The sequence below is a fragment of the Allobosea caraganae genome (genome assembly GCF_003351345.1).
GTDB lineage: Bacteria > Pseudomonadota > Alphaproteobacteria > Rhizobiales > Beijerinckiaceae > Allobosea > Allobosea caraganae.
On sequence record NZ_QQTO01000021.1, the window covers coordinates 334,949 to 390,719 of the forward strand.

Annotated in this window: 52 protein-coding genes (1 of these 52 only partly in view); 29 read left to right on the top strand and 23 right to left on the bottom strand. The window is 68.6% G+C overall.

Annotated features, from left to right (window positions below; translation table 11 throughout):
- Positions 1-18: 18 nt before the first annotated feature.
- Positions 19-1,239, top strand: a complete 1,221-nt coding sequence (locus tag DWF00_RS15785) for an MFS transporter (RefSeq protein ID WP_181832643.1) — start codon at positions 19-21, stop codon at positions 1,237-1,239.
- Here the strand turns inward: DWF00_RS15785 and fliI are convergent.
- Complete coding sequence (gene fliI / locus DWF00_RS15790) at positions 1,226-2,566, bottom strand: flagellar protein export ATPase FliI (protein WP_114829415.1); 1,341 nt, start codon at positions 2,564-2,566, stop codon at positions 1,226-1,228. The two genes, DWF00_RS15785 and fliI, sit on opposite strands and share 14 nt — an antisense overlap.
- 348 nt (positions 2,567-2,914) lie before the next feature.
- On the opposite strand from fliI, the gene ctrA reads away from it, so the two are divergent.
- Entirely contained in the window at positions 2,915-3,616 is a 702-nt protein-coding gene (gene ctrA, locus DWF00_RS15795; RefSeq protein WP_114829414.1) for a response regulator transcription factor CtrA, read from the top strand.
- A gap of 334 nt (positions 3,617-3,950) precedes the next feature.
- On the opposite strand, the gene DWF00_RS15800 is transcribed toward ctrA, so the two are convergent.
- The 6 genes from DWF00_RS15800 to chpT all read right to left on the bottom strand — a co-directional run bounded on the left by DWF00_RS15800 (position 3,951) and on the right by chpT (position 10,431).
- A complete protein-coding gene (locus DWF00_RS15800; RefSeq protein WP_114829413.1) occupies positions 3,951-4,841 on the bottom strand; it encodes a CheR family methyltransferase in 891 nt (296 codons plus the stop codon).
- On the bottom strand, positions 4,838-5,944 hold the full coding sequence (cheB, locus tag DWF00_RS15805) for a chemotaxis-specific protein-glutamate methyltransferase CheB (RefSeq protein WP_114829412.1): 1,107 nt from the start codon (positions 5,942-5,944) through the stop codon (positions 4,838-4,840). The genes DWF00_RS15800 and cheB overlap by 4 nt, the downstream gene beginning before the upstream one ends.
- A 97-nt stretch (positions 5,945-6,041) precedes the next feature.
- Positions 6,042-6,407, bottom strand: a complete 366-nt coding sequence (locus tag DWF00_RS15810; protein ID WP_114829411.1) for a response regulator — start codon at positions 6,405-6,407, stop codon at positions 6,042-6,044.
- Between the two features lie 30 nt (positions 6,408-6,437).
- Positions 6,438-6,941, bottom strand: a complete 504-nt coding sequence (locus DWF00_RS15815) for a chemotaxis protein CheW (protein WP_114829410.1) — start codon at positions 6,939-6,941, stop codon at positions 6,438-6,440.
- Positions 6,938-9,559 (bottom strand): hybrid sensor histidine kinase/response regulator, encoded by a 2,622-nt coding sequence (locus DWF00_RS15820; RefSeq protein ID WP_114829409.1) that lies wholly within the window; start codon positions 9,557-9,559, stop codon positions 6,938-6,940. Before DWF00_RS15820 ends, DWF00_RS15815 begins: the two co-directional genes overlap by 4 nt.
- Positions 9,560-9,789: 230 nt before the next feature.
- The gene (gene chpT, locus DWF00_RS15825) at positions 9,790-10,431 is read right to left on the bottom strand and encodes a histidine phosphotransferase ChpT (RefSeq protein WP_114829408.1); all 642 of its coding nucleotides are present in this window, start codon (positions 10,429-10,431) and stop codon (positions 9,790-9,792) included.
- A gap of 129 nt (positions 10,432-10,560) precedes the next feature.
- On the opposite strand from chpT, the gene DWF00_RS15830 reads away from it, so the two are divergent.
- The gene (locus DWF00_RS15830; RefSeq protein WP_181832642.1) at positions 10,561-11,418 is read left to right on the top strand and encodes a 3'(2'),5'-bisphosphate nucleotidase CysQ family protein; all 858 of its coding nucleotides are present in this window, start codon (positions 10,561-10,563) and stop codon (positions 11,416-11,418) included.
- Here DWF00_RS15830 and DWF00_RS15835 read toward each other — a convergent pair whose 3' ends face one another.
- Positions 11,419-11,937: a YHS domain-containing (seleno)protein gene (locus DWF00_RS15835; protein WP_114829407.1), complete on the bottom strand. Its 519-nt coding sequence runs from the start codon at positions 11,935-11,937 to the stop codon at positions 11,419-11,421.
- Between the two features lie 365 nt (positions 11,938-12,302).
- Between DWF00_RS15835 and DWF00_RS15840 the strand changes: the two genes are divergently transcribed.
- The 4 genes from DWF00_RS15840 (at position 12,303) to DWF00_RS15855 (ending at position 16,277) form a co-directional block, all read left to right on the top strand.
- Positions 12,303-12,827: a DUF1134 domain-containing protein gene (locus DWF00_RS15840; RefSeq protein WP_245974002.1), complete on the top strand. Its 525-nt coding sequence runs from the start codon at positions 12,303-12,305 to the stop codon at positions 12,825-12,827.
- A gap of 126 nt (positions 12,828-12,953) precedes the next feature.
- Positions 12,954-14,216 (top strand): coiled-coil domain-containing protein, encoded by a 1,263-nt coding sequence (locus DWF00_RS15845; protein WP_114829405.1) that lies wholly within the window; start codon positions 12,954-12,956, stop codon positions 14,214-14,216.
- 256 nt (positions 14,217-14,472) lie between these two features.
- Positions 14,473-15,420 (top strand): sugar kinase, encoded by a 948-nt coding sequence (locus DWF00_RS15850; protein ID WP_211200544.1) that lies wholly within the window; start codon positions 14,473-14,475, stop codon positions 15,418-15,420.
- Positions 15,417-16,277: a TIGR01459 family HAD-type hydrolase gene (locus DWF00_RS15855; RefSeq protein WP_114829404.1), complete on the top strand. Its 861-nt coding sequence runs from the start codon at positions 15,417-15,419 to the stop codon at positions 16,275-16,277. The genes DWF00_RS15850 and DWF00_RS15855 overlap by 4 nt, the downstream gene beginning before the upstream one ends.
- 119 nt (positions 16,278-16,396) lie before the next feature.
- Here DWF00_RS15855 and DWF00_RS15860 read toward each other — a convergent pair whose 3' ends face one another.
- Positions 16,397-18,760 carry a glycosyltransferase family protein gene (locus DWF00_RS15860; RefSeq protein WP_114829403.1) on the bottom strand — a complete coding sequence of 788 codons (2,364 nt, stop codon included), beginning with the start codon at positions 18,758-18,760 and terminating at the stop codon, positions 16,397-16,399.
- Between the two features lie 31 nt (positions 18,761-18,791).
- Positions 18,792-19,934 carry a GTP cyclohydrolase II RibA gene (gene ribA, locus DWF00_RS15865; RefSeq protein ID WP_114829402.1) on the bottom strand — a complete coding sequence of 381 codons (1,143 nt, stop codon included), beginning with the start codon at positions 19,932-19,934 and terminating at the stop codon, positions 18,792-18,794.
- 263 nt (positions 19,935-20,197) lie between these two features.
- On the opposite strand from ribA, the gene DWF00_RS15870 reads away from it, so the two are divergent.
- Positions 20,198-20,767 carry a cytochrome b gene (locus tag DWF00_RS15870; protein WP_114829401.1) on the top strand — a complete coding sequence of 190 codons (570 nt, stop codon included), beginning with the start codon at positions 20,198-20,200 and terminating at the stop codon, positions 20,765-20,767.
- A gap of 24 nt (positions 20,768-20,791) precedes the next feature.
- Here DWF00_RS15870 and DWF00_RS29465 read toward each other — a convergent pair whose 3' ends face one another.
- Entirely contained in the window at positions 20,792-20,941 is a 150-nt protein-coding gene (locus tag DWF00_RS29465; RefSeq protein WP_181832641.1) for a hypothetical protein, read from the bottom strand.
- A 109-nt stretch (positions 20,942-21,050) separates the two neighbouring features.
- On the opposite strand from DWF00_RS29465, the gene DWF00_RS15875 reads away from it, so the two are divergent.
- Positions 21,051-21,476, top strand: a complete 426-nt coding sequence (locus DWF00_RS15875; RefSeq protein WP_114829400.1) for an LIC_13387 family protein — start codon at positions 21,051-21,053, stop codon at positions 21,474-21,476.
- Positions 21,477-21,706: 230 nt separating this feature from the next.
- A complete protein-coding gene (locus tag DWF00_RS15880) occupies positions 21,707-22,396 on the top strand; it encodes a DUF2161 domain-containing phosphodiesterase (protein WP_114829399.1) in 690 nt (229 codons plus the stop codon).
- A 12-nt stretch (positions 22,397-22,408) separates the two neighbouring features.
- Here the strand turns inward: DWF00_RS15880 and DWF00_RS15885 are convergent, their stop codons facing one another.
- The 4 genes from DWF00_RS15885 to DWF00_RS15900 all read right to left on the bottom strand — a co-directional run bounded on the left by DWF00_RS15885 (position 22,409) and on the right by DWF00_RS15900 (position 25,735).
- Positions 22,409-23,248 carry a class I SAM-dependent methyltransferase gene (locus tag DWF00_RS15885; protein ID WP_114829398.1) on the bottom strand — a complete coding sequence of 280 codons (840 nt, stop codon included), beginning with the start codon at positions 23,246-23,248 and terminating at the stop codon, positions 22,409-22,411.
- Positions 23,249-24,298 carry a glycosyltransferase family 4 protein gene (locus tag DWF00_RS15890; RefSeq protein WP_114829397.1) on the bottom strand — a complete coding sequence of 350 codons (1,050 nt, stop codon included), beginning with the start codon at positions 24,296-24,298 and terminating at the stop codon, positions 23,249-23,251.
- Positions 24,295-24,696 carry a 6-pyruvoyl trahydropterin synthase family protein gene (locus tag DWF00_RS15895; RefSeq protein WP_114829396.1) on the bottom strand — a complete coding sequence of 134 codons (402 nt, stop codon included), beginning with the start codon at positions 24,694-24,696 and terminating at the stop codon, positions 24,295-24,297. Before DWF00_RS15895 ends, DWF00_RS15890 begins: the two co-directional genes overlap by 4 nt.
- Before the next feature lie 73 nt (positions 24,697-24,769).
- Positions 24,770-25,735 carry a zinc-dependent alcohol dehydrogenase gene (locus tag DWF00_RS15900; RefSeq protein ID WP_211200545.1) on the bottom strand — a complete coding sequence of 322 codons (966 nt, stop codon included), beginning with the start codon at positions 25,733-25,735 and terminating at the stop codon, positions 24,770-24,772.
- A gap of 88 nt (positions 25,736-25,823) precedes the next feature.
- Between DWF00_RS15900 and mdoH the strand changes: the two genes are divergently transcribed.
- From mdoH to DWF00_RS15930, 6 genes are all read left to right on the top strand, one after another.
- Complete coding sequence (mdoH, locus tag DWF00_RS15905) at positions 25,824-27,638, top strand: glucans biosynthesis glucosyltransferase MdoH (protein ID WP_114829395.1); 1,815 nt, start codon at positions 25,824-25,826, stop codon at positions 27,636-27,638.
- Positions 27,635-28,393 (top strand): FkbM family methyltransferase, encoded by a 759-nt coding sequence (locus DWF00_RS15910; protein WP_245973980.1) that lies wholly within the window; start codon positions 27,635-27,637, stop codon positions 28,391-28,393. Before mdoH ends, DWF00_RS15910 begins: the two co-directional genes overlap by 4 nt.
- Before the next feature lie 130 nt (positions 28,394-28,523).
- Positions 28,524-29,504 (top strand): hypothetical protein, encoded by a 981-nt coding sequence (locus tag DWF00_RS15915; protein WP_114829586.1) that lies wholly within the window; start codon positions 28,524-28,526, stop codon positions 29,502-29,504.
- A 231-nt stretch (positions 29,505-29,735) separates the two neighbouring features.
- Positions 29,736-30,515 (top strand): 2-oxo-tetronate isomerase, encoded by a 780-nt coding sequence (otnI, locus tag DWF00_RS15920; protein ID WP_114829394.1) that lies wholly within the window; start codon positions 29,736-29,738, stop codon positions 30,513-30,515.
- Between the two features lie 4 nt (positions 30,516-30,519).
- Complete coding sequence (locus tag DWF00_RS15925; protein WP_181832640.1) at positions 30,520-31,524, top strand: glucokinase; 1,005 nt, start codon at positions 30,520-30,522, stop codon at positions 31,522-31,524.
- A gap of 33 nt (positions 31,525-31,557) precedes the next feature.
- Positions 31,558-32,604: an acyltransferase family protein gene (locus DWF00_RS15930; protein ID WP_245973983.1), complete on the top strand. Its 1,047-nt coding sequence runs from the start codon at positions 31,558-31,560 to the stop codon at positions 32,602-32,604.
- Positions 32,605-32,723: 119 nt separating this feature from the next.
- Here the strand turns inward: DWF00_RS15930 and DWF00_RS15935 are convergent, their stop codons facing one another.
- A complete protein-coding gene (locus DWF00_RS15935) occupies positions 32,724-33,092 on the bottom strand; it encodes a hypothetical protein (protein ID WP_114829392.1) in 369 nt (122 codons plus the stop codon).
- Positions 33,093-33,233: 141 nt separating this feature from the next.
- On the opposite strand from DWF00_RS15935, the gene DWF00_RS15940 reads away from it, so the two are divergent.
- Both DWF00_RS15940 and DWF00_RS15945 read left to right on the top strand, forming a co-directional pair.
- Entirely contained in the window at positions 33,234-35,048 is a 1,815-nt protein-coding gene (locus DWF00_RS15940; protein WP_114829391.1) for an ABC-F family ATP-binding cassette domain-containing protein, read from the top strand.
- A 271-nt stretch (positions 35,049-35,319) separates the two neighbouring features.
- Complete coding sequence (locus tag DWF00_RS15945) at positions 35,320-36,066, top strand: glucose 1-dehydrogenase (protein ID WP_114829390.1); 747 nt, start codon at positions 35,320-35,322, stop codon at positions 36,064-36,066.
- Between the two features lie 153 nt (positions 36,067-36,219).
- Here DWF00_RS15945 and DWF00_RS15950 read toward each other — a convergent pair whose 3' ends face one another.
- Positions 36,220-37,113 carry a metallophosphoesterase family protein gene (locus DWF00_RS15950; protein ID WP_114829389.1) on the bottom strand — a complete coding sequence of 298 codons (894 nt, stop codon included), beginning with the start codon at positions 37,111-37,113 and terminating at the stop codon, positions 36,220-36,222.
- A 483-nt stretch (positions 37,114-37,596) separates the two neighbouring features.
- Between DWF00_RS15950 and DWF00_RS15955 the strand changes: the two genes are divergently transcribed.
- Positions 37,597-38,052, top strand: a complete 456-nt coding sequence (locus tag DWF00_RS15955) for an NUDIX domain-containing protein (RefSeq protein WP_114829388.1) — start codon at positions 37,597-37,599, stop codon at positions 38,050-38,052.
- 193 nt (positions 38,053-38,245) lie between these two features.
- A complete protein-coding gene (locus tag DWF00_RS15960; RefSeq protein WP_114829387.1) occupies positions 38,246-38,758 on the top strand; it encodes a GNAT family N-acetyltransferase in 513 nt (170 codons plus the stop codon).
- Here DWF00_RS15960 and DWF00_RS15965 read toward each other — a convergent pair.
- From DWF00_RS15965 to DWF00_RS15980, 4 genes are read right to left on the bottom strand one after another with little or no spacing between them, the layout of a single operon-like run.
- On the bottom strand, positions 38,730-40,829 hold the full coding sequence (locus DWF00_RS15965) for a hypothetical protein (RefSeq protein ID WP_114829386.1): 2,100 nt from the start codon (positions 40,827-40,829) through the stop codon (positions 38,730-38,732). The genes DWF00_RS15960 and DWF00_RS15965 overlap by 29 nt on opposite strands.
- A gap of 3 nt (positions 40,830-40,832) precedes the next feature.
- Positions 40,833-43,658, bottom strand: a complete 2,826-nt coding sequence (locus DWF00_RS15970) for a DUF4159 domain-containing protein (protein ID WP_114829584.1) — start codon at positions 43,656-43,658, stop codon at positions 40,833-40,835.
- A gap of 16 nt (positions 43,659-43,674) precedes the next feature.
- The gene (locus tag DWF00_RS15975; protein WP_114829385.1) at positions 43,675-44,586 is read right to left on the bottom strand and encodes a DUF58 domain-containing protein; all 912 of its coding nucleotides are present in this window, start codon (positions 44,584-44,586) and stop codon (positions 43,675-43,677) included.
- A gap of 10 nt (positions 44,587-44,596) precedes the next feature.
- The gene (locus DWF00_RS15980; RefSeq protein ID WP_114829583.1) at positions 44,597-45,619 is read right to left on the bottom strand and encodes an AAA family ATPase; all 1,023 of its coding nucleotides are present in this window, start codon (positions 45,617-45,619) and stop codon (positions 44,597-44,599) included.
- Between the two features lie 180 nt (positions 45,620-45,799).
- Here DWF00_RS15980 and DWF00_RS15985 point away from each other — a divergent pair, with 180 nt between their 5' ends.
- The 4 genes from DWF00_RS15985 to DWF00_RS16000 all read left to right on the top strand — a co-directional run bounded on the left by DWF00_RS15985 (position 45,800) and on the right by DWF00_RS16000 (position 48,618).
- A complete protein-coding gene (locus DWF00_RS15985; RefSeq protein WP_245973985.1) occupies positions 45,800-46,381 on the top strand; it encodes a DUF1285 domain-containing protein in 582 nt (193 codons plus the stop codon).
- A 6-nt stretch (positions 46,382-46,387) separates the two neighbouring features.
- The gene (locus DWF00_RS15990; RefSeq protein WP_114829383.1) at positions 46,388-47,032 is read left to right on the top strand and encodes a CoA pyrophosphatase; all 645 of its coding nucleotides are present in this window, start codon (positions 46,388-46,390) and stop codon (positions 47,030-47,032) included.
- Between the two features lie 81 nt (positions 47,033-47,113).
- On the top strand, positions 47,114-47,371 hold the full coding sequence (locus tag DWF00_RS15995; protein ID WP_114829382.1) for a DUF6111 family protein: 258 nt from the start codon (positions 47,114-47,116) through the stop codon (positions 47,369-47,371).
- Positions 47,368-48,618, top strand: a complete 1,251-nt coding sequence (locus DWF00_RS16000; RefSeq protein ID WP_114829381.1) for a CCA tRNA nucleotidyltransferase — start codon at positions 47,368-47,370, stop codon at positions 48,616-48,618. Before DWF00_RS15995 ends, DWF00_RS16000 begins: the two co-directional genes overlap by 4 nt.
- 6 nt (positions 48,619-48,624) lie before the next feature.
- Here the strand turns inward: DWF00_RS16000 and hemF are convergent, their stop codons facing one another.
- Both hemF and DWF00_RS16010 read right to left on the bottom strand, forming a co-directional pair.
- A complete protein-coding gene (gene hemF, locus DWF00_RS16005) occupies positions 48,625-49,494 on the bottom strand; it encodes an oxygen-dependent coproporphyrinogen oxidase (RefSeq protein WP_425453123.1) in 870 nt (289 codons plus the stop codon).
- A gap of 107 nt (positions 49,495-49,601) precedes the next feature.
- Complete coding sequence (locus DWF00_RS16010; RefSeq protein ID WP_114829380.1) at positions 49,602-50,087, bottom strand: tRNA (cytidine(34)-2'-O)-methyltransferase; 486 nt, start codon at positions 50,085-50,087, stop codon at positions 49,602-49,604.
- Between the two features lie 118 nt (positions 50,088-50,205).
- Between DWF00_RS16010 and DWF00_RS16015 the strand changes: the two genes are divergently transcribed.
- From DWF00_RS16015 to DWF00_RS16035, 5 genes are all read left to right on the top strand, one after another.
- The gene (locus DWF00_RS16015; protein ID WP_114829379.1) at positions 50,206-52,071 is read left to right on the top strand and encodes an ABC transporter ATP-binding protein; all 1,866 of its coding nucleotides are present in this window, start codon (positions 50,206-50,208) and stop codon (positions 52,069-52,071) included.
- A gap of 219 nt (positions 52,072-52,290) precedes the next feature.
- The gene (gene petA / locus DWF00_RS16020) at positions 52,291-52,860 is read left to right on the top strand and encodes a ubiquinol-cytochrome c reductase iron-sulfur subunit (protein ID WP_114829378.1); all 570 of its coding nucleotides are present in this window, start codon (positions 52,291-52,293) and stop codon (positions 52,858-52,860) included.
- 56 nt (positions 52,861-52,916) lie between these two features.
- Positions 52,917-54,197, top strand: a complete 1,281-nt coding sequence (locus DWF00_RS16025) for a cytochrome b (protein WP_114829377.1) — start codon at positions 52,917-52,919, stop codon at positions 54,195-54,197.
- Positions 54,198-54,205: 8 nt separating this feature from the next.
- Positions 54,206-55,096 (top strand): cytochrome c1, encoded by an 891-nt coding sequence (locus tag DWF00_RS16030; RefSeq protein ID WP_114829376.1) that lies wholly within the window; start codon positions 54,206-54,208, stop codon positions 55,094-55,096.
- Between the two features lie 141 nt (positions 55,097-55,237).
- Positions 55,238-55,771, top strand: the 5' portion of a protein-coding gene (locus DWF00_RS16035) for an S-methyl-5'-thioadenosine phosphorylase (RefSeq protein ID WP_114829375.1). Its footprint extends 342 nt past the window's final position; the window shows 534 of its 876 coding nt (coding positions 1-534); it begins with the start codon at positions 55,238-55,240; its stop codon lies off the right edge, out of view.

Sequence of the window (55,771 nt, forward strand, 5' to 3'; positions counted from 1 at the left end):
CCCTCCGGACGATCTCCCTTGCCTGCCTTGCCCCGCTTTTCCGAGCATTGGCTGCTGCTCTGCGGCCTTGCGCTCACCCGCATCATCGGCTGGGGCTCGACCTATTACGCGCCCGCCGTGCTGGGGAACTATCTCGCCCGGGACATCGGCCTGAGCGGCGAGGTGGTGTTCGGCGGCATCACGGTGCTGCTGGTGGTGGGGGCGCTCGTCGCGCCTGCGATCGGCCGCCATCTCGACAGCTACGGGACGCGGCGCTCGATGTGCGCGGGCGCGGTGATCTGCGCGCTGGGGCTGGCGCTGCTCTCATTCGCGCAGGGGCCGGTCTCCTATCTCGCGACCTGGTTCGTCATCGGCATCGGCCATGCGATGACGCTGGCCAATGTCGGCAACGTCACGGTCGCGCAGCTGACGGGCGAGCGCACGCGCCGGATCATCGGGCTGATGATGCTGGTCACCGGGCTGGCCTCGAGCGTGTTCTGGCCGCTTACGGCGGCGCTCTCGGCGGCTTATGGCTGGCGCACGACACTGCTGGTCTTCGCCGCGATCCAGATCGTCATCGTGCTGCCGATCCATCTGATGATCCCGGCGCGCCGGGTCAGGCTGCCGGCGCCGGGCCAGCCTGCCGCCACCGTGGCCGAGGAGGGCAGGGTGCCGCCCGCGCATCGGCGCGCCACGTTCTGGCTGGTCGCGACGGCCTTCTCCGCCAGCGGCGTCGTCTCGTGGGGCCTGCCGCTGCACCTGATCGGCATGATGCAGAGCTCGGGCCTGAGCCAGGCCACGGCGGTGGCGATCGCGACCCTGAACGGGCCGGCGACGCTGGCTGCGCGCCTGGTCGACGTCGTCGCCGGCGAGCGCCTGCCGGTCGAGCGCGTGGCGCTGGTCGGCCTGCTGCTCGGGCCGCTCGCCTGCCTGCTGATGGCAGTCGCGCCCGGCTCGGCGCCGGTGGCGATCGCCTTCTCCTGCCTGTTCAGCGCTGCAATGGGCGTGATCTCGGTGGCGCGGGCGACATTGCCGCTGTCGCTGTTCGGCAGGCGCGGCTTCGCGACCATGCTCGGGCAGCTGACGGTGCCGCAGAACTTCGCCTTCGCGACGGCGCCGCTGCTCTTCGCCGTGTTGATCGAGCGCTTCGGCGTCTCGGTGACGCTGGTGATCTCGGCAATCGTTCAGTTGGTCGCGCTCGTTGCGATGCTGGTGCTGGTGCGCCGGCTCGGCGCGATCGAGAGCTCTAGCTGCCCATGATCTGGGCGAGCCTGGCGTAGCAGTCCTTCAGCGAGGTCTTCTCGTCCTTGGCCTGCTTCAGGAAGGCCTCCAGCGCCGGGTTGAGGCGGATCGCCTCGTCGACCTCGGCCGAGGCGCCCTGGCGGTAGGCGCCGAGGCGGATCAGCTCCTCCATGTCGGCATAGGTCGCGAGCGTAGCGCGCGCCTTCTGGACGACGGGATAGAAGGCCGGGTCGCAGGAGCGCGGCATGGTGCGCGAGACCGATTTCAGGATGTTGATCGCCGGGTAGCGGCCGCGCTCGGCGATCGAGCGCTCCATCACGATATGGCCGTCGAGGATGCCGCGGACGGCATCGGCCACCGGCTCGTCATGGTCGCCGCCATCGACCAGCACCGTGAACAGGCCGGTGATGGCGCCGTCGCCCACGCCCGGTCCGGCGCGCTCCAGCAGGCGCGGCAGTTCGGCGAAGACGGTCGGGGTGTAGCCCTTGGTGGTCGGCGGCTCGCCGGCAGCGAGGCCGATCTCGCGCATGGCCATGGCGAATCGCGTTACCGAATCCATCAGGCACATCACCTGCAGGCCCTGGTCGCGGAAGAACTCGGCCAGGGTCAGCGTCGTCAGCGCCGCCTGCTTGCGCATCAGGGCTGGTTCGTCCGAGGTCGCGACCACGACGATGGAGCGCGCCAGGCCCTCGGGCCCGAGATCGTCCTGGAGGAACTCCTGGACCTCGCGGCCGCGCTCGCCGACGAGGCCGATGATGTTAACGTCTGCCCTTGCGTAACGGGCCAGCATCGAGAGCAGCACCGACTTGCCGACGCCGGAGCCGGCGAAGATGCCCATGCGCTGGCCGAGGCAGCAGGTCAGGAAGGTGTTGAGGGCGCGCACGCCGAGGTCGAGCGGGGCGCCGACGCGCCGCCTGGCATGGGCCGGCGGCGGATCGCCGCGGAAGGGCGAGAGGTGCTCGCCCTGCGGCAGGGGCGGGCCGCCATCCACAGGTCTTCCGAGCGCATCGACGACGCGGCCGAGCCAGGCCGTGGTCGGTCGGATGCCCGGCGCCGCCTTGTCGACATAGGCGGGGCAGCCGCGGCGCACGCCGTCGAGCCCGCCATAGGGCATGACCAGCGCCTTCTCCCCGGAAAAGCCGATGACCTCGCAGGGAACGCGGGTTCCGGGCGCGATCTCGATCTCGATGCGGCCGCCGAGGCTCATCGCGCCGATCGGCCCGGAGACCTCGACCATCAGGCCGCGCACCGCCGTGACGCGGCCGTAGACCGAGACCGAATCAAAGCCGGCGATCGTGGCGGCGAGGTCCGCGAGCCGGCCGCTGCCGCGTTTTGCGCTGCTCATGAGCCTTCCCGTCAACCTTTCGTTTACCTGTGTGATTAACACTGTGTTTCGAGGCTGCGGCGCGTCGCAGGGGTTATGTTAATCCCTGTGTCCGAGCTAAGCCTCCGCGAAAGGCGATTTCGCGGGTGATGGTTTTCCGATCCGTGTCAATTTCGACTCACCTCGACAAGGATCGTGCACTTTCCCCCGTTAAGCGCTTGCGCTCGGGAATCACGGTTTGTTAACCATTTCTCCGTAGCGTGTCGCGTGGCGTTTCATCGGGCAAGCACGCCGTCGTCCAGGGCCATGGGGGCTGGGACGGGTAACAAGGCGGTCCGGCTTGCCTCTGGGCGAAATTGGGGACGAGACATGCGGGTTCTGCTGATCGAGGACGATAGCGCAACCGCCCAGAGCATTGAGCTGATGCTCAAGTCCGAGAGCTTCAACGTCTACACGACGGATCTGGGTGAAGAGGGCGTCGATCTCGGCAAACTCTACGACTACGACATCATTCTCCTCGACCTGAACCTGCCCGACATGTCCGGCTACGAGGTTCTGCGCTCGCTGCGCGTCGCCAAGGTCAAGACGCCGATCCTGATCCTGTCGGGGCTCGCGGGCATCGAGGACAAGGTCAAGGGGCTCGGCTTCGGCGCCGACGACTACCTGACCAAGCCGTTCCACAAGGACGAGCTGGTCGCCCGCATCCATGCGATCGTGCGCCGCTCGAAGGGCCACGCCCAGTCGGTCATCACGACCGGCGACCTGGTCGTCAACCTCGACACCAAGACCGTGGAAGTGGACGCCGCCCGCGTGCACCTCACCGGCAAGGAATACCAGATGCTGGAGCTGCTCTCGCTCCGCAAGGGCACGACGCTGACCAAGGAGATGTTCCTCAACCATCTCTATGGCGGCATGGACGAGCCCGAGCTCAAGATCATCGACGTGTTCATCTGCAAGCTGCGCAAGAAGCTCGCCAACGCGTCGGACGGCAAGAACTACATCGAAACGGTCTGGGGCCGCGGCTACGTGCTGCGCGAGCCGACCGAGGTCGAGGAACGCATTCCGGCCTGAACCGGGCTGGAGCAGGATGCGAAAAACCGGCCTCCGCTTTTTCGCATCCCGCTCTGGCGTCATTCGCCGGTCATGATCGAATGACATAACAGCATTGACCTGATCGTCGGATGTAAACGACAGGTCGAACGGGACCCCGCCGCGAGGCGGGGTTTTTGTTTGTGGCGCCTTCGGACCCGCCAGCGTCATTCCGGCCAAGCGGCGCAGCCGCGCAGCGCCGGGATCCATCGTAGAGCGCGACGCCCTACGATGGATCCCGGAACTCCGCTTCGCTGCGTCCGGGATGACGGAGAGGGTGAGCGACCGGATCGCGCCCAATCAGCGCGCATCGCCCTCAGATATGCGAGCCGCTTTCGACCAGGCTCTTGGGTCGGTCGAAGGCGAAGCCGAAATTCGGCGCCTGGCCCCGGCTGGAGCGGCCGTCGCGGTAGAGGCCGCGGTGCTGCTTGTCAGGCACGATGGTGGTGGTGATGCCGATCACCGTCTCGGCCGCGCCGAGGATGAAGGCACCGTCCGGCGCCAGTCGTTGCGACAGCGCCGCCATCACCCGCGCCTTGGTCGGCACGTCGAAATAGATCAGCACGTTGCGGCAGAAGATCACGTCGAACTGGCCGAGATGCTCGCTCGATTCGAGCAGGTTGTGCAGCTTCAGATCGACCATGCCGCGGATGCGCTCGGCGATCCGCCACTTGTCGCCCTCCTGCTTGAAATATTTGAGCAGGAGCTGGATCGGCAGGCCGCGCTGGACCTCGAACTGGCTGTAGAGCCCGGCCCGCGCCCGCTCCAGGATCTCGGCCGAGATGTCGGTGCCGACGATCTCGATCTTCCAGCCGGCGAGGCGGGGCGCTATCTCGTCGAGGATCATCGCCAGCGAATAGGCCTCCTGTCCGCTCGAGACCGCGGCGCACCAGATGCGCAGCGAGCGCTTGGCCACGTTGGCCGCGAGCTTCTCCGGCAGGATCACGTCGCGGAACATGTCGAAGGGCATGCGGTCGCGGAAGAACAAGGTCTCGTTGGTGGTCATCGCCTCGACCACCGCGCCTTCGAGCTCGCGGTCGTTGTCGAGCCTGAGGCGCCGCACCAGCGCGTCGAGCCCCGAAATGCCGCGGCGACGGCAGAGGATGCCGAGGCGGCTCTCGACGAGGTAGCGCTTCTCCAGGCTGAGCGAGAGGCCGGAGCGCAGATGCAGCAAGGTGCGCAGGAAGTCGAAATCCGCCTGGGTCATGCGCCGTGACCTCCGCGGACGAGCGAACGGATGGCGGGGCCGATGCCGTCGAGCGCGATCACGGCGCTGGCATGGCGGGCGCGCACGACCGAGCCGGGCATGCCCCAGATCGTGCTGGTGGCCTCGTCCTGGGCGATGACGGCGGCACCGGCCCGGCGCAGGGCGCCGGCGCCGTCGGTGCCGTCGCTGCCCATGCCGGTCATCACCAGTCCGAGCGCGGCCGGGCCGAGATGGCGGGCGGCGTCGCTGAAGAGCACGTCGACGGCGGGCCGGCAGAAGCGCACCGGCGGGCCGTCGCTGATGCTGGCGACGATGTGGCCGAGCTTGCGGTCGATGCCGAGATGGCGGCCGCCCGGCGCGACGTAGATGGCGCCGCGGCTCAGCCGCTCGCCATCGTAAGGCTCGCGCGCTGGCACGCCGATCTGCGCCGAGACCTGCTCGGCGAAGGAGGCGGTGAAGAGCGGCGGCATGTGCTGGACGACGAGCGTGATCAGGTCCTGCAAGCCGTCGTCGATATCGGCCAGCACCTTGGCGACGGCGCGCGGGCCGCCGGTCGAGGCGCCGATCAGGAGATAGCGCGGCATCACCGAGATCAGTGGCCTGAGGTCGACGATGCCGGCGGGCAGGGCGGGCTCGGGCAGGTCGCTGCCTGCGCCGTGAGCATGAGAAGATTGCGCGATGTTGCCGAGCTTGCTCAGGAACTCGCTGCGGAAATCGAGCGAGAGCGTCATGCCGCTGCGGCTCTCGGGCTTGGGCAGCACGTCCATGGCGCCCATGGTCATGCATTGCAGCGCAAGGCGCGCATTGCGCTCGGTCAGGGTGGTCGCGAGGAGGATCGCGGTCTTCGGGCTCTCCTTGACGATCTGCGGCAGCGCCGTGACGCCGTCGATGCCGGGCATGTCGAGGTCGAGCACCATGATGTCGGGCTGGTAGCGGCCGGCATGCTCGATCGCGGTCTCGCCGTCGCCGGCGACCGCCACGACATGGAACTGGCCGCTCTCGCCGAGCCAGCGCGCGAAGAGGCCGCGCACGACGACGGAATCGTCGGCGATGACGACGGTCTTGGGGCGCAGGGCCGCGCTGCCGGAGGGGGCGATGATCATGCCGCGCGCGTCCGGTTCGTCAGGGCGATTGCGAAGAGGGAGGACAGGGGTCTTTGCATGGGAAAGCGTGCGACGGCCGGTGCCGCCGCGTCCGTCATCACAGCAGGCCGACCTGGTGGAACTTGGATGCGACTATCTCCTTGTCGAACGGCTTCATGATGTACTCGTCGGCGCCGGCATGCATGGCGCGCGCGATATGGGCGATGTCGTTCTCGGTGGTGCAGAACACGACCTTCGGCTTCTTGCCGCCCGGCATCTGGCGCAGCGTGCGCAGGAAGTCGTAGCCGTCCATGATCGGCATGTTCCAGTCGAGCAGGACCGCATCCGGCATCTCGCCCTTGCAGGCGTCGATGGCGCGGGCGCCGTCCTCGGCCTCGGCGATGCGGAACTGCAGGCCTTCGAGGATGCGGCGGGCGACCTTGCGGATCACGGCGGAGTCATCGACGACGAGACAATATTTCATGGTCTTATCTCCAGAACGGGGGTGCGGCCGTCAGGCTGCCAGAGGAAGGTCGATCTTCAGGACCGCATCGACGTCGAGCACGACGAGGAGGCGGTCTTCGAGGCGGTGGATGCCGGCCGCGAGCGCGGCCCAGATCCGGTCGAGATGCACGGGCACGGGCTCGAAGGTGGACTGGTCGAGGCGCATGACCTCGCCCACCGCATCGACGATCAGCGCGTAGGCCTCGCCGCCATGGTCGATGCCGACGGCGGTGAGCTCGTACTTGCCGTTGCAGTCGGTCTTCAGCGAGAGCGGGCGGCCGAGCCGCTTGTTCAGGCAGATCGCGGTGACGATGCGGCCGCGCAGGTTGAGGAGGCCAACGATCTCGGCCGGCGCCAGCGGCACGGGCGTGATGCGGTTGGCGATGAAGACGTCGTGGACGCGGCCGATCGGCAGGCCGAGAAGCTGCTCGCCGATGGTGATGGTGACGTAGTCGAGCGACTCGCCGAAGCTCGGCGCGGTCTCGTTCGCGGCCTGGTCGATCCTGCCGTTCATGCCGCCTGCCTCATGCCGGGCTTGTGGTCCGTCAGTTCCGCGAGCAGCGTGCGGCGGTCGAATTTCGCGACGATGCCGTCGAGTTGCGCCTCGCGGGCGCGGGCGTGCAGCTCGGGCGTGGCGAAGGTGGTCATGCCGAGGACGCGCAGGTGCTCGCCATTGGCGCCGGCGCGCAGCTCGGCGGCGAAGGCGAAGGCGGCGTCGGGCTTGCGGTCGAGATCGACCAGCACGCCGCTCAGGCCGCCGGCGGCGGCCAGGTGCCGGGCCTCGTCGAAATCGGCGGTCTGGGTCACGCGCAGGCCGGACGCCTTCAGCACCGGCGCCAGCATCTCGCGCAGGAAGTCGGACGGCTCGACCATCAGCACGTGCGGGCTCGCGGCAGCGCTCTCGCGGCGGCTCAGGCGCAGCCAGTTCGGATCGCCCATCGGCAGGTAGTGGGCGAGGTCGAGGATCTCGGTGGCGCGGCCGCGGATGATCGCCGAGCCGACCACGCCCTGGTCGAGCATCGCCTCCAGCTCGACGTCGAGGAACTCGTCGACGATGTCGACGATCGCGTCGACCGCCAGGCCCATGGTCAGGTCACCCTCGGAGATGATCACGAGCGGCTGCAAGCCATCGCTGCGGATGCTGGCCTGGCCGACCGGGACGATCGGCATCAGGCGGCCGCGATAGTTCAGCAGGATGCGGCCGCCGCTGGCCTGGAAGCCGCTGGCCTCGACCTCCTCCAGCCGGGTCACCAGCGAGAGCGGCACGGCCTTGACGCTGTCGGAGCCGGCGCGGAAGACCAGCATCGTGGTGCGCTCGCCGGCCGGCGAGACGCCCGGGGCCGCTTCCTCGCGCTCGGGCATGTCGGTCGAGACCGAGGCGCCGACCTGCCTGGCGACGCCGTTGGGGTCGATGATCAGCACGACCGCGCCATCGCCCAGGATGGTGTTGCCGGAGAAGATCGGAATGTGCCGGAGCTTGCTCGACATCGGCTTCACCACGATTTCCTCGGTGTGGAAGACGCTGTCGACCAGGATGCCGAACTGGCGCTCGCCGATCTGGGTGACGACGATGAAGCCGTCCTCCGCCGCCTTCGGCGTCACGCCCATCAGCCCGGCGAGGACGATGATCGGCAGCAGCCTGCCGCGCAGCCGCAGCACGGGGGCGCCGTTGATCTGCTCGACGCGGTGGTCGGCGCCGGCCTTCACCCGCACCAGCTCGCGCACGACGATCTGCGGAATGGCGAAGCGCTCAGCGCCCGAGGCGACGATCAGCGCCGAGACGATAGCGAGCGTGAGCGGGATCTTGATGGTGATCGTCGTGCCCTGGCCGGGCGTGCTGGCGATGTCGATCAAGCCGCCGATGGCGTCGACATTGACCTTGACCACGTCCATGCCGACGCCGCGGCCGGAGACGGCGGTGACGTTCTCGGCGGTCGAGAAGCCGGGGTGGAAGATGAAGCGGCTGACCTGCGCATCGCTCATGCGCTCGATCTCGGCTTCCTGCGCCAGACCCTGCTGGAGCGCCTTGTTCCGAATGCGCGCGATGTCGAGGCCGCGCCCGTCATCGGCGATGGCGATGGTGACCGAGCCGCCCTCGTGATAGGCGGCAAGGCGGATCGTGCCGTGCTCCGGCTTGCCGGCCTTGAGCCGCTCGGCCGCCGCCTCGATGGCGTGGTCGGCGCAGTTCCTCACCATATGGGTGAGCGGGTCCTTGATCAGGTCGAGGATCTGCCGGTCGATCTCGGTGTCGGCGCCCTCGGTGACGAGCTCGATGCGCTTGCCGAGCTCGCCGCTCAGGTCGCGCACGATGCGCGGCAGCTTCGACCAGGCGTTGCCGATCGGCTGCATGCGGGTCTTCATCACCCCGTCCTGCAGCTCGGCCGTGATCAGCGAGAGCCGCTGCAGCGGCGCCTTCAGCGCGGCATCCTCCTGCCGGCGCGAGATTTCGAGGAGCTGGTTGCGGGTCAGCACCAGCTCGGAGACCATGGTCATCAGGTGCTCGAGCGTGTCGACGTTGACGCGCAGCGTCGCGGGGCCGGGCGGCCGGCTCTCTCGCAAGGTGGTGTCCTCGGCGGCGGCGTCATAGCGCGGCGCCGTGTCGATGCGCCCGTCGGGGCCGCGCTCGGGGCCGGGCGCGTTGCGGAAGATGAGGTCGAGCCCGTCCTCGGCCGTCGCCGGCGTGCCGTGGCGGGCGAGATAGGCGGCGACGGGATCGGCCGGGGCGCCTGCCGGCCGCGCCTGCCCGAGCTCGAAGCGGGCGCGCTCGGCCAAAGTCTGCAATTCGCCGATCAGGATCTCGTCGCTGCCGGGCGGCTCCTGGCCCTTGTCGGCAAGCTCCGCCATGATTTCCTTGACCCGGTCGATCGTCTCCAGGATCGCGGTGACGGCGCTGGCGCTGACGCTGGCGCCGTCGCGGAACTGGCCGATGACCGACTCGGCCGCATGGGTCAGCGCTTCCAGCCGCGGCAGGCCGATGAAGCCGCAGGTGCCCTTCACGGTGTGGACCAGCCGGAAGATGTTGCGCAGGATGTCGCGGTTGTTCGGCTCCTGCTCGAAGCGCACGAGTTCGCGGTCGACGGTGTCGAGATGCTCGCCGGTCTCGCCGAGGAACTCTTGCAGCAACTCGTCCATGCCGGCGATCACGATCCACGCAACTAACGCTGCGTCAATCTATGCAGGCGAAGGGTTTATGATCGGTTGAGATTGTGCGGAAATCGCTAGAGCATGGCGCGGAAAAGTGGGAACCGGCTTTTCGCGCAAGCCATGCTCTAACTCTTTATCGTAGATCACGTTTTTCGCTACCGGACTGCTTCGTCCGATAGCGGCGCGATCTATGGTTTGGCGCTTTCCGGCAATTCAGCTCAGATCGTCTTGGCCGCGATGATCGTCACGGTCTCGCCGTCGATGGCGAAGGTGATGCCCATGCCGGCGGCGCGGGCGACCATGCCGGTATAGAGCGGCTGGACGGCGTGGGCGTCGATCGTGCCGGTCTCCGACTGGCCGGCGATCAGATCCTCGACATGGGCCGGGATGCGGGCATGCGAGCCGGTGGCGGTGATGCTGAAATGGCCCTGCTCGCCCTCGACCGTGGTGCGCGAGACCAGCTTTCCGCCGCGCGGCACGGCCTGGGCCGCGAGCACGAGCAGGTTGAGCACGAGCTTGACCTGGTTCTTGGGCAGGAGGGCGCGCGGCGCCTCCCAGTCGAGCGAGAGCTTGTCGTCGTTGAGGAAGCCGTTGGCGACGTTGCCGGCATCGCCGAGGTCGATCATCGCGCCGGCCGAGCCGGCCGCGCCGAAGGCGAGGCGAGCGAATTGCAGGCGGGCGGAGGCGCTGCGCGCGCTCTTCTTGATCAGCTCCAGCGCGAAGTCGCGCATGGACGGATCGTCCTCCTCCAGGACCTCCAGCGCATTGACAACAGCGCCGACCGGGCTGATCACATCATGGCAGACGCGGCTGCACAACAGCGCGGCCAGGTCGAGCGGCTCGAGCGAGATGGCGGTCATGGCACTTGTCCTGGGGTCGATGTTTCGGGGCGCTCGCGGCATCCGGGCCGCCGTTGCGACAAGATATGGTGCGATCTTGGTTTGCATGTGGTTAACCGTATCCGGGCAGCCGGAAGGCGCAGGACAGCGATGATCTCTCCCAACGACCCGCGTCTCGGCGATCGCAACGCCCTGGCGCTCCGACTGGCCGAGGCCGCGCGCCTCAGCGGCGCCGTGCTGCTCGCCATGCGCTCCGCCAGCGACGTGCGCGTGAAGGCGGACGGCTCGCCGGTCTGCTCGGCCGACATGGCGGCGGACCATACCGCCAAGCAAGCGCTGGTGCGGCTTCTGCCCGATTTCCCGGTGGTCAGCGAGGAGAGCGTCGAGGCGGTCGAGGCCGCTCCGGTCTTCATCCTGCTCGATCCGCTCGACGGCACGCGCGAGTTCCTCGCGGCGGGCGGGAGCTATTGCGTCGCGATCGCGATCATTCGCGAGGGGCGGCCGATTGCGGGCGCGATCGTGGCGCCCGAACTGGGCCGGCTCTGGTTCTCGGGCGAAGACGCCTTCAGCCAGCGCGTCGCGGCCGACGGCACGGCGCTGGGCGAGCCCGAGCGCATCGGCGTCAGATTGCCGCCGGAGGACGGGCTGGTGACGCTGATCAGCCGCTTCCATGCCGATGCGCTGAGCGAGGGCGTGCTGAAGACGATGCCGGGGCACGAGCCGATGCCGATGTCCTCGGCGGTCAAGTTCGGCATCATCGCGGCCGGCGAGGCCGACCTGCACGTGCGCGGCGGGCCGACGATGGAATGGGACATCGCGGCGGGCGATGCGATCCTGACAGCGGCTGGCGGCGTCGTCAGGCTGCTCGACGGGCAATTGCCGCGCTATGGCCGGCCGGGCGGCGATTTCCGCAATCCGCCCTTCGTCGCCGCCAGCAGCGAGGCGCTGGCCCAGCGCGCCATCGCTGCCGCGAACACCTTGCCCGCGAATAGCCTGCCGCGCAGTTGATCAGCGCGCGATCTGGCGGCTGACCTCGGGCCAGCTCGCCTCGGCCGATGCCAGCAGCCCAGTCTCCGCCATGAAGCGGCCGCGGCTTGCCTCGCTGCGGAACAGGAACAGGCGCGAGCCGACAATGGCGAAGCGGCCGGGATCGCTCTCGACTGCGCGGCCCTCGCTCACCGCGAGCGGGTCGAAGCCGGCGAAGGCGGGCTCGTAGGCCTCGGGCGCATCGCGGAAGGCCTCGCGATTGGCCGCCGTGGCGAAGCGCCAGACATAGCCCTGATAGCTCAGCTCATAATCCGGGCGGCCGGCGACGGCGCGGCCCTCCGCCTGATAGGCCACGGGGTCATAACCGCGCAGCGCCAGGCCCGAGCGGGTGTCGCGCTGCATCTCCTCGCCGAGCGCAGGCAGTTCGGGCAGGCCGGCGGGCAGCGCCGCCGGCTGGGCGAAAGCCGGCTGAAGCACGAGCATCAGCGCGAAGCCGCCAACCGCGATCGAAATCCAGCGTTGCCATGTTACGGCCTTCATCGCGGCAAATCCTTGATCGCAGGAGAGTTTCGGGCCGCTAGAGCAGGATGCGAAAAGTGGGGACCGGTTTTTCGCATCGATCCTGCTCTAACTCTTTGATGAGAGATGGATTCAGACTTCAGACGGGATCACCCCTGTGATCCCATCTGAAGTCTGAATCCATCTCTAGCGCGGCTGCGTAAATCTTCACGGGTTGGATACTCTTGGGGCGTATCAAACTGGTTACCGAACTATCGCGCATTTGTGCGATTCCCGCGCCCGCCGCGCGTTTTTGGGGAAAAGCCCCATGTCGCGCCCAGCCCGGAGTTGATCCTATGAACCTTTCACGCCGCAGCTTCCTCGTCGGCAGCGTCTCGCTCGCGAGCATGAGCGTCAGCAACCTTTCGGTTGCAGCCCAGGGGGGGCCGCGCCCCTTCTCGCAGAACGAGCTGGTATCCTCGGGCCACCAGTTCTTCGGCAACGTCTCGCGCGGGCTGGCGCTCGCGGTCGAAGAGGCCGTCAAGCGCTGGGGCGAGCCCAATGGCTACGTGCTCGGCCAGGAGGCGTCCGGCGCCTTCGTCGGCGGCCTACGCTATGGCGAGGGCACGCTGTTCACCCGCAATGCCGGCGACCGCAAGGTGTTCTGGCAGGGGCCCTCGGTCGGCTTCGACTTCGGCGGCGAGGGCGCGCGCACGATGATGCTGGCCTATAACCTGCCGAGCGTGAGCGCGCTCTACCAGCGCTTCGTCGGCATCGACGGCTCGGCCTATTTCGTCGGCGGCTTCGGCTTCACCGCCCTGGCGGCCGAGGGCGTCATGCTGGTGCCGATCCGCACCGGCCTCGGCTGGCGGCTCGGCGTCAACCTCGGCTACCTGAAATTCACGCCGCAGGCGACCTGGAACCCATTCTAAAGAGCCTGTTTCAGAGACTTGGAACTCGGCTCTAGAACGCTTAGATACACGGCGTTTACTAGCCATGACGGGGCGGTCATGGCAGGTTTCCCTGCCTGAACCGCTTTTCGACTGGAGCCCGATGCCTTGATCGAAGCCGTCATGCTCGTTGTGCTCGGCTTTCTGTCGGCCAGCCTGATGGCGCTGGCGGCCTTGCCGGCGCTTGCCCGGCGGGCCGACAGGCTGGCGCGCAGGCGGGCGGAGGCGGCCTTTCCGCTTTCGCTGGCCGAGATCGCCGCCGATCGCGACCATTTGCGCGCCGAGCTCGCCGTGCAGGCGCGCGCGCTCGAGCAGAAGGCCGATAGCGGATTTGCCGCCAAGGCCGGCGCGATGGGTGAGGTCGGCCGCCGCGACATGACCATCGGCCGGCTGGAGCGCGAGCTCGGCGAGCGCAACACGCGGATAGCAGGGCTCGAAACCGACCTGTCTTCGACGCGCACGGACCTGGCTGGCACGCGCGACGCACTCACCAAGGAAACCGCCGCCCATGCCGGCACGGCGACGGCGCTGGAAGGCCGGGTGAACGACCTCGCGGCGCTCGAACGCAATCTCGCCGAGGTGCGCTCGGCCTTGAGCGGCACCGGCTCGGATCTCGACGCCCGCACCAACGAGCTCTCGGAAACGCGCAACACCCTGGGGCGCATCGAGTCCGTGCTGGCGGAGCGCGAGAAGGAACTGGCGCAGCTGCGCCGCGAGCATGATGGGATCAAGGTCGCGCAGGTCGAGAGCCGCACCCAGATCCTCGTGCTCGAAGGCAAGGGCGGCGATCTCGCCGACAAGCTCGCCGCCAAGGAGCGCGCCTATGACGAGACGGCGGCGGCGCTGAAGGCGATGATCGTCGACCGCGACAGCGAGCGCCTGCGCGCCGATGCGCTCAATGCCCGCGCTGCCGAGGCGGAGGCCGGGCTTGCCGCAGCATCGGCTCGTAGCAGCGAGGCGGCGGCCGAGATCGTGCGCCTGGAGGCGGCGATCAAGCAGCAGGACAAGGCGCGCGACGTCGAGGAGCAGGACAGGCTGGCGCTCGCCACGGAGCTGACGCAGGTCAAGGCTACGGGCGAGGCCGAGCGCCAGCGCCTGAAGGAGGAGGCTGCGCAGATGCACGAGGATCTTCGCGAGCGCGAGGGACGGCTCGAGACCGTCCATGCCGAGGTGCAGACGCTGAAGGGCGCGCTGGCGCAGGTGCGGGCCGATCTCGCCCGCTCGAAGCGCGAGCTGTCGCAACTGCGCAAGCAGGAGCGTGGTGGCGGCGAGGCCGGTTCGCAGAACGACAACGCCGCGCTGCGCCAGGAGATCGTCAAGATCGCCGAGCGGCTGATGACCATGCCGCCGAAGCAGGAAGCGGCGGAGTAGTTCCCCGTTACACCTGAGCCCTCATCCTGAGGAGCCGCCCCCGGGTCCGGCCTTTGGCCGGCCCGAGGACAGGCTCCGCGGCGTCTCGAAGGATGGTTCAGTGCGCTCTGGAGCATCCTTCGAGACGCGCCTGCGGCGCTCCTCAGGATGAGGGCTGAGATAGCAGGCGAAAACCGCTTCGCACTTTCGCGCCTGATGTTCTAGGAAGGCCCGTCGGCTTGAGCCGCGCCTTGCCCGCCCGAGATGGTTCCTTCCCGTGACTGACACGACAATCGACATCCTCTGCATCGGCGAACCGCTGGGCGAATTCAACGCGACGCGCGGCGAAGCGGGCTCGTTCCTGTTCGGCCTGGGTGGCGATACCTCCAACTGCGCCATCGCGGCGGCACGCCAGGGCGCGAAGGTCGCCTATGCCGGCGCGCTCGGCGATGACAGCCCCGGCCGCAGCTTCCGCGACGCCTGGAAGCAGGAGGGCGTCGATGACCGCTTCGTCGCGACGCATCCGACCGCGCCGACCGGGCTCTATTTCGTCGATCACGGGCCGCAGGGCCATGTCTTCTCCTATTTGCGCGCGGGCTCGGCCGCGAGCCTCTACGGGCCGCGCGATTTGCCGCGCGACCTGATCGGCAAGGTCAAGGTCGTGCAGGCCTCTGGCATCAGCCAGGCGATCTCGGCGAGCGCCTGCGACGCGGTGTTCGAGGCCTTCGCGCTGGCGCGCTCGCAGGGCGTGCTCACCGCCTACGACACCAACCTGCGCCTCAAGCTCTGGCCGCTGACCCGGGCCCGCGCGATCATCCACGCCGCCTGCGCCATGGCCGATATCGTGCTGCCGGGGCTCGACGACGCGACCCAGCTCACCGGGCTGAGCGAGCCCGACGCGATCGTCGACTACTATCTCGGCCTCGGCGCCAAGGTGGTGGCGCTGACGCTCGGCCATGAGGGCTCGCTGGTGGCGACGCCTGACCGGCGCGAACGCTTCGTGCCGATCAAGGTCGACGCCATCGACGCGACCGGGGCGGGCGATTGCTATGACGGCGCGCTGCTGGCGGAGTTCATCCGCACCGGCGATGCCTTCACGGCGGCGGCCTATGCCAATGTCGCGGCGGCGCTCTCGACGCAGGGCTATGGCGCGGTCGCGCCGCTGCCGCGACGGGCGGATGTCGAGGCGCGGATGGCGCAAGAGGCCGAGGCTGCCAGCCGATGAACGTTCCCATTCTGGATGAGGCGGGAGAGCTTTTCTCCCGCTACGACCTGCTGATCAGCGATGTCTGGGGCGTGGTTCATGACGGCGTGCTGGCGCTCGACCCGGCTTGCGCGGCGCTGACCCGCTTCCGGCAGGGTGGCGGCGCTGTCGTGCTGCTCTCGAACGCGCCCGGACCCTCCGAGCAGGTCGCCGGCGTGATCGACGGCAAGCGCGTGCCGCGCACGGCCTGGGACAGGCTGGTGACCTCGGGCGACGTGACGAAGGCGCTGATCGCCGAGAGCGACGCGCGCAAGATCTACCATATCGGCGAGAAGGCTGATCGCGCCGTCTTCAAGGGGCTCGATGTCGAACTCGTCGGCGAGGACGAGGCTGAGCTCGTCGTCGCGACCGAGCTGAACGACTACCGCCGCGAGGTGCCGGAGGATTATCGCCCGCTGCTGACGCGGCTGGCGGCGCGCAAGCTGCCCTTCATCTGCGGCAATCCCGACCTCGTCGTCCATGTCGGCCATGACCTGCTGCCTTGCGCCGGCGCGCTGGCGACGTTGTACGAGGAGCTGGGTGGCATCGTCGCCTGGGCCGGCAAACCGCATCGACCTGCCTACGACCTGGCGCTGGCTGCTGCCCGCGAGGCGCGGGGCGGGCGCGAGATCGATCCGGAGAAGGTATTGGTCATTGGCGACGCCGTGCGCACCGATCTCGCCGGCGCCAGGATGATGGGCTTCGACAGCCTGTTCGTCGCCGGCGGCATCCATCGCGAGGAGACGATCGTCGGCGGCAAGGTCGATCCCGCCGGCATCGCGAGGGTGCTGGCTGGGCAGCCGGCGATCCCAGTCGCGGCGATGGCGGCGCTGGCCTGAGTCCTTGCCGTCATTGCGAGCGAAGCGAAGCAATCCAGGGGGACTGGGCGAGCGAGACCCCCTGGATTGCTTCGCTTCGCTCGCAATGACGGGGTGGTTCCCAGCAAGGCCGGTTTGGCTCAAACCGGCGGCTTGTAGCGCGCCATCACCAGCTTGCCGATATCGGCGTAGAGCCCCTCGAAGGGCCGGAAGACGAAGCGGATGGTCGAGCGGCCGGGCGGGACCGCGACGGCGCGGAACAGCACGTTGGCCCGCAGCAGTTCGGCCGGCTTGCCGTTGACCTCGACCTGCCACCAATGGTGCCAGACGTCATTGAGCACGACGAAGCCGCCGCGCGGCGCCTCGGCTGCAAGCGAGACCTCGGTCGTGCCGTAATCGACGATCTTCACCGAACCGGCCTGGTCAGGCCCCGCCGGCAGCGGCGGGAGATCGCGCTCCAGCAGCACCGTCCTGCGCGGGTCGAAGCTCGCAGGCCATTGGCCGCTATCGAGGATCGCGCCGAAATCAGCCTTCTGCGCCTGCGTCACCAGGAGCACGCGCGGCAGGGCGCGCGGGTTCTCGTAGACATAGGCGTCGGCGGTGCGGGCGATCTGGACGAGGTCGCCGGGCTTCAGGCTCTTGTCGATCTGCTCGGCCGGGACGCCGGTCGCGATGAAGCGCAGGCCGAGCATGTCGGCGAGCAGCGAGCGATAGCCCGGCATCAGGGCCGAGAACGTGCGCTGGTCGGGAAGGGCGACATGGTCGCCGGCCCCGGTCGCCTTGCTGTAGAGGCCGAGCCGCAGCGGGTTGTAACCCAGCGTGTTGTCGAGCTCGTGGACGAGGCTGGCATTGGGCCAGTCGAAGCCGAGGCCGGCGAGCTCGATGCGGTCGCGCCGGTCGGGCGCGGCGGTGCGGGCGGTCTCGCGCTTGAGCAGGGCGATGGTCTCGTTCTTGCTGTCGGCCCGCAGCATCTCGAAATTCGTCGAGGGCAGGGCGGTGGACTCGCTCGGGCCGTTATTGGCCGAGAGGTCGACGACCAGCATCGCCGCCAGCACGATTGCCGCGGCGATGGTCGCGCCCCGGAGCGCAAAGCCGCGCGCCGCGACCAGCGCGCCCATTGCCAGCACGGCGCAGAGCAGGGCGGTGGCGACCGGGACGATCGCAAGCTGGAGCCGCCCCACGGTGTGGGCCAGCCAAAGGGCGAGCGCGAGCGCGCCGAGCAGCAGCGCGGCTTCGACCAGCTTCTGCCAGACGCTGCCGCGCGGGGCAGTGTCGGTCATGACGAGATGAGTGAGGTAGCCGCCGAGGATCGCCAGCAGCGCGCCGAGGATGAAGAGCGCATCGGCCGGGCGGCGATAGAAATCGGCGCCCGGCAGGTGGAACAGCAGCTGGAAGGCGGGCGTGTAGCGGCCGAGCGCATAGAGCAGCACGAGGACAGCGGCGATGGTCAGCGCCACGATCTCGCGCCGGAACAGCGCGCCGCGCACCAGCCCGATCGTCAAGATCAGCAGCATCGGCAGCAGGCCGAGATAGAGCTGGCCCATGTTGCGGGCGAGGAAGAGGTCGAGCGGGCCGAAGCGCTGCTCCCAGGCCGGGCTCGGCGCGCCCCAGAAATTGTCGAGCGGGCCGCTGGCGCCGTAGAGGTTGGCGATCAGCCCCGTGAGCAGCGAGGCCGGGTGCAGCGAGCCTTTCTCGGCGCCGAGCAGGTCGATCACCGGGCGGTTCGATTCCTGCGCCAGGAAAAGGGTGAGCAGGATCGGCACGGTGGCGACCAGGATCGCGCCGAGCGTGCCGGCGATCAGCGGGCCGAGGCTGCGCAGCAGCGCCCGCAGCGGCTGCTCCGCCATGGCGATGGCGGCAATGGTCAGGCCGGCCAGCACGTAGACGCCGAGCAGCGCGACCTGATCGCGGCCGAGCACCATGAAGCCGGCGGCGAGGCCGGAGCAGAAGCCGTAGACCAGCGAGCGCCGCTCCAGCGCGCGCGACAGCAGGAGCAATGTCACGGCGAAATAGCCGAGGCTGAGGATCTGGCCGACATGCTGGATGCGCCAGGCCGCCGAGGCGCCGAAGGCGAAGCAGAGCGCTGCGACGACCGCGCCGGCCGGGTGCCAGTTGCGGTCCCGGAACAGCAGGACGATGGCAAACGCGCCGACCAGCAGCGTGCCGAGCACGGTGCCATCGCTCCAGCGGAAGCTCGGCGCCGGGTTCAGCGCCGCGATCAGCGCGAAGGGCGGCGAGAAGATCAGCGATTGCGGATCGGCGACCTGCGGCGAGCCGGCGAAGACATAGGGCGTCCAGAACGGCGACAGGCTGCGATGCCAGGCCGTCGCGAGGAATTGTAGCTGTGGATAGAAATGCGCTTTCGCGTCCCAGGGGATGGTGACGATACCGGAGAGCCAGGGCCAGGACAGCGCGAACCAGGCGCAGAACACGATGAAAAACACGCTGGCGAGCGGCCAGCGCGGCGTTTGCGGCGGGGAATCTGTCTGATCGGGCTCGGACATCACATCGGTCTGCCCGAAGCCGGACTAGCGATCAATCCTTCGGCGCGGCCCGCGCCATCAGCGCGTCCATGTCGATGATGTGGCCGGCGCGGTCTCGCTTCGAAGTGAGGTAGCGCACGTTATGCGCGGTCGGGCGGCCGAGCACGCGCTGCGTCGCCGCCACGTCGAGCCCGGCAGCCTTGATCGCGCCGACCTTGAGCGGGTTGTTGGTGAGCGCGGTGACGCTGCTGACGCCGAGCTGTTTCAGCATCGCGGCGGCGAAGTCGAAATGGCGCTGGTCGAGGTCGAAGCCAAGCACCTCGTCGGCGTCGTAGGTGTCCCAGCCCTGGCTCTGCAGCTTATAGGCGCGCATCTTGTTGGAGATGCCGTTGCCGCGGCCTTCCTGGTCGAGATAGAGCAGGATGCCGCCCTGGTTCTGCGCCATCCACTGCACGGTCTCGCGCAACTGGTCGCCGCAATCGCATTTCAGCGAGCCGAACAGGTCTCCGGTCAGGCAGGCCGAGTGCAGCCGCACCGGCACGGCGGTGGCGAGGTCGGGCTTGCCGACGATGATCGCGACCTGGTCGCGCAGGCCCTCGCCGCCGCGGAAGACGACGAATTCGGTCTCGGGCGCGCCTTCGAGCGGCACTGGGGCGCGGCCGACGATCTTCAGCGAGGCCGCCTGCTCGGCGCGATAGGCGTTCAGCGCCTCGATCTCGACCTCGACCAGCGGCTCGCCGGCGATGGCGTCCGCCGTCACGGGCACGAGGATCGTCGCCGGCAGGACGAGCGAGAGGCGAGCGAGTTCGAGTGCGGCGTTGTCGATGGCGTCGGCGGGAGCGACGGGAGCGTCGACCTTGGCCTCGACCTTGAGGGCCAGCGTCTCGACGCGGGCGAGGTCGATCGCGGGCATGGCGAGGATGCCGGCCTCGCTGCGCGGCTTGGCGCCAAGGCGGCGCAGGCGGGCGGCGCTGAGCACGAGATGGGCCTGGCCCTTGGCGAGCGCGTCGAGCCCCTTGACGAGGTCCTCGTCGGCGAGCTCGGCCGAAAGCGCCAGCGCAAGGTGTTCGCCATTGCGCAGCAGCACAGGGCGGCCGGCCCGGAACTCGGCGATGGCGCGATCGACTGTGATCAGGCTCGTCTCGTGAGGGCGGCCGAACAGCGTACGCGACTTGGTGATCGGCAGCTTGGGCATCGAATAGTCCGTCAGATTGCGCCGGGTATGGCGAAGGAGCCTATCGTGTACGACCGGGATGTCGATACGGATGCACGCCCGGTTCCGTAACTGGAAACATATCCGGAGGGCGGATGGTTCCAGTTGTCAAAACCCTGTCGTCGGCCGAACCTGACAATGCTCCAATCTGTTGCCACCCGCTCTATAGGTGCCGCAGATTGAACCTGAGATGAATGCTTACCAGCAACGCCACGGCAACGCGACTTTCGAGCAGCTTGGAGGGAATGGTGCAGGAGCAGGACCCGAGTGCGACGCAGCCGGCCTATGGCGGCGCGGCGCGAAGCTTCCACTGGATCACCGTCATCGCCGTCTTCGTCATGGTGCCGCTCGGGCTGACGATGAGCTACCGCGGCAACACGCTCGATCTCTGGGACGACCTGACCAACAATCTCTACAGCGCGCACAAGCTGATCGGCTTCCTGCTGCTCTGGCTGATCGTGCTGCGCCTGTCCTACCGCCTCATCCACGGCGCGCCGCCGGACGAGCCGACGCTGGAATGGTGGCAGAAGGCGGGCTCGCATCTGGTGCATTGGTCGCTCTACGCCTTGCTGCTGATCGTGCCGGTGCTGGGCTGGACCGGCGTCTCGCTCTATCCGGCGCTGGACATTTTCGGGCTGGTCAACCTGCCCGCCCTGGCCGCGCCGAACGAGGATATGGCGAAGCGGGTGCTCGATATCCATGGCAAGCTCGCCATCGGCATGGCGCTGCTGATCGGCATGCATATCGCGGCAGTGGTCTATCACGCGTTGATCCGCAGGGATGGCGTGTTCCGGCGGATGTGGCCGAAGGGCTAGGCCGTGGGCGGCGGTGCCCGGTGCTCACGCCTTCTTCCCTTCGCGCTTGCGCGCCAGCGTCACGGCGGCCAGCGCGAGCGCCTCTTCCGCCGCCCGCCTCCAGCGCAGGGAGCCGAACGCGTCTCCCACCATGAAGCCAGCCATGAACGTGACAACGGCGAGCATCGCGATCATATCGCCTCCCGACGCGTGGATCGCCCAATGTGCACGAACGGCGGCGGCAGAAGAGTGACCTAGGTCTCATTCCGCAGGGTCCACCTTGACTGATCTGGAGACTGACAGCATGCCCCGCGTCTTCCTGTTTAGCGGCGCCCTCATCTTCATCGCGCTTGGCGCCTATCATGGGTTCCTCACGCTTCGGGACATCTCGACGCCCCGCGCCTTCACCCCGACCGACGAGAGCGTGCGCCGTGCGATGCAGGAGTCGCGCGTGGCCCTGAACCGATCCATCAACCTTTGGGATGCCTGGCTCGGGTTCAACCTCAGCCATAGCCTCGGGCTGATCGTGTTCGGCGGCGGGCTGTTGACCATCGCCTGGCTCCACTTCCCCGTCTTCGCGCGCAGTCCGTCGCTTCAGGTGGCGGCACTCGTCGTTGCAGCCACGTATTTCGTGCTTGCGCTGCGCTTCTGGTTCTGGGCGCCGGCCTTGGCGACCGGCATCTGCCTGGCCTGTTTCCTGGCGGCGTTCCTCCTGCTTCGCGCCGCCTGAGAGCCCGTTTGATAATTCTACTGGCGTGGCCGTCTGACGCGGCTGTCTGCGCTTCCGGTGCTCACGTACAAGCGTACGCTCCGCTCCGGTTCTCGACAGCCACGCCAGCCGGCTCACGCCAGCGAATTCTCAAACGGTCTCGAGCCATGGGCCGAAGCGCCGCTTCCGCGTTTGCCTCTCGGAAACGACTGCCGCGCCATACTGAGCGACCAGCCGTCCAGGAGCGCCGCGTGGAAACCTCCCTCTATTTGCCCGTCAAGCGCTTCCTCGAAGACCTCGGCTACAGCGTGAAGGGCGAGATCGGCCGCTGCGACCTCGTCGCGCTCAAGCACGATGATCCGGCCGTGGTGGTGATCGGCGAGCTGAAGCTGAGCTTCAACCTGGAGCTCGTCCTGCAGGGCGTGGACAGGATGAGCCTTGGCGACGAGATCTGGCTGGCAGCGCAGCTCTCCGCCCGGGGCAAGGGGCGGGAGAGCGATGCACGATATCGCAACCTCTGTCGCCGGCTCGGCTTCGGATTGCTCGGGGTCGCCAAATCCGGCCGCGTCGACGTCCTGGTGTCGCCGACGGCGCCGACGCCGCGGAAGGACCCCAAGCGGCGCTCGAAGCTGGTGGAGGAGCACAGGCGGCGCCAGGGCGATCCCGTCCTGGGCGGCAGCACGCGCCAGCCGATGATGACGGCATATCGCCAGCAGGCGCTCGCCTGCGCCGCGGCGATGACGACGGCGCCGCAACGGCCGCGCGATCTCAAGCAAGCCTTTCCCGATGCGCAGAAGATCCTACGCCGGAACGTCTATGGCTGGTTCGAGCGCTCCGGGCGGGGCGTCTATGCGCTGACCGAGACGGGACGCAGCGCGCTGGCGACGTGGATGCCGGTGCCTGTTCCAACCGGCCCGGAGGCAAGCGGAGCGTCGGCCTAGAGCCGTCGCGGCTCAGACCGGCCGCGCCCAGAGGTCGAGATGGCCGGTCAGGCCGGACTCGGCGTTGCGCCGGGCCGCGAGCCAGTCGGCAATGGTCTGAGCGTCGATATGCCCGGTCTCCAGCACCGCTCCGGCAAACCCGTCCGCGAGCGCCTGCATCAATTCGCGCTGGCCCTCGCCGAGCTGCCAGGGGCTTTCGCCGATCGAGACGGCGAAGCCCGACTTGCGGAAGGCTTCGGCGGCGATCTCGGTGGCGTCGGGGCCGGCGGCCGGGCCAAAACCCTTGTCGCCATGCTGGTGGTGGTGGAAGGCCGTGAGCATGCGGGCATCGGCCGGGTGCTCCGGCTGCCATTTCTCGCGGCCGTCATAGGTCAGCACGGTGTAGAGCGGCAGGCGCTGGCTGACGAGGGCGGCGGCGAAGCGCTCGAGCCAGCGCTTCGAGGCGAGGTCGAACAAGGCGGCGGCGGTGACGAGGTCGGGCTGCCAGCCCAAAACCCATTCGAGGTCCTTGTTGAGGTCGGCCTGGCGGGTGTCGACCGTGATGATCTTCTCGCCCTTGCTGAGAACCAGCTCCTCGCCCTGCTCCTGCACCTCATCGGCCCAGGCGGCGAGGCGCTCGCGCGCAACGGCGAGCAATTTCTCGTCATGGTCGACCAGCGTCCAGTGCTGGCGGTTCGGCAGGGCCGAATAGCTGCCGCGCAGGTTCGAGCCGGCGCCGCTGCCGAGATCGACGATGGTAAGCGATTGCTTGGCGGCGAAATAGCTGCCGACGGAGGATAGAAGCTGGGGATTGCGGGCCGCGTGGTCGGCCGGCTCGCGCAGGGCCAGCCAGTCGGGAGAAAAGCCGCTCATCTATCGTACCTTCCGGCAAATCTCGGCGACAATCGTCGCGGCCTCGCGCCAGCGCGGCAAGGTGGCGGCGCTCGTCCAGGCGGCATCGGCCATGCAGAGCCGGGCGCCGGGCTCATCAATCAGGTGTTGCAGGGCTTTGGCAAGTTCTGCAGCGTCGCCGGGCGGGACCTTGAGCGCAGCGGCATCCGGGGCCGTCTCGGCCGCCGCGCCGCCGGTGGTGCAGAGGATCGGCAGGCCGCGCGCGAGCGCTTCAGTCAGCACCATGCCGTAGCCTTCGAAGAGCGATGGCATGACGAAGAGGTCGGCGGCGTCATAGGCGTGGGCGAGTTCTTCATCGCTGATGGCGCCAGTGAGCGCGACCCTGTCCCGCAGGCCGGCGGCTTCGATCTGCTCTGCGAGCGCGCGGGCCGTCGCGGGCGAGCGGTCGGCTGCGCCGATGATGGTCAGGCGCCAGGGTCGGTTCGCGAGCGAGGCCAGCGCCTTGACCAGCACATCGTAGCCCTTGCGCGGCACCAGCGAGCCGACTGCCAGCAACTGCAATGGCTCACCCGGCTGCCCGCCCGAAGCCCGCTTCGCCGGATCGACGCCGGGGAGAGCGACTGCGATCCGCGCTTCCGGAACCGCGAAATCCGCGATCAGCAGCCGCTTCGTCGCCGGGCTGGTGACGATGACAGCGCTGGCATGGCGCAGGACTGCTGTCTCGCGGGCAATGAAGGCGCTGGCCTGTTCCGGCGTAAGCCCGGTCTCGAGCCCGAGCGGGTGATGCACCAGTGCGACGATGCGCCCTGCCAACCCGGCCGCGAGGCTCTCGGGAAGGGCACCATAAGCGAGCCCGTCGATCAGCAGCACGGAATCGTCGGGCTGCGCCCGGAGCAGCCGCTCCGTTTCGGCGAGGTCAGCTTCGCTCGGATTGGGAAAGGAGCCGGGCAGGGCGAGGTGGCGGGCGGTGACGCCCGTCTCGCGCCATTCCCGCAGCAGCCGGCGGTCATAGCCGTAGCCGCCGGTCGGCAGGTCGAGATCGCCGGGAATGGCGAAGGTGATCTCGCTCACGCGAGCGCGCCCTCATAGGCGGCGCGGGCGAGGTCGGTCTCGTGCAGGGTGACGCGGATCTTGCCGAGGCCCTTGCCGTCCTCGCCGAGCGCGCCCGATTTCGCCGCGGTGGCGACGGCGTCGAAAATGTACTTGCAGAGGAATTCGGTCGTGGTCAGCACGCCCTTGAACTGCGGCAGCGCGTCGAGGTTCTGGTAGTTCAGGGGCTTCAACGTCTTGTTGAGAACGTCGAGCGCTGCGCCGATATCGACCACGACGTTCTGGTGCGTCAGCGTCTCGCGGAAGAAGGCGACGTCGACGACGAAGGTCGCGCCGTGCATGTTCTGCGCCGGGCCGAAGAAGGGATCGGGCAGGGAATGGCCGATCATGATGCGGTCGCGGACTTCGACGGAAAACATGCGCGGATGGCTCCGATAGGCCGGCGAACGCCGCCGGCGGGCGCCATGTCTAGGCCAAGGCCCCCATGTCAGGTCAATAGCGCAGGACGCCGGTCAGGCCTGTCCAGTCCTTGGAGAGAATATCCGGCAACCGCGATGCGGCTTCCGTGAAAGGAATTTCCTCGCTGATCAGCGCGTCGAGCCTGTCATCAGCCAGCAGCGCCATCGCCGCCGCAGCTCGCCTGCCATAGCTCCAGCGCGGCCGGCGCGAGGGTGCGACCTGGCCGACTTGCGACGAGATGAGCTGCAGCCGCTTCGAATGGAAGGCGCCGCCGAGCGGGGCGGGCACCGCGCCTTCGCCATACCAACTGAGCTCGACGATCCTGGCCTCGAAGCCGGCGGCGGCGATAGCCGTGGCGAGACCGGGCGCCGAGGCGCTGGCATGGAAGACGAGATCGGCATCGCCCGGGGCCTCATTCGGCAGGGCGAAGCCGAAGCCGAGTGCGGCAGCGATCCCGGCGCGGCGCGGGTCGATGTCGACCAGCGTCACCTCGGCGCCCGGCAGCCGCGCCGCGATCCAGGCCACGAGCAGGCCGAGCACGCCGCCGCCGACCACGGTGATGCGGTCGCCCGGACCCGAAGCGGCGTCCCAATGCGCGTTGAGCGCGGTTTCCATGTTGGCGGCGAGCACGGCGCGACGTGCCGGCACGTTCTTCGGCACGATGAGCAGCCGGTCCGGCGCGGCGATGAAGCGGTCCTGGTGCGGGTGCAGGCAGAAGACGGTCTCGCCCAGCATCTCCGCCGGGCCGGCCTCGACTTCGCCGACGGCGCAATAGCCGTATTTCACCGGGAAGGGAAAATCGCCTTCCTGGAAGGGCGCGCGCATGCGCTCATGCTCGGAGGGCGGCACGCGGCCTTCGAAGACGAGGCGCTCGGTGCCGCGGCTGATGCCGCTCCAGAGCGTGCGGATGACGCAGTCCTGCGGGCCCGGTACGGGCAGGTTCACGCCGTTCAGGGCGCATTCAGACGGCGCGATATACCAGAGGGCCCTTGCCTGCATCCGGTCGGCATGGTCAGGCGTATTGGCTTTGGCCGTCACGTCCACCGCTCCCTCCGCGCCTCGTCTGCCCGCGTCCTAGCGAGTTCTCATGAACCAGCGCCCCGCTCCGACCACGTTCCAGCCGGCAGCGCAAGGGCGGGAGCGCGAGGACGGCCTGACGCCCGCCGGGCTGCAATCCGCAGCTGCGCTGCGCCGGCGCCGGCTGCTCGTGCTGGGGCTCAACCTCGCGACGCTCGCCGCGCTGCTCTATGGCCTGTCTCAGGTGCTCGGCACCGGCGGCTGGAGCGTCGTCGACCTCGTCATCTTCATCGCCTTCCTGTTCGGCGCGCCCTGGACGGTGCTCGGCTTCTGGAATGCCGTGATCGGCCTGTGGCTGCTGCATGGCGTGAAGGACGGGATGGCGCAGGTCGCGCCTTTTGCCGCCGGCGATGAGGGGGAGCCGCTGACGATCCGCACCGCGATCCTGATGACGCTCCGCAACGAGGACCCGGCACGCGCCTTCAAGCGGCTGCGCGTGGTCAAGCAGAGCCTGGATGCGACCGGCAAGGGCGTCTGGTTCGACTATTTCGTCCTCTCCGACACGAACGTGCCCGAGGTCGCCGAAGCCGAGGAGCGGCTCGCCGCCGAATGGGCCCGCGAGATCGGCGAGCCCGCCCGCGTCACCTATCGCCGCCGCAGCGACAATGCCGGGTTCAAGGCCGGCAACCTCCGCGATTTCTGCGAGCATTGGGGCGAGCGCTACGACGTCATGCTGCCGCTCGACGCCGACAGCGTGATGTCGGGCGAGGCCATCCTTCGCTTGGCCAAGATGATGCAGGCGCATCCCAAGCTTGGCATCCTGCAGAGCCTCGTCGTCGGCATGCCCAGCAAGTCGGCCTTCGCCCGCGTCTTCCAGTTCGGCATGCGCCAGGGCATGCGGCCCTACACGATGGGTTCGGCCTGGTGGATCGGCGAATGCGGGCCGTTCTGGGGCCATAACGCCATGGTGCGGATCGCGCCCTTCCGCGACACCTGCCATTTGCCGGTGCTGCCGGGTGGGCCGCCGCTGGGTGGCGCGGTGATGAGCCACGACCAGGTCGAGGCCACCTTGATGCGCCGCGCCGGCTACGAGGTGCGCGTGCTGCCGGAGGAAATGGGGAGCTGGGAGGAGAACCCGCCGACCATGCTCGACTTCGCCAAGCGCGACCTGCGCTGGTGCCTCGGCAACCTGCAATATCTCAAGCTGCTCGACCTGCCCGGCCTGAAGGCGATGAGCCGCTTCCAGTTGGTCTGGGCGATCCTGATGTTCTTGGGGCTACCGGCCTGGACGCTGATGATCGCGCTCGTGCCGGTCAAGGTGATCGAAGATGGCGGGATAGTCGGCTATCCGGCCGGGCTGGCGGCAGCCCTCTACGTGCTGTTCCTGGCGATGTACCTTTCGCCCAAGCTCGCCGGGCTGATCGACATCGCCCTGACCAAAGGCGGGATGAAGCGCTATGGCGGCGCACTGCGCTTCGCCGTTTCGGCGCTGATCGAGATCGTCTTCGCCTTCCTGCAAGGCGCCGTCTCGTCCTTCCGCACCACGCTGTTCATGGTCGGGCTCGCCTTCGGGCGGGCCAGGATCGGCTGGAACGGGCAGGCGCGCGATGCACATTCGCTCTCCTTCGCCACGGCACTCGCTGGCCTGTGGCCGCATCTGCTGTTCGGGCTCTATGTGCTCGGCTCGCTGGCGCTGCTTTCGCCCGCCGTGCTGCTCTGGTCGCTGCCGCTGACTGCGGGCTACCTGCTGGCCATTCCGTTCGCGATGCTGACCGCATCGCCACGGCTCGGCGCGTGGTTCGTGCGAATGGGGCTCTGCGGCATCCCGGAGGATTTCGATCCGCCTGCGGTGCTTGCCGCCATCGAGAGCGAGGCGCGCAGGTGAATGCGGTCGTCTATCCCAAAGGAACCGCCAAGGCGCTGTCGCGCTCGCTGCGAGTCTACCATGGCGATGCCGCGCGCAAGGCCGCGATGGACGCGCTCTACGCCAATTTCCTGAAGCCGGGCGACCTCGCCTTCGATATCGGCGCCCATGTCGGCGACCGGACCTCGTCTTTCCGCCGCCTCGGCGCGCGAGTGGTGGCGCTGGAGCCGCAGCCGGGGCCGGCCCGCGCGCTCAGGCTGATCCATGGCCGTGACCCGCAGGTGACGCTGATCCAGGCCGCCTGCGGCGACCATGAGGGCTCGATTGCGCTGCGCATCAACAGCGCGAACCCGACGGTCTCGACTGCATCGGCCGCCTTCATCGGCGCGGCGCGCGGGGCCGGCGGCTGGGAGGAACAGGTCTGGGACCGCGAGATCACGGTGCCCTGCACCCGGCTGGACACGCTGATCCAGCGCCATGGCCGGCCCGACTTCGTCAAGATCGACGTCGAGGGTTTCGAGGCGCATGTGCTGGCCGGGCTGACCTATGCGCTGCCGACCGTGTCCTTCGAGTTCACCACGATCCAGCGCGATGTCGCCGAGGCCTGCCTCGCCCTGCTGGAGACGCTCGGACCCTACCGCTTCAACCTGGCGCTGGGCGAGAGCCAGCGGCTCGATTTCGCTGAGGCGGTCGATGCCGAGACGATGGGCGGCCATATCCGCGCCCTGCCGCACCAGGCGAATTCCGGCGATGTCTATGCCGTGTTGAGCGCCTGACCAGCACGCGCTTTCATCGGCGCGTGGCCTTCTCTATGAAGCGCATGGAACAAAGCGGGCGCCAGACAGCTTGCGTTCATTTCGCCTCGCCCAGGATGGCGGGCTTCAGCCGATTCTCCGAAGGATGGTCATGCGCAGTCTCGCCCGCACGCTCGCCGTTTCGCTTGCTCTGCTGCTTCCGGCCGCACACGCTCATGCCGTGGGCGACGTCGCCGTCGAGGTGAGGAACGAGTCGGAACCGGTGCTCTGCGCCGAGAAGGACAACGTCACGATCAAGGCGATCTCGCCCGAGGTCAGGCGCTTCCAGATCGAGGCGGCGCATCCGGCCTATATCGCCGGGCTCGTCCGCGATAACTGGGACGCCGACTGGACCGCCTGCGACATGACGGGCGACCCGGCCTTCAAGGCGCCGACGCCGCCGCGCCGAATCACCTTCTACGAAAGCATCGAGTACTGGCTGGTCGGCTACACCTTCCCGACCTTCTGGCGCCCGGCTGACACGACCTTCAAGGTCGGCGACCGGGTCGAGAAGGGCCTGCACCTCGTCCAGCTCTGGAAGCTCGGCAAGGACAAGTCCTACGAGGTTTTGGTGGTCTATCCGCAGGATGGCTACTGGCGGGCACGGCCGATTCCGCCGGAGCATCTCGGCTATTCCTCCTATGGCTCGTCTTTCCTGTTCGGGCCGATCGAGCAGGACGGCGCCCGGCCGGTGGTCAACATCAAGGAGATCGAGTTCGATCCGAAGACGATCTCGTTCAAGCTCAACTTCAAGGACGGCACGTCCGGCACGCTCAGGCTCGACGATGTCGACGAGAACCGCATGGTGCTCGACGCCGTGCTCGACAAGCCGGTGACCGGCGGCAAGGCCTTCCTGGCGTTGCGCTCGATGTACGTCACCGAGTTCAACAACGACGTCGCCCGCATCGCCGTCCGCGAGCCCGGCGCCAAGGGTTGGCGCGAGGAGGCGCTGATGCACTACAGCGGCGGCAAGGCGACTGACATCTGGATGGGCCGCACCACCCATTCGCGCCACAATACCTCCTCGCCCGACATGGTCTTCCGCAACTTCTCCAGCGACCCCAACCCGCCCAAGAAGCCGGAGACGAAGTAGGCTCAGCCTGACCGTCTACGGCGCCTCACCCGTCATGGTCGGGCTTGTCCCGACCATCCACGTCTTCGCTCATCGCGGGCACCATTCAAGACGTGGGTGCTCGGGACAAGCCCGAGCATGACGGCGGAGGGCGGGTTTGCTGGAACGCATCGCGGTCCCTTTGCGTTGCCCCATGACGTGGCAGGAACTTCGCGCTAGCGTGCCGGCCTCCGATCCAGCCTTGAGGCCGACATGCCCCGCTTTGCCGCCAACCTCTCGATGATGTTCAACGAATGGGAGTTCCTCGACCGCTTCAAGGCGGCCGCGGATGCCGGCTTCGACGCTGTCGAGTTCCTGTTCCCCTACGAGTACCCGTCGGAGCAGGTCGGCCTGGCGCTGGCGGGCGGCGGGCTGGAGCAGGCTTTGTTCAACCTGCCGCCGGGCGACTGGGCCAAGGGCGAGCGCGGCATGGCCGCGATCCCCGGCCGCGAGGCGGAGTTCCGGGCCGGCATCGATACGGCGCTGGCCTATGCGCATGAGACCGGCGTCAAGCGCCTGCACATGATGGCGGGCCACGCCGACCCCAAGGATCCGGCGGCACAGAACGCCTATCGCGCCTCGATCGGCTATGCCGCCGACAAGCTGGCCGAGCACGGCATCGACCTGCTGCTGGAGCCGATCAACGGCAAGGACATGCCCGGCTATTTCCTCAACGATTTCGACATGGCGGCGGCTTACGTTCGCGAGGCTGGCAGGCCCAACGTCAAGCTGCAATTCGACATGTACCATTGCGAGCTGATCCATGGCGACGTCTCGGGCAAGCTCAAGGCGCTCTATCCGCTCTCGGGCCATGTCCAGATCGCCAGCGCCAACGGCCGGCACGAGCCGGACGCGTTCGGACCGAACTACCCGCAACTCTTCGCCGAGTTGGACGGGCTCGGCTATGGCGGCTTCGTCGGCTGCGAGTACCGGCCGAAGGCCGGCACGCTCGAAGGGCTCGGCTGGTTCGCCGAATACCGCAAGCAGGCCTGACGCGATGCATGCCGGCTCCTTCGCGCACCCGGTTCTCGTCGCCGATATCGGCGGCACGAATTGCCGCCTCTCGCTGGTCGAAGCGGCCGGGGCGAAGCATGTCCCACTGGCGCGCATTCCCACGGGCAATCACCCGACGCCCGAGGCGGCGTTCGACTCGGTGCTCTCGACCCTGAGCGAACGGCCGCGCTCGGCAGTGCTCGCCGTCGCCGGGCCGCTCGATGGGCGCAGCGCGCAGCTGACCAACGCCAACTGGCATTTTGACGGGCCGCGCATCGCCGGCGCGCTCGGCTTCGAGCAGGGGCTGCTGGTCAACGATTTCGAGGCGCTTGCCGCCTCGCTCGCGGTGCTTGAGGCTGGGGACGTCCAGACGCTGGTGGCGGGCAAGCCGGAACCCGACGGCCTGCGCCTCGTGCTGGGACCGGGCACCGGCTTCGGCGCGGCGGCGCTGATCTCGCGCGGCGGCCGGGGCGTGCTGGTGCCGACCGAGGCCGGCCATATCGGCGTCGGGCCGGAAGATCCGACCGAGGAGAAGCTCTGGCCGCTGCTCGCCGCCAGCCTGCCGCGCATCACCGTGGAGAGTCTGCTGAGCGGCGACGGGCTGGTGCGGCTGCATCGCGCCGTCGCGGCCGAGACCGGCATGCTGGAGGCCAAGGTCAGCGCGGCCGACGTCACGACGCTGGCACTCGATGGCGATCCCGCGGCGCTGAAGGCGGTGATCTCGTTCTGGCGCCTGCTGGCGCGGGTCGCCGGAGACCTCGCGCTCGCCTTCAAGGCGACGGGCGGCGTCTATATCGCCGGTGGCATCGTGCCGCGGCTGCTGCCGCTCGCCGATCATGGCGGCATCCGCACCGTCTTCGCTGGCAAGCCGCCGATGGAGGATCTGGCGGCGCGCTTTGCGCTGCACGTCATCACCACCAACGATGCGACCGAGCGGGGACTGGCGGCAATCGCTGCCGCGCCGGCCCGTTTCGGCCTCGACGATCCCGCCCGGTTGTGGTTTGCCTGAGCCGCCTCCCTCGCTTCAAGGCCTTTCCACTCCTTGTACCAGCTCTACGGCATCCAGGTCCTGCGCGCCTTCGCGGCCTTCATGGTCGCGGTGCATCATGTCCAGCCGGACGCGGCGGTGTTGGCGCAGCGCTCGGGCGCGGCCTTCACGCCATCCTATCTCCTGCCCTGGATGGCTGGCGTCGACATCTTCTTCGTCGTCTCCGGCTTCATCATGGTGCACTCGTCGGAGAAGCTCTTCGACAATCGCGACGGGCCGCGCCTGTTCCTGCTGCGCCGGCTGGCGCGCATCGTGCCGCTCTACTGGGCCGCGACGACGCTGTTCCTGCTGGTTGCGTTGCTGCTGCCGGCGGCGCTGAACTCGGGCGCGCCGAGCCTGGCGCAGATCGCCGGCTCCTACCTGTTCTGGCCGACGGTCTCGACGGAGGGGCTGGCCCAGCCGATCTATTCGCTCGGCTGGACGCTGAACTACGAGATGCTGTTCTACGTGCTGTTCGGGCTGGCGCTGTTCCTGCCGCGCGCGGCGGTCGTGCCTGCGGTGACGCTTGGGCTCGCCGTCATCGTCGGCGCCAACTGGATGGCCGGTACGCTGCCCTTGCCCTTCGGTTTCTGGGGCCAGCCGATCGTGCTCGAATTCGCCGCCGGGATGGGGCTGGCGCTGTTGCGCCGGCGCGGCTTCCGCCTCCCGGGCGAGTATCGCTGGCTCGCGGCCGGGCTCGGCGTGGCGATCCTGCTCGTGGCGGCGCGCCTGCCGGGGATCATGACGTCGTGGACGATGTTTGCCTTCCACGGCTCGGCGGCGGCGCTGCTGGTGATGGCGGCGTCATCCGGCAGCGGGCAATCGGCGCCCTCGGCGCTGGTGCGCGGGCTGGCGGAGGTCGGCGACGCCTCCTATGCGCTCTACCTCGTCCATCCCTTCGCGATCCGGGGTCTGCGCGAGGTCTTTTTGCGTATCGCGCCAGGTTGGCCGCTTCTCTTCGTGCTGGTGGCTTTGGTTGCTGCGGTGATCGCCGCGCTCGTCGTCTACCGTTGGTTCGAGCGGCCGATGACGAGGGCGTTGCGTCGCGTCCTGAGAGCTTGAAGGCGGCAAGGCGCCTCCGTCATTGCGAGCGAAGCGAAGCAATCCAGGGGGTCTCGCTCGTCCAGTCCCCCTGGATTGCTTCGCTACGTTCGCAATGACGGTGATGGTTCACGCTTTTACTAAGAGCCTGAGCGCTTCAGCCGCATTCCCTTCAGCGACTCCCCGACGATGCCGCCGGCCTTTCGCCGCTCAGTGCGCCGGGCGATGATCGCCGCGACATGCTCGGGCTGCGGAAAATAGCCGCGCTCCAGGATTTCGAGCGTGTATTCCTCGTAGGTGAGGCCGAGTTCCTCGGCGCGCTCCTGGCGCCGCAATGCGATCGAAGGCGGCTTCTTCCAGGCTCGGCGCGAGGCGGTGCGCCAATCGTAGTAGCGGCCGATCTCGCCCTTGCCCGATTCCGGCTGGTGCGGCGGCGGCCCGTCGAGCGGCGGGCCGCCATTGTCGCCGAAGCGAGCGGGCTTGCGAGTGCGGGATGAGGTGCGCGCCACGAGAGTCAATCCAATAAACGATACAATTCGTATCCTATAATGGAATCCGCCGCGCGCAAGCCGTCGCAGCCGGGTCTGGCGGCGTGACAGTCCGGCGCTGCTGGTCTATCCCCGCGGCTCCGCTCTCAACTCGATTGTTCCATGGCCGCTCCCCTGCTCCATCTCCGCGACGTTGCGCTCACCTTTGGCGGTCAGCCGCTGCTGGAGGCCGCCGAAATCGCTGTTTCGGCCGGCGAGCGCGTCTGCCTTGTCGGGCGCAACGGCTCGGGTAAGTCGACGCTGCTGAAGATCGCGGCGGGCCTCGTCGACCCCGACAGCGCCGAGCGCTTCGTCCAGCCCGGCGCGACCATCCGCTACCTGCCGCAGGAGCCCGACTTCACCGGCTTCAAGACCTCGCTCGCCTATGTCGAGGCCGGGATCGGGCCGGGCGACGATCACTACCGCGCCCAGTACCTCATCGAGGAGCTCGGCCTGACCGGCGAGGAGGACCCCGCGACCATGTCGGGCGGCGAGTCGCGCCGCGCCGCGCTCGCCCGCGTGCTGGCGCCCGAGCCCGACATCCTGCTGCTCGACGAGCCGACCAACCATCTCGACCTGCCGGTGATCGAATGGCTGGAAGAGGAGCTGAAGTCGCTGCGCTCGGCCATGGTGCTGATCAGCCATGACAGGCGCTTCCTGACCTCGCTGTCGCGCGCGACGATCTGGCTCGACCGCGGCCAGACGCGCCGCGTCGAGCGTGGCTTCGGCGAGTTCGAGGCCTGGCGCGACGAGGTGCTGGCTCAAGAAGAGCTCGACCGCCACAAGCTCGACCGCAAGATCGCCCGCGAGGAGGACTGGCTGCGCTACGGCGTCAGCGCCCGGCGCACGCGCAACCAGCGCCGGCTCGGCGAGCTTCATTCGATGAGGGATTCGCGCCGCACGGCGCGGCACGCTGTCGGCTCCGTCAAGCTCGAGGCCAGCGAGGCCCAGACCTCGGGCAAGCTCGTCATCGAGGCGCTGAACGTCAGCAAGGCCTATGACAGCAATGCCGTGGTCAAGGACCTGTCGCTGCGGATCGCGCGCGGCGACCGGATCGGCATCGTCGGCCCCAATGGCGCCGGCAAGACGACGCTGATCAATCTGCTGACCGGCCAGCTCAAGCCCGACATCGGCAAGGTGAAGCTCGGCGTCTCCCTGGAGATGGTGACGCTCGACCAGCGCCGCGAGAGCCTCGACCCGGCGACGCCGCTCGGCGATGCGCTCACTGGCGGCGGTTCCGATCAGGTCATGGTCGGCGGCCAGCCGCGCCATGTCATCGCCTATATGAAGGACTTCCTGTTCCAGCCGCTGCAGCGGCGCACGCCGGTCGGGGCGCTCTCGGGCGGCGAGCGGGGACGGCTGATGCTGGCGCGGGCGCTGGCCAAGCCCTCCAACCTGCTGGTGCTGGACGAGCCGACCAACGATCTCGACATCGAGACGCTCGACCTGCTGCAGGAACTGCTGGCCGACTATCAGGGCACGGTCCTGCTGGTCAGCCATGACCGCGACTTCATCGACCGCGTCGTCTCCTCAACGCTGATCTCCGATGGCGATGGCATCTGGACCGAGTTCGCCGGCGGCTATTCCGACATGCTGGCCCAGCGCGGCCGCGGCGTCGGGGCGAAGGCCCGCGTGGTGATCCCCAAGCCGGCTCCGGAGGCTGTGAAGCCCGCGGCGGCGGCCCCGGCGCCGGCCTCATCCAAGCGCAAGCTCTCCTTCAACGAGAAGCACGCGCTGGAGACGTTGCCGAAGCGCGTCGAGGTCCTGCAAGCCGAGGCCGCCAAGCTCAATGTGGCGCTTGCCGGCGACCTTTTCACGCGCGACCCAAAGCTGTTCGCCAAGGCGACGGCGCGGCTCGAAGAGGTCACCCGCGAGATCGCCCAGGCCGAGGAGCGCTGGCTGGTGCTGGAGATGCTGCGCGAAGAGATCGGGGCGTAGCGTTCTTCCCTTCTCCCCCTGCGGGAGAAGGTGGCGCGCAGCGCCGGATGAGGGGTCGCGCCACCTATCCGAACGCCGAGCATGCCAGGCACGACGTTGCCATCGTCGCGCGACCCCTCATCCGTCTCGGCTTCGCCGAGCCACCTTCTCCCGCAGGGGGAGAAGGGCAGAACGCCATACGTTTTCGGCATCCGGCTCATCGCGAAAGCGCATTTATGCCGTCGGCAAATCGCATCAGAGTGCGGGCCAGAGAAGACCACGGGGAAACACCATGAGACTGAAGGGCAGGACGGCGCTGGTCACCGGCGCGGCGCAGGGGTTCGGCTTCGGCATCGCCGAGACTTTCGTGCGCGAGGGCGCGCGCGTGGCCGTGCTCGACATCAACCGCGAGAAGGCCCAGGAGGCCGCCAAGGCGATCGGCCGCAAGGCCTTCGCCGTCGCCTGCGACGTCGGCAAGGCCAAGAGCGTCAACAGTGCCGTCGAGCGCATTCTCAAGCGCGTCGGCCGCCTCGACATCGTCGTCAACAATGCCGGCATCACCCATCGCAACCAGCCGATGATCGACGTCAGTGAGGAGGAGTTCGACCGCGTCTTCGACGTCAACGTGAAGTCGATCTTCCTGATGGCCAAGGCGGTAGTGCCGCATTTCCGCGAGCATGGCGGTGGCGTCATCCTCAATATCGGCTCGACCGCCGGCCTGCGCCCGCGTCCCGGCCTGACCTGGTACAACGGCTCGAAGGGCGCGGCGAACCTGCTCTCGAAATCGATGGCGGTGGAGCTTGCGCCGGATCGCATCCGCGTCAACGCGCTCGCGCCCGTCGCCGGCGAGACGCCGCTGCTCGCGACCTTCATGGGCGAGGACACGCCGGAGCGCCGCAAGGCCTTCACCGCGACGATTCCCTGGGGCCGCTTCTCGACGCCGCAGGACATCGCCAACGCGGCGCTGTTCCTGTGCTCGGACGAGGCGGAGATGATTACGGGGAGCGTGCTCGCCGTGGACGGCGGGCGCTGCATCTGAAAGCACCTGCCAATCCGCCAGCGCGGCCGTCTGACGCGATCGTCTGCGCTTCCGGTGCTCACGGACCAATGTCCGCTCCGCTCCGGTTCTCGACGATCACGCCAGCCGACTCACGCTGACGAATTCTCAGATGCTCTCAGGGCGAGGAGCCAGCTAAACCGGCTTCGCCCGTAGCGCGATCTCCTGGCGCAGGATCATCGTGCCGTCGGGCTCGAAGCAGCGCTGCTCGAGGCTGATCGCCGGCGCGCTCGCGTCGCCGTCGATCTTGAACAGGTGCCAGGTCGCCATCTCGCCATGGCCGAGCGGGCCGATCGAGGCCGAGGGCACGCCGACGATCGGGACGTCGTGCTCCGGACCCGGCCGCCACGCCAGCGAGAACTTGTGGTTGTGACCGTGCAGCACCAGATCGGCGCCCTTGCGCTTCAGCATCGCCTCGAAGGCCTCGGCGTCGACCAGCTCGCGGCCGCGCTTGGCGCCGCCGAGATAGGGCGGGTGATGGATCAGGATGACGCGGATCAAGCCTTCCGCCCTGGCGTGGTCGAGCAGGGCCTCGGCCCTGGCGATCTGCTCGCGGCCGAGGCGGCCCGTCGCCATCAACGGCAGGGTCGGGACGCCCGAGTTCAGGCCGATCAGCGCGACCGGGCCGCGCTTGCGGTACCAGGGATAGCCGGCCGCGCCGACATCGTCGGCGCACCAGGGGCCGAGCAGGTTCGCCAGCGGCTTCAGCGACGATTGCGCATAGGCGTCGTGATTGCCCGGCACGAAGCTGACGGCATCGCGCGGGCCGAGCGTGTCGAGGAAGCTGACGGCGGTCTTGAACTCGTTGGGCAGGCCGATATGGGCGACGTCGCCGGTGCAGGCGATGTGGTCCGGCTGTTGCGCGCGGATATCCGCGACCAGCAGCGCCAGGATCTCCATGTCATGGGCGTGCCGGCGCTTGCGGCGCCAGTTGACATAGCCGGTCGCGCGCTTGCCGAGCAGCTCGTGCAGCGAGAACTTGGCGAGCGGGCCAAGATGCGGATCGGACAGGTGCGCGAGTTTGAACACGCCCTGTGCCTGCCCTTAGAGCAGGGCGGCCGTCAAGCGCCGCGACAGCGCAGGCGCTCGCAGGCAGACGCAGGGCCGCTCATAGAAGCTGGCAGGGACGCGCCCGCACCGGCTTCTATGAGCAGCCCCTACGTCCTGCAACGATCGGTCGGCACGACTCAGTTGAACGAGTCGGTCAGTTCCGAAACGATGCGCGGGTCGGTCAGGGTGAGAGCGGGCTTCCAGACATAGGCGCGCTTGGCCCGGAGACGAGCAGTGATGAAGGCGAGAAGCATGATGTTTAACCCCAGCGAGTGAATGACCGTTCTGATCTGCCTTATTTGGGGCGCGTTTGTGACATTGCGACAGTTAAGATGACGAGTCCGTTATGCGTGAATTGCATAGACAATTAAGCCTTCCTTGGGATTCAGCTCCGGCATGAGCAAACCTGTCCACGGCCAGGGAGACGCTGCTCCGACCCCGGTTTCGGGCGAAAAGCCGGGCATGTCGAAGCCGATGCGGCGACTTCTGCACCTGTATTTCTGGTTGTCGCGCGGCATGACGCTGGGCGTGCGGGCCGCCGTGCTGCGCGGGGAGGGCGAGGTCTTCCTCGTCCGCCATACCTACACTGCAGGTTGGCACCTGCCGGGCGGCGGCGTCGAGCTGGGCGAGACCTTGCAGCAGGCGCTGGAAAAGGAGCTGCACGAGGAGGCGCGGATCAGGCTCGCCGGCACGCCGCTGCTGCACGGCGTCTTCTTCAACCGGGCGATCTCGCGGCGCGACCATGTCGCGGTCTTCGTCGTGCGCGACTTCGTGGTGGAGGAGGTCAAGCAGCCGGATCGCGAGATCGCGGAGGCGGGGTTCTTTCCGCTCGACGATTTGCCGGCGGGGACGACGCAAGGCACGCGGCGGCGCCTGGATGAGATCGTCAAAGGGAACTCTCCTTCGACGGATTGGTGATCTTCCCTTCTCTCCCTGCGGGAGAAGGGAAGGGCCGTAGACGCCGAGTCACACCTCTGCTACAGGCGCGCCATGGCTGACCGGCAAGACGCTTCCTTCCTGCGACGACCGACGCGCTGAACGCGCCTCGCGCCCGGCTGCCTGCATGGCTGACCGGGCTTCTTGCCTCCCTGTCGTCCGCAGGTCTGCCGCCATGACATCGCTTCCGCTCACCATTCGCCATGAACTCCCCGCCGATCACGCCGCGATCGAGCGCCTGCACGAGCGCGCCTTCGGGCCGGGGCGCTTCGCCCGCACCGCCTTCCGGCTGCGCGAGGGCGTGCCGCAGGACGCGGCCTTGTCCTATGCCGCCCATGTCGGAACGTTTCTCGTAGGTTCGGTGCGGGTGACGCAGGTTTCGGCCGGGGGCCATCCGGCGCTGGTGCTGGGGCCGCTGACGGTCGATCCCGCCTTCGAGGGGCGCGGCATCGGGGCTGCGCTGATGAATGCGTCGATCGAGTCGGCCCGCGCAGCTGGCCACGACCTGATCATGCTGATCGGCGACGCGCCCTATTACGCCCGCTTCGGTTTCAGGCCGATTCCGCCGGAGCAGCTCGTCCTGCCCGGCCCGGCCAACCCCTTGCGCTTCCTGGCGCTGGAGCTGGTCGAGGGGGTGCTGGCTGAGCGCCGCGGCGCCGTCACGCCGCTGCGTCAGGCTTCCGCCTGAAGCTGCGGCCGGTCTCGCCGAGCCAGCCCGCCACCAGCGCGCCGAAGAGCAGGGCCAAGCCGATCAGCCCGATGAAGAGCGGCGAGATCGAGACGCCGCGCACGATGCCGGAATCGCTGATGCGCAGGCCGATCCAGTCGGAGCCGGCGAAGGACGAGCCGGAGCGGACAGGGACGATGCGCGGCACGCTGATCGCGGAGCCGCTATCCTGGCCGATGCGGCGCGAGGAGCCGCCGGTCGCCTCGGCCAGCGCCTGAAGCTTGGTCGGGTCGCTGACCACCTCCATCAGCTCGCGCGGGTTCTCGGGGCCGACGCTGGCGAAGGCGGTGAGATTGTCGGCGGAGATGCGGTGGAGGCCGAATTCGCCCGCCTGGACGCGGGCGCTGAACAGGCCGGGCCGGCCGGGCTCCAGCGGCACGCTGCGCGGGTTGCCGTCAGGGCCGGTGACGATGACGGGGGCCGGGTTGTCGCCAAGCGTCTGCCGCTCGATCTCGATGGTGCGGCCGCGCGCGGTGGCGCGCAGCGCCTCCTCTTCCAGCTCGGGCTCCTTCATCAGCCAGTGGCTGAGGCGGCGCAGCAGGTCGAGATAGGGACCGCCATCACGGAAGCCCCGTGCCCAGAGCCAGGCATGGTCGGAGAGGAAGAGCGCGACGCGGCCCTTCTGCTCGCGCGCCAGCATCAGCAGCGGGCGGTCGCCGGGGCCGGTCATCACGGTCGAACCGGAGCGGGCGCGGGCGCCGACCATGCGCAGCCATTCGCCCCATTGCGGCGGCTGGACCTCGGAGCCCGGCAGGTCGCGGGTGACGGGGTGGCGGCGGCCGGGATCGCTGACCTGGGCGCGGTAGGCCTCGTCGATGACGCTGCCATCGGGCAGCGCCGGCAGGATCTGGCCGAGCGGCGTGCGTGCGAGCGATTGCGCGCCGGCATATTCGGGGCCAGCCGCGACAAGCAGGGCTCCGCCGTCGCGGACGTAGCGGACGATGTTGTCGAAATAGAGCAGCGGCAGGATCGACTGGTTGGCGTAGCGGTCGAAGATGATCAGGTCGAATTCCTTGATCTTGACCTGGAACAGCTCGCGCGTCGGGAAGGCGATCAGCGAGAGCTCGTTGATCGGCGTGCCGTCCTGCTTCTCCGGCGGGCGCAGGATGGTGAAGTGCACGAGGTCGACATTGGCGTCGGCCTTGAGGAGGTTGCGCCAGGTGCGCTCGCCCGGATGCGGCTCGCCCGAGACCAGCAGCACGCGCAGCTTGTCGCGCACGCCGTCGATGGTGATGACGGCGCGGTTATTGGCCAGCGTCAGCTCGTTCTCCAGCGGCGAAGCCTCGATCTCGACGACGTTCGGGCCGCCGCGGTCGATCCTGACCGGCACCTGCACGGTCTCGCCGACCGTGACCTCGCGCCGCGCAATGACCTCGCCGTCGCGGCGGATGGTCAGGCCGGCGCGGCCGGGGCCGCCCTTGTCGAGCACGCGCAGGCGGATGACCTGGTCCTTGCCGACGATGCCGAAGCGCGGCGAATCGAGCAGGACGATGCGGCGGTCGATCTCGGCGTTGCGGCCGGTGGTCAGCACGTGCAGAGGCGCGCGCAGGCCGAGCGCCTCGGCATTGGCGGGGGCGTCATGGGTGAGGCCGTCGGTGATGACGATGGCGCCGGCGACGCGCTCGGATGGCACATCGGCGATGCTGGCCGCCAGCGCCTCGAACAGGCGGGTGCCGTCGCCGGAGCCCTGAGTGTCGGTGACCTCGACGATGCGGGGCTCGACGCCCGCGACGCCGCGCAATTGCCGTTCGACCTCGGCCTGGGCGGCCTGGGTCTGGGCGGAGCGGTCGGCGAGGCGGTTCGAGCCGGAGCGGTCGATGACGACCGAGACGACGTCTTTGACCGGCTCGCGATCCTCGAAGACGAGCGAGGGATCGGCTAGCGCGATGGTCAGCACGACCAGCGCCAGGGCGCGCAGGATGGCGCTGCGGCCGGCCAGGACGAGCGCGACGCCGGCCGCGACGGCTGCGAGCAGGCTAAGCCCGATCAGCAGCGGCAGCGGCACCAGCGGGGCAAGCGAGACACTCCACATGAGCTATTGTCCCAGACGCTCGAGCAGGGCGGGGACATGGACCTGGTCCGCCTTGTAGTTGCCGGTGAGCGCGTACATCACGAGGTTGACGCCGGCCCTGAGCGCCATCTCGCGCTGGCGCGGATCGGAGCCGGACATCGGCACCAGGCCTTCGCCGCGGCGGTTCACTGCCCAGGCGGAGGCGAGGTCGTTCGAGGTGATCACGATCGGCGAGACGCTGTCGCCGGCGCGGGCCGGGCGGCGGCCATCCTCGCCGGCCGGCGGCAGGATCTCGACCCAGGTCGTGCCGGTGTCGTAGCGGCCGACGAAGCCGTCGAGGATGTAGAAGGTCTTGGTCAGGACGTGGTCGCGCGGGATCGGCTCCAGCTCGGGGATGTCGAGCGTCTGGAGCATGCGCTTGAGCTGCTCGCCCTCCGGCGTGGTGCCGCCGCCGGGCCGCGCGCTCATGGCGTCGCGGGTGTCGAAGATCACCAGGCCGCCGCCCTTCATGTAGGCTTCGAGCTTGCGCAGGGTCTCGGGCGCCGGGATCGGCCGACCGGCCACGACCGGCCAGTACAGGATCGGGAAGAAGGCGAGCTCGTCGCGGGCGGCATCGACGCCGACGGCCTCGCCGGGTTCGAGCGCGGTGCGGGCGCCGAGCACGATGTTGAGGCCGGCGAGCCCTGCCTTCGACATGTCGTCGACCGCCTTGTCGCCGGTGATGACATAGGCGAGCCGGGTGACGGCGCCGGCGGCGAAGAGCTCGCGTGGGATCGGCGGGCGCGTGTCCGGCGGGGCGGCCGGGACGGGCTGCGACTGCGCCAGGGCAGGCGTGCCGCCCGTGGCGATGGCAAGGGCGACCCCGAGGCCGAAGAGCAGCGCTGCGGTGGCGGCGCGGTTGGGACGGGCGAAGCGCAGCCGGCCGCCGAGCCAGAGCGTCGCCAAGGTGTCGGCGACGAGCAGCAGCAGCGCCAGCACGAGCAGCTGCGGGCGGATATCCTGGGCGACCGGGCGGTCGACCGGCAGGATCGGCGCGCCGAGGCTGGCGAGGTCGAGCGCCTTCAGCGTGTCGGCGGGGGCAAGCGCATTGACCGCCAGCGAGCCGTCGGCCGGGCCATAGATGCCGGGTGGATGCGCCAGCGTGGCGCGGCCGACGAAGCTGCGGGCGACGGGCTGGGCGGTGGCCGGCGGCGAGCGGAACACGCCGCGGCCATCGAGAACCCGTGTCGGCGAGAGCGTGTCCACGCGCGCATCCTCTGCTTGCGCCTCCTGCGGGCCGGTGCCGGCAAGCGCCAGGACCTTGCGCAGCATTTCGACGAAGAGGCCGGAGAGCGGCAGGTTCGACCAGGTCGTATCGGCGGTGATGTGCATCATGGCGATGACGCCGTCGCCGCGCCGCTCGCCGGTGACGACCGGCGTGCCGTCCTCCAGGGCAGCCCAGGTCTTACGCGCGAGATCGGCATCGGGTTCCGCCAGGATCTGCCGGCTGACGCGGACATCGTCGTTGATCTGCGTGCCGAAGAACGGGCTTTCGCGGGTGAAGGGCGCGAGCTTGCGCGGTGTATCCCAGGACAGGCCGCCGCCGAGCGTGCGGCCGCCGCGGCGCAGGCGCACCGGTGTCAGGTCGTCAGTTGCCGCGGCGAGGCGCGCGCCGGCGAAGCGCAGCAGCACGCCGCCACGCTCGATGAAGGTCGAGATCTTGGCGGCGGTGTCGCGGTCGAGCGCGCCGATATCGGCCAGCACCAGCACGGACAAGTTCTGCGCCAGCAATTCGCCGATCGGGTCGGAGGAGCCGGCGCGCGGCTCGCGGATCTCGGCGAAAGGCTGGAGTGCGCGCGAGACGTAATAGGTCGGCGAGAGCAGCGGCTGGGCGGTGTCGGTCGTGGTGCCGGAGACGATGCCGACGCGGCGGCGCTTGGCACGGTCGTCGAGCAGGGCGACGGCGCCGGCGCTGGCCTCGCCGACGAGGTCGAGCCGCGAGACGGCGTTGCGGACCTCGATCGGCAGGGTCAGCCGGGCGGTCGTCTCGGTTTCCGTCGGGCCGAAGACGAAGGGCGCGTCGCCCAGCGGCAGGCCCTTGAGGTCGAGCGCGCGGACCTGGCCGCTGGGCGGGGCGCCTGTCGTCGGGCGCAGCACCTTGACGGTCAGAGCGCCGGCGAGGTTCTCGGCCGCGGCCAGTGCGCGCTGGGCAGGCGGGCTGGCATGGATCGAGAGGCGGCTGGAAGCGGCCTCCTGCTTCAGCCGGGCCAGGAAGGCGCTGTCGTCGCCGATGCCGAGCCCGTCGGATATCCAGACGATCTCGGCGTCGCGCGAGGTGCCCAGGAAGGCGTCGATGCGCGGCAGATAGGCGGCGCGGTCGGGCGCATGCGGCTGCAAGGGCAGGGCGCGCAGGCGGTCGAGCGCGGCGCGCGGCTCGGAGAGGGCGATGTCGACGGGCGTCTCGGCCAGGCCGACGATGGCGACCGGGCGACCTTCGCGGCCGGCCGCTGCAACGCGCGATTCGGCAATGGCGAGGCGCTCGGGCCAGTCGGTCGCGGCGCCGAAGCCGTTATCGACGAGCAGCAGCAACGGGCCGCGCAGGACGGCCGCCTCGCGCTGGGGATTCCAGATCGGGCCGGCGACGGCGAGGATGGCCAGCGCGGCGATCGCCATGCGCAAGGCCAGCAGCCACCACGGCGTATGCGCCGGCAGCTCGCGCTTGGCGAGGAGGTCGGCCATGATCTTGAGCGGCGGGAAGTCGATCCGGCGCGGGCGCGGTGGCGTCACCCTGAGGATCAGCCACAGCGCCGGCAGCAGCGCCAGCGCGGCGAGCGCGAGCGGGGCGGAGAAGGCGATCGGCAATGCGCTCAGCATGATCGCGATTCCCCTAGCGGCCGGTGCCGCGCGAGGCGGCGATCAGGCTGGCGATCCTGAGCACGGCCTCGCTGGCGGGCCGGTCGGTGCGATGCAGCGTCAAGGTCCAGCCGGCGCGGCGGCAGGCCTCTCTGATGGCGTCGCGATGGGCCTCCAGCCGCTGGCGATATTCCTCGCCCCAGGCGCCGGCGTCGCCGACGCGCAGCGAGAGCCCGTCCTCGAGGTCGAAGAGCTCGGCCTGGCCGCTGAACGGGAAGGTCTCCTCGATCGGGTCGGCGATCAGCAGGATATGGCCGCGGGCGCCGCTCGACGACAGGGTGGCGATGCGCTTGGCGAGCGCATTGGCCGGGGTCAGTCCGTCGGTGATGATGATGGCGTCGGCGAGGCGCGGCAGCGGCTCGTCCGGCGGCAGGTCGGCATCGGCCTTCTTGTCGACCAGGATGGCCTGGGCCAGCAATTCGACGATGCGGCGCGAGGCGAGCGCCCGGGTCAGGCCGAGATGGCCGACGCGCTCGCCGCCCTCGACCAGCGTCTCCGCCAGCGCGAAGCCGGCGATCAGGGCGCGGTCGACCTTGCTGGCCTGCGCCAGCGAGGAGGCGAAGCCCATCGAGGCCGAGCGGTCGATCCAAAGCCAGATCGCATGCGAAGCCTCCCATTCGCGTTCGCGCACGAAGAGATGGCCGTCGCGGGCCGAGCGGCGCCAGTCGATGCGCGAGGCGGACTCGCCGGTGACCAGCGGCCGGTACTGCCAGAAGGTCTCGCCCGGCCCGGCCCGCCTGCGGCCATGGATGCCGTGCACGCTGGCCGAGACGCGCCGCGCCTCCAGGATCAACCGCGGCAGGCGCGCCGCGAGATCGAGCGAGGCCGAGATGACCGGCCGGGCCGGCTGGCGTTCGGACGGGTTGAGAACCCGCGTGCGCAACATCAAATCGGTCCTAACCCAACCGTTCCACGAGCTTGGCGATGACGCCCTCGACCGTCTCGCCATCGGCGCGGGCGGCGAAGGTGAGCGCGATGCGGTGCTTCAGCACCGGGGCGGCGAGCGCGGCGATGTCGTCAACGGACGGCGCGAGCCTGCCCTCGACCAGGGCGCGGGCGCGGGCGGCGAGTGTCAGCGCCTGGCTGGCGCGCGGGCCGGGGCCCCAGGCGAGCTTGTCGGTGACGGCCGGGTCGCCATCGCCCGGGCGGGCGGAGCGGACGAGGTCCAGGATCGCGTCGACGACGTTCTCGCCGACCGGCAGGCGGCGCACGAGGCGCTGCGTCGACAGCAGGGTCTCGGCGGTCATGGCCTGGACGGGGACGTGCTCGGAGGCGCCGGTGGTCTCCAGCAGGATGCGGCGCTCGGCCTCGCGGTCGGGATAGCCGACGTCGATCTCGAGCAGGAAGCGGTCGAGCTGGGCTTCGGGCAGCGGATAGGTGCCTTCCTGCTCGATCGGGTTCTGGGTCGCGAGCACATGGAAGGGGGCGGGCAGGTCGTAGCGTTCGCCGCCGATGGTGACGTGGTGCTCCTGCATCGCCTGGAGCAGGGCCGACTGGGTGCGCGGGCTGGCACGGTTGATCTCGTCGGCCATCAGCAGCTGCGCGAAGACCGGGCCCTTGATGAAGCGGAAATGACGCTTGCCGTCGGCGCTCTCGTCGAGCACCTCGGAGCCGAGGATGTCGGAGGGCATCAGGTCGGGCGTGAACTGGACGCGCCGCGCGCTCAGGCCGAGCACGGTGCCCATCGCCTCGACCAGCTTGGTCTTGGCGAGGCCGGGCACGCCGACGAGCAGGCCGTGGCCGCCGGCGAGCAGCGTGATCAGCGAGAGGTCGACCACCTTCTGCTGGCCGAAGATGACCTGGCCGATCTCGGTGCGGGCCGCGCCGATGGCGCCGAGCGCGGCCTCGGCCGCCTCGACAATGCCGGTATCCAGGTTGATCGGCGGATTGGCCGCTTCAGTCCGGGCTTGCGCCACCATGTCGATCTCCTTCACCCTCATCGGGGCGGACTAGGTTGCCCTGAGTGTGGACGGGCGATCCGGCGGGCTCAAGGCCTGTAGGCTTCCGGTGCACAGAACTCGGCTTCACGATTATGTGGAGTTCAAGGCAAAGGCTCAGATGCAACCAATATGCCGCAGGCGGCGGAGACGGGCGTTTCGATGAATCAACCGGCTGAGGCGATGGACCGGCTGCTGACCGCCCTGCGCGATGGAAAAACGCGCGGATTGCCGCCGGTCGAGCGCTGGAACCCGCCATTTTGCGGTGATCTCGACATGCGCATCGCCGCCGACGGCACCTGGTTCTACCTGGGAACGCCGATCGGGCGGCCGGCTTTGGTGAAATTGTTCTCGTCGGTCCTGCGCCGCGACGACGGCGATTACTTTCTCGTGACCCCGGTCGAGAAGGTCGGGATCAAGGTCGAGGATGCGCCGTTCCAGGCGGTCGAGATGGCGGTGGAGGGCGAGGGCGACCGGCGCTCCATTGCCTTCCGCACCCAGGTGGACGACGTGGTGAGCATCAGTGACGGCCATGCGATTCGGTTCGAGCGGGCGGCGAAGGGCGGGCTGAAGCCCTATATCCATGTCAGGCGCGACCTCTGGGCCAGGGTGACCCGGGCGTTGACCTACGACCTGCTGGCGCTCGGCGAGGTCCGCGAGGTCGAGGGCCGGGAGATGTTCGGCGTGGCGGCGGCGGGAGTGTTCTACCCGGCCGTGCCGGCCAGCGAGATCGAAGGACTCTAGCGCTCAATGCAGCCTCTCAATCTGATGGCGAGCGAGATCGCCGACCTGGCTCTCGCCCGCTTGCGGCATGAGCCGCCCGACTATGGCGACCTGATCAGCCGCCCGCGCGGCGACCATGACCACCAGCCCGAGCCGATCGCGCCGCCCGATGAGCGTGCAGCGGTGCAGGCCGCCGTGCTGATCCCGATCGTGCTGCGCGAGGAGGGGCCGACCGTGCTGCTGACGCTGCGCGCCTCGGGCCTGCGCAGCCATTCGGCGCAGGTCGCCTTTCCCGGCGGGCGGGTCGACGCGGTCGACGGCTCGCCGGTGGTCACGGCCCTGCGCGAGACGGAGGAGGAGATCGGCCTCGCCCGCGAGCATGTCCGGACGGTCGGGTTCCTCGATGCCTATCTGACGGGCACGGGCTACCGGATCGTGCCCGTGGTCGGGCTGATCGCGCCGCCCTTCGACCTCACGCTCAACCCGCATGAGGTCGACGACGCCTTCGAGACGCCGCTCGCCTTCCTGATGGACCCCGCCAATCACCGGCGCGAGGGGCGGGAGTGGAAGGGGCGTTACCGTACCTACTATGCGATGCCCTTCGGCGATCGCTATATCTGGGGCGCAACCGCCGGCATGATCCGCAATCTCTACGAGCGGCTCGCCGGCTGAGTTGAAGCATCGTCGAGCGAGGCGGCTCCCGCCTTGCGTGAAGACGATGCGTCGAGTGCGATAGGATTGGATAGCGCGCCCATGCTGCGTTCCGTCATCGAAGAGCTGCTGCTTTTCGTTCTGCCCTTCTGTCTTTTCGCGGGCTATCTCATCGTCAACCGGCGCAACCCGCTCGATGTCGAGCATTGGGACGGGCATCTGTTTCGGCTGACCGTGGCCGGGCTCGTGCTCGGCATCGCCGTCTTCGCCTATAGCGGTTTCATCGCGCCCCGAAACCAGGGCGCCTACGACCCGCCGCATATGGAGAACGGCCAACTGGTGCCGGGCCATTTCAAATGACCGAGGCCGAGCAGGTGACGCCAGCCGGGCAGGCTCGGCTCGCCGAGTTCCTGGCGCGGCCGGGCGTCGCGCAGGTGCTGGCGTTATTGAACGGCGCAGGCGAGGAGGCGCGCGTCGTCGGCGGAGCCGTGCGCAACCTGCTGCTCGGCGAGCCGGCGAGCGACATCGACCTCGCGACGACGGCGCTGCCCACGGAGACGATGCGGCGGGCTAAGGCGGCCGGCTTCAAGGCGATCCCGACCGGAATCGAGCACGGCACGGTGACGCTCGCCGCCGATGGCGAGAGCTTCGAGGTGACCACACTCCGGCGCGATGTCGAGACCGACGGGCGCCATGCCACGGTCGCCTTCGGACGCGACTTCTCGGAGGATGCGCTGCGGCGCGACTTCACCGTCAACGCGCTCGGCCTCGATAGCGAGGGCCGGGTCCACGACTATTGCGGCGGGCTCGCCGATCTCGTGGCGCGGCGCATCCGCTTCATCGGCGATGCCGCTGAGCGCATCCGCGAGGATTATCTGCGCATCCTGCGCTTCTTCCGCTTCCATGCCCGCTATGGCGCAGGGAGTCTGGACGAGGCGGGGCTCAAGGCCTGCATCGCCGGGCGAGCGGGGCTGGACGGCTTATCGCGCGAGCGCGTCCGGGCCGAGTTGCTGAAGCTGCTGGTCGCGCCCGGCGCGGTGCAGGCGGTCGAGGCGATGGCCGGCGGCGGGCTGCTCATGCCGGTGCTCGGCGGCGTGCCGTATCTCTCGCGCTTTGCGGCTGTCGCAGGCGGAAAGGGCGGGGAGCAGGTCTATCCGGCCTTTCGGCTGGCGGCGCTGGCTGTCGCAGCCAAAGAGGACGCGCTGCGGCTGCGCGAGCGGCTGCGGCTCTCGAACGAGGAGTTCGACCGGATCGAGCGCATCGCCGGCGCGCTGGAAGGGCTTTCGGGGCGAGGCGAGATTCCAGGCGTCGCTGCGCTGCGCCATCTCGCCCATCGCCTGGGGGCGGATGCGGTTGCCGGCGGCCTCGTGCTGCTGGCGGCTGGCTCGGATGGCATGTCTACGCAGCAGGCGATTGCCGAGCTCGGGCGCACGCCCGCTTTCCTGCCGAGCGGGCGCGACGTGATGAAGCGCGGCATCCCCGCCGGGCCGGATATCGGCCGCGTGCTGGAGAGCGCCCGGCATGGCTGGGTGGAGGCCGGCTGCCCGGCGGGCGAGGCGGAGCAGATCGGCTTCATCGAGAAGGCGATTGCGGTGCTCCCCCGGTGACGAGGCTTACGGCCAGCGCACCGTCGGCGGCATCGAGGACAGGATCGAATCGACGTTGCCGCCGGTCTTAAGGCCGAAGATCGTGCCGCGGTCGTAGAGCAGGTTGAACTCGACATAGCGGCCGCGCCGGACCTGCTGCTCGTGGCGGTCGGGCTCGCTCCAGGGCGTCGCCAGGTTGGCGCGCATGATCTGCGGGTAGATGCCGAGGAAGGCCTCGCCGACCGCCCTGGTGAAGGCGAGGTCGGCCTCCGGATCGCCGGTCCAGACATAGTCGTAGAAGATGCCGCCGATGCCGCGCGGCTCGTTGCGGTGCTTCAGGAAGAAGTACTCGTCGCACCAGTCCTTGAAGCGCCCGTAGTCGGCGACCTCGGGATGGGCCTCGCAGGGCGCCCGCATCGCTTCGTGGAAGGCCTGCGCATCCGCATCGTCCTGCGTGCGTCGGCGAACCAGCACCGGCGTGAGGTCGGCGCCGCCGCCGAACCAGGGCTTGGTCGTCACGACGAAGCGCGTGTTCATGTGCACGGTCGGGGCGTGCGGGTTCCAGGGATGGGCGATCAGCGAGATGCCGGTCGCATGGAAGCGCGGGTCTTCGGCGGCGCCGGGGATCTGGCCGGCGAATTCGGGCTGGAAGGTGCCGTAGACGGTCGAGCAGTGGACGCCGACCTTCTCGAAGACGCGGCCGGTCATCAAGGACATCACGCCGCCGCCGCCCGGCTCGCCGTCATGGTTCCGGCGCTGCCAGGGCGTGCGGACGAAGCGGCCGGGCGTCGCGGCTTCCGGCGGGAAGGGGCCGGTCGCCTCATCCTCCAGCGCCTCGAAGGCGGCGCAGATGCGATCGCGCAGGCTCTCGAACCAGGCGGCGGCGCGCGGCTTCATCGCTTCGGCCAGCGCCAGGCTGGAGGGGGGTATCGGGGTCTGCTGGTCCTGCATCGATTTCATCCGCGCTGTCTTCAACTCCATGAAGGCGCGGGGAACCCCTCTCCTTACAGGAGAGGGGTTCCCCGCGGTTCCTTCGGATACCCATCCACTTGCCTGAGTGCCTCGCCGAGGACGATGGCCGCCGCGAGCGCCACATTCAACGAGCGCAGGCCGTGGCGCATTGGCACATGCACGCTGGCATCGGCCGCCGCATAGATTTCGGGCAGCACGCCGGCCGATTCGCGCCCGACCATGACGATGTCGCCGGGCTGGAAGGCGAAGTCCGTATGGGCGGTCGCGCCATCCGTCTCGGCCAGGATCAGCCGCCAGCCGTTCTGGCGCCGCCAGGCGTCGAAGGCCGCGAACGAATCATGCCGCATGACCGCGGCGCGTTCGAGATAATCCATGCCGGAGCGGCGGAAGTTGCGGTCGGAGACATCGAAGGCGGCGGGCTCGACGATGTCGATGGCGAGGCCGAGGCAGGCCGCCATGCGGATCATCGTGCCGGCATTCTGCGGGATATCCGGCTGGTAGAGGGCGAGGCGCAACATGCGCTGCTGTCATGCGGTGACGATCGCATATGCGTCAAGGCTCTGGCCGCGATGGGCTGAAGGCACCATATGTCGCCAAGATTTCGACGCCATGCCGGTCCAAGGAGGGCGGTACGCCATGTTCGCCGCCCTGTTCCGCTTCCTTGAGAGCCGCATCGACGTCTTCGCGCCCTTCGACGAGGCGCAGACGCCGCCCAAGGGCGTGTGGCCTTTCATGTGGCACCACATCAAGGGCGTGAAGGGCTGGATGGCCCTGATCATGCTCACCGGCCTCGGCTTCAGCGGCATCGAGGCGGCGATGTACCTGATGGTCGGCTGGTTCGTCGACCTTCTGGCCACGCAGTCGCCGGCGACGATCTGGCGCGACCACGGCACATTGCTCTTCGGCGCCGCCTTCCTGCTCGTCGTGGTCAGGCCGCTGATCTATTTCGCCAACCACGCCATCGTCGACCAGGTCGTGGTGCCGCAGATCACCAACCAGATCCGCTGGCGCAACCACGTCTACACGCTCGGCCATGCGCTCTCCTATTTCCAGAACGACTTCGCCGGGCGGCTCTCGGCCCGCGTCATCCAGGCGGGCCAGTCGATCCGCGGCGCGACGATCGAGGTCATCGACGACCTCTGGTACGCGCTGATCTTCGCCTCCGTGGCGATCGGCTTCTTCGGCTCGACCTCGATCTGGCTGGCCATGCCGGTCATCGGCTGGCTCGCGGCCTATGTCGCGCTGCTGGTCTATTTCGTGCCCCGCGCCAAGAAGCGCTCGGAGGCGAATTCGCTGGGGCGCTCGACCACGACGGGCCGTATCGTCGACGCCTACACCAACATCCTGACCGTGAAGCTGTTCGCCCGCTCCGATGCCGAGCGCTCGGCCGTGCGCGATTCGCTGACGCGCTGGAACGCCTCCTTCCTGCACCTGTCGCGGCTGATCACCGGGGTCAGCGTCATCCTGCAGGCGATGAACAGCCTGCTCGTGGTGGTGACGGCCTGGCTCTGCCTGCATCTCTGGGGCCTGGGCGAGATGACGCCGGGCGCGGTCGCGGCCTCGATTGGCCTGGCGCTGCGCCTCGTGCAGATGTCGACCTGGCTGATCCACCTCGTGCGCGGCGTGTTCGAGAATATTGGCTCGGTGCAGGAGAGCATGGAGACGATCGCCAAGCCGCATGATCTGACCGACGCGCCCGAAGCGGTGCCGCTCGCGGTCGGCAAGGGCGCGATCAGCTTCGACCGTGTCCGCTTCAACTATGGCCGCAAGGCCGGGCTGTTCGAGGACCTGAACCTCGAGATCAGGCCGGGCGAGAAGATCGGGCTGGTCGGCCCGTCCGGCGCCGGCAAGTCGACCTTGGTCAACCTGCTGCTGCGGCTCTACCCGCTCGAGGGCGGTCGCATCCTGATCGACGGGCAGGACATCGCCGGCGTCACCCAGGATTCGCTGCGGGCGCAGATCGGCATGGTGACGCAGGACAACTCGCTGCTGCACCGCTCGATCGGCGACAACATCGCCTATGGCCGCATCGGCGCGACGCAGGACGAGATCGTCGAGGCTGCCAGGCGGGCCTCGGCCGATGATTTCGTCGCGGGCCTGAGCGACCAGGACGGGCGCAGGGGCTTCGACTCGCGCGTCGGCGAGCGCGGCGTCAAGCTCTCCGGCGGCCAGCGCCAGCGCATCGCGATCGCGCGCGTGCTGCTGAAGGACGCGCCGATCCTGATCCTCGACGAGGCGACCTCGGCGCTCGACTCGGAGGTCGAGGCGACGATCCAGGAGCAGCTCACGCAGCTGATGCAGGGCAAGACCGTGATCGCGATCGCCCACCGGCTCTCGACCATCGCGGCGCTCGACCGGCTGATCGTGCTCGACAAGGGCAGAATCGTCGATACCGGCACGCATGCCGAGCTGGTCGCGCGGGGCGGGCTCTATGCGCGGCTGTGGTCGCACCAGTCGGGCGGCTTCCTCGCCGTGGCCGACGAGGAAAAGGTTCCGGCATAAGTCCTTGTCACCGTGGGCAGAGGGCCGGGTGCCCAGGTCCTTGTGACCTGTCCGCGTCAGGTCGCCGCTATGCGCCCGCGCGTGGGCGGGAACAGTAGACTTCGTCAAAACTGCATGCCAAAGAGCGCGACGGCGACGCGCCGCCGCATTGCGGCTGCGAAGGGGCGCACCTATGAGGGGCGTCAGGCGATAATTTACAGCCCTTCCAGGCTGGACGAAATGCAGAGGAATTCGATCGTGGCTCACGCGACCGATACGACAGCGACCGGAACCACCCGCCGCGATTTCCTGATGCTGGCGACCGGCGCCGCCGGAGCCGTGGGTATCGGCGCCGTCGTCATCCCGCTGATCAGCCAGCTCGCCCCCGATGCGCAGGTCCTCGCGGCCGGCGCGCCGATGGACCTCGACCTCGCCCCGATCGCGGAAGGCCAGGCGATCAAGCTGTTCTGGCGCGGCAAGCTGATCTTCGCGCGGCACCGCACCAAGAAGGAGATCGACGAGGCGCTCGCCGTCGACATCTCGACCTTGCGCGACCCGCAGACCGACCTGCAGCGCACCAAGCCCGGCCACGAGCAGTACCTGATCGTCTACGGCAACTGCACCCATCTCGGCTGCGTGCCGCTCGGCAACGCGCCCGGCGACCCGAAGGGTGATTTCGACGGCTGGTTCTGCCCCTGCCATGGCTCGCACTACGATTCGTCCGGCCGCATCCGCAAGGGTCCGGCGCCGCTGAACCTGCCCGTGCCGCCTTACGCGTTCACCGCGGACACCAAGATCAAGATCGGCTGAGCGATGCGCTTATCCGTGATTTCCTGCAAAGTTGAGACAGGCTCGAGGCATCCGGCATGAGTGGTCATAGCTCCTACGTCCCGAAGACCGGCATCGAACGCTGGCTGGACGCCCGCTTGCCGATCGTGCGGCTGATGCATGATTCCGCGGTGTCCTATCCGGTGCCGCGCAACCTGAACTACCTCTGGACGTTCGGCGGCATCCTGATGTTCATGCTGGTGGCGCAGATCGTCACCGGCATCATCCTGACGATGCACTACACCCCGAACTCGCTGCTCGCCTTCGCCTCGGTCGAGCACATCATGCGCGACGTGAACTACGGCTGGCTGCTGCGCTACCTGCACTCGAACGGCGCCTCGATGTTCTTCGTCGCCGTCTACGTCCACATCTTCCGCGGCATCTACTACGGCTCCTACAAGGCCCCGCGCGAGCTGCTCTGGATCCTCGGCGTGGTGATCTTCCTGCTAATGATGGCGACCGCCTTCATGGGCTACGTGCTGCCCTGGGGCCAGATGTCGTTCTGGGGCGCGACCGTCATCACCAACCTGTTCTCGGCGCTGCCGGTGATCGGCGAGACGATCGTGACCTTCCTGTGGGGCGGCTACTCGGTCGACAACCCGACGCTGAACCGCTTCTTCTCGCTGCACTACCTGCTGCCCTTCATGATCTTCGGCGTGGTCATCCTGCACATCTGGGCGCTGCACGTGGTCGGCCAGAACAACCCGACCGGCGTCGAGGTGAAGAACGTCCAGAAGGACACCGTGCCCTTCACGCCCTACGCGACCATCAAAGACATCTTCGGGATGGTCGTGTTCACCTTCGTCTTCGCCTATTTCGTGTTCTACCAGCCGAACTTCATGGGCCATGCCGACAACTACATCCCGGCCAACCCGGCGGTGACGCCCTCGCACATCGTGCCTGAATGGTACTTCCTGCCGTTCTACGCGATCCTGCGCGCCATCCCGGACAAGCTCGGCGGCGTGCTAGCCATGGGCGCGGCCATCGTGGTGCTGGCCTTCCTGCCCTGGATCGACACCTCCAAGGTCAAGTCGATGAGCTACCGTCCGATCGCCCGCCAGCTGTTCTGGGCCTTCCTGGCGGTCTGCATCGCGCTCGGCTATCTCGGTGCCATGCCGGCGGAGGGCGGCTACGTCACCGCCTCGCAGATCTTCACGGTGCTGTATTTCGGCTTCTTCGTCGTGCTGGCGCTGGTCGGCATCTTCGAGAAGCCGCGGCCGTTGCCGACCTCGATCGCGGATTCCGTGCTGGCCAACCTCAAGGGGGCGTCGGGCGTGCAACTCGCGACCGCCGCCGCCGAACCCAACGTCAAGGGCTGAGACGAGACATGAAGACCTCAACGTTTCGCCTCGCCCTGACGGGCCTCGCCACCGGCCTTGCGCTTGCCGCCGCGACCGTCTCGGTCCAGGCCGCCGAAGGCGGCGTGAAGCCGCCGGCGCAGCACTGGTCGTTCTCCGGGCCCTTCGGCACCTTCGACCGGGCCCAGCTCCAGCGCGGCTTCAAGGTCGTCAAGGAAGTCTGCGCCAACTGCCACGCGATGAACCTCGGCAACGCCGTGCGCATGCGCAACCTGGCGCAGCCGGGCGGCCCCGAGTTCACGCCCGGCCAGGTCATGGCGCTGGCCGCGACCTATCAGGTCACCGACGGCCCGAACGACCAGGGCGAGATGTTCCAGCGGCCGGGCCGGCCAGCCGATCCGTTCCCGGCGCCGTTCCCGAACGAGCAGGCGGCGCGCGCCGCCAATGGCGGGGCCTTTCCGCCGGACCTTTCGGTGCTGGCCAAGGCGCGCACCTATGAGCGCGGCTTCCCGACCTTCATCTTCGACATCTTCACGCAGTACCAGGAGCAGGGGCCGGACTACATCACGGCCGTGCTGACCGGTTACGCCAAGCCGCCGGAAGGCTTCCCGCCGCTGCTGCCGGGCCAGAACTACAACAACTACATGCCGGGCCACCTGATCGCGATGCCGCAGCCGCTGCAGGACGGGCAGATCGAGTACCCGAAGGGCGCGGACGGCAAGCCCCAGGTGCCCGAGACGGTGCATCAATACGCCGAAGACGTCTCGGCCTTCCTGGTCTGGATGGCCGAGCCGCATCTTGAGGCGCGCAAGCGCCTCGGCTTCCAGGTGATGATCTTCCTCGCGATCTTCGCGGGCCTGCTCTACTACACCAAGAAGAAGGTCTGGGCCCGGATGCCCGATGGCTCCCCGGCGCACTGATCGCGCGATGATTTTGGAAAAGGCCCCGGTGACGGGGCCTTTTTCGTTTTGACGATGGCGAGGGTGGAGTGATCTGCTCAAGCCTTTGTCGCTCCGTCACAGAAGCCTGTTCCTGTTCCGGCAAAGCGAAAGGAATCGATCATGAGCGAAGCCGTGCTTGGAATCATCGGCGGGTCGGGAATCTACGATCTGCCCGGCCTGACCGAGCTGCGCGAGGAGCGCATCGCCAGTCCCTGGGGCGAAGCTTCGGATGCGCTGCGCATCGGGCGCATGGGCCAGACCAAGGTGGTCTTCCTGGCCCGCCATGGCCGCGGCCACGTGCTGCCGCCCTCCGAAATCAACTACCGTGCCAATATCGACGTGATGAAGCGGGCGGGGGTTACCGACCTCGTCTCGCTCTCGGCCTGCGGCTCCTACAAGTCCGAGCTCTATCCCGGCCTGTTCGTGCTGGTCGACCAGTTCGTCGACCGCACCGCCAAGCGGGTCAGCTCCTTCTTTGGCAAGGGCTGCGTCGCCCATGTCTCGCTGGCGCATCCGGTCGGTCCCGCCCTGCAGGCGCGCATCGCCGAGGCGGCGACGGCCGAGGACCTGCCCTTCGTGCGCAACGGCACGCTGGTGACGATGGAGGGCCCGCAATTCTCGACCTATGCCGAGTCGCTGACCTATAAGAGCCTC

Coding starts and splice junctions, on each gene's coding strand:
- DWF00_RS15895 (WP_114829396.1), bottom strand. CDS start 24,696: ATGTTTTCCGTCGAAGTCCGCGACCGCATCATGATCGGCCATTCCCTG.
- DWF00_RS15980 (WP_114829583.1), bottom strand. CDS start 45,619: ATGGTGGCGCAAGCCCGGACTGAAGCGGCCAATCCGCCGATCAACCTG.
- DWF00_RS15960 (WP_114829387.1), top strand. CDS start 38,246: ATGACATCGCTTCCGCTCACCATTCGCCATGAACTCCCCGCCGATCAC.
- DWF00_RS15815 (WP_114829410.1), bottom strand. CDS start 6,941: ATGAACGGCAGGATCGACCAGGCCGCGAACGAGACCGCGCCGAGCTTC.
- ctrA (WP_114829414.1), top strand. CDS start 2,915: ATGCGGGTTCTGCTGATCGAGGACGATAGCGCAACCGCCCAGAGCATT.
- DWF00_RS15800 (WP_114829413.1), bottom strand. CDS start 4,841: ATGACCCAGGCGGATTTCGACTTCCTGCGCACCTTGCTGCATCTGCGC.
- hemF (WP_425453123.1), bottom strand. CDS start 49,494: ATGAAGCCGCGCGCCGCCGCCTGGTTCGAGAGCCTGCGCGATCGCATC.
- otnI (WP_114829394.1), top strand. CDS start 29,736: ATGCCCCGCTTTGCCGCCAACCTCTCGATGATGTTCAACGAATGGGAG.
- mdoH (WP_114829395.1), top strand. CDS start 25,824: ATGAACCAGCGCCCCGCTCCGACCACGTTCCAGCCGGCAGCGCAAGGG.
- DWF00_RS15915 (WP_114829586.1), top strand. CDS start 28,524: ATGCGCAGTCTCGCCCGCACGCTCGCCGTTTCGCTTGCTCTGCTGCTT.
- DWF00_RS15985 (WP_245973985.1), top strand. CDS start 45,800: ATGAATCAACCGGCTGAGGCGATGGACCGGCTGCTGACCGCCCTGCGC.
- DWF00_RS29465 (WP_181832641.1), bottom strand. CDS start 20,941: ATGATCGCGATGCTCGCCGTTGTCACGTTCATGGCTGGCTTCATGGTG.
- DWF00_RS15830 (WP_181832642.1), top strand. CDS start 10,561: ATGATCTCTCCCAACGACCCGCGTCTCGGCGATCGCAACGCCCTGGCG.
- fliI (WP_114829415.1), bottom strand. CDS start 2,566: ATGAGCAGCGCAAAACGCGGCAGCGGCCGGCTCGCGGACCTCGCCGCC.
- DWF00_RS16025 (WP_114829377.1), top strand. CDS start 52,917: ATGAGTGGTCATAGCTCCTACGTCCCGAAGACCGGCATCGAACGCTGG.
- ribA (WP_114829402.1), bottom strand. CDS start 19,934: ATGCCCAAGCTGCCGATCACCAAGTCGCGTACGCTGTTCGGCCGCCCT.
- DWF00_RS16000 (WP_114829381.1), top strand. CDS start 47,368: ATGACCGAGGCCGAGCAGGTGACGCCAGCCGGGCAGGCTCGGCTCGCC.
- DWF00_RS16010 (WP_114829380.1), bottom strand. CDS start 50,087: ATGTTGCGCCTCGCCCTCTACCAGCCGGATATCCCGCAGAATGCCGGC.
- DWF00_RS16015 (WP_114829379.1), top strand. CDS start 50,206: ATGTTCGCCGCCCTGTTCCGCTTCCTTGAGAGCCGCATCGACGTCTTC.
- cheB (WP_114829412.1), bottom strand. CDS start 5,944: ATGATCATCGCCCCCTCCGGCAGCGCGGCCCTGCGCCCCAAGACCGTC.
- DWF00_RS15860 (WP_114829403.1), bottom strand. CDS start 18,760: ATGTCCGAGCCCGATCAGACAGATTCCCCGCCGCAAACGCCGCGCTGG.
- DWF00_RS15900 (WP_211200545.1), bottom strand. CDS start 25,735: ATGCAGGCAAGGGCCCTCTGGTATATCGCGCCGTCTGAATGCGCCCTG.
- DWF00_RS15885 (WP_114829398.1), bottom strand. CDS start 23,248: ATGAGCGGCTTTTCTCCCGACTGGCTGGCCCTGCGCGAGCCGGCCGAC.
- DWF00_RS15820 (WP_114829409.1), bottom strand. CDS start 9,559: ATGGACGAGTTGCTGCAAGAGTTCCTCGGCGAGACCGGCGAGCATCTC.
- DWF00_RS15875 (WP_114829400.1), top strand. CDS start 21,051: ATGCCCCGCGTCTTCCTGTTTAGCGGCGCCCTCATCTTCATCGCGCTT.
- DWF00_RS16030 (WP_114829376.1), top strand. CDS start 54,206: ATGAAGACCTCAACGTTTCGCCTCGCCCTGACGGGCCTCGCCACCGGC.
- DWF00_RS15955 (WP_114829388.1), top strand. CDS start 37,597: ATGTCGAAGCCGATGCGGCGACTTCTGCACCTGTATTTCTGGTTGTCG.
- petA (WP_114829378.1), top strand. CDS start 52,291: ATGCAGAGGAATTCGATCGTGGCTCACGCGACCGATACGACAGCGACC.
- DWF00_RS15965 (WP_114829386.1), bottom strand. CDS start 40,829: ATGTGGAGTGTCTCGCTTGCCCCGCTGGTGCCGCTGCCGCTGCTGATC.
- DWF00_RS15990 (WP_114829383.1), top strand. CDS start 46,388: ATGCAGCCTCTCAATCTGATGGCGAGCGAGATCGCCGACCTGGCTCTC.
- DWF00_RS15835 (WP_114829407.1), bottom strand. CDS start 11,937: ATGAAGGCCGTAACATGGCAACGCTGGATTTCGATCGCGGTTGGCGGC.
- DWF00_RS15810 (WP_114829411.1), bottom strand. CDS start 6,407: ATGAAATATTGTCTCGTCGTCGATGACTCCGCCGTGATCCGCAAGGTC.
- chpT (WP_114829408.1), bottom strand. CDS start 10,431: ATGACCGCCATCTCGCTCGAGCCGCTCGACCTGGCCGCGCTGTTGTGC.
- DWF00_RS15995 (WP_114829382.1), top strand. CDS start 47,114: ATGCTGCGTTCCGTCATCGAAGAGCTGCTGCTTTTCGTTCTGCCCTTC.
- DWF00_RS15870 (WP_114829401.1), top strand. CDS start 20,198: ATGGTGCAGGAGCAGGACCCGAGTGCGACGCAGCCGGCCTATGGCGGC.
- DWF00_RS15855 (WP_114829404.1), top strand. CDS start 15,417: ATGAACGTTCCCATTCTGGATGAGGCGGGAGAGCTTTTCTCCCGCTAC.
- DWF00_RS15975 (WP_114829385.1), bottom strand. CDS start 44,586: ATGTTGCGCACGCGGGTTCTCAACCCGTCCGAACGCCAGCCGGCCCGG.
- DWF00_RS15925 (WP_181832640.1), top strand. CDS start 30,520: ATGCATGCCGGCTCCTTCGCGCACCCGGTTCTCGTCGCCGATATCGGC.
- DWF00_RS15840 (WP_245974002.1), top strand. CDS start 12,303: ATGAGCGTCAGCAACCTTTCGGTTGCAGCCCAGGGGGGGCCGCGCCCC.
- DWF00_RS15945 (WP_114829390.1), top strand. CDS start 35,320: ATGAGACTGAAGGGCAGGACGGCGCTGGTCACCGGCGCGGCGCAGGGG.
- DWF00_RS15940 (WP_114829391.1), top strand. CDS start 33,234: ATGGCCGCTCCCCTGCTCCATCTCCGCGACGTTGCGCTCACCTTTGGC.